Here is a 42,535-nt window from a genome sequence, read left to right on the forward strand (position 1 = left end):
CAGGAGATCCGCCGGATCCGGGATCAGTACCCGGAGACCAAGCGGCACAAGGCCACCGACGTCCCGGGCATCGCGTCCAACGACATCGGCATCATCAACAGCGCGCCGCCACCCAGCCGGACGGCCGTGGTCCTGCTCAAGCGGCTGCTCGACCAGACCAGGGGCCGGCACCGGTTCGGTCTGGGCGCCGTCCCGGCCGACGAGGCCCACTGGTGGCACGTCGCGCTGTTCTCGACCGTCGTCGTCACCGACGCCGGCCAGGAAGGCGTCCGCGTCCGCTCCTACGACCGGGCGAAGACGTTCGACCTGGCCAAACGCGGCGTCCGGGTGATCCAGCGGCTGCGCAGGGAAGGGGCGGCGGTGCAGGAGCAGTACCAGCGCGCCATGCCGGAGCTGACGTCCCGGGAGAACTGGACGCGCCTTTACGAGAGCTGACCCTCCGCTCATCCGAGCGATCAAGGAATTCGCCTGGACGCCAGACTGCGCCGGAGGCCGGGGAGGCCATAGGGTTCGGTCATGAAGGTCGGCCTGCTCACCCGGGAGTACCCGCCGGAGGTCTACGGCGGAGCCGGGGTTCACGTGGAGTTCCTCGCCCGGGAGTTGCGGTCGCTGGTCGACCTCGACGTGCACTGCTGGGGCCCGGACCGCCCGGACGCCACCGGGCACACCGACCCGCACGGCTACCGCCAGCCCGCGTTCACGACCATGGACATCGCCGTCTCGATGGCGAACGCCCTCGACGGCCATGATCTCGCGCACAGCCACACCTGGTACGCGAACCTGGCCGGGCACCTGGCGAAGATGACCTACGGCATCCCGCACGTCGTCACCGCCCACTCGCTGGAGCCGCTGCGGCCGTGGAAGGCCGAGCAGCTGGGCGGCGGCTACCGCGTGTCGTCGTGGATCGAGCGTGAGGCCTACGAGTCGGCCGACGCGATCGTGGCGGTCAGCGGCGGCATGCGCCAGGACGTGCTCACCGCGTACCCGGCCGTGCCGCCCGAGCGCGTCCACGTGATCCACAACGGCATCGACACCACGCTCTACCGGCCCGACCCGGGCACCGACGTCCTCGCGAAGCACGGCGTCGACCCGGACCGGCCGTACGTGCTGTTCGTCGGCCGGATCACCCGCCAGAAGGGCGTCCCGCACCTGGTCCGGGCCGCTGCCACGCTGGACCCCGGCACGCAGCTGGTGCTGTGCGCGGGCGGCGCGGACACCCCCGAGCTGGACGCCGAGTTCCGCGGCCTGGTCGCCGACCTGGAGAAGACCCGCACCGGCGTCCGCTGGATCCCCGAGATGCTGCCGCGCCCCGAGGTCGTCCAGCTGCTCACCCACGCCGCGGTGTTCGCCGGCCCGTCGGTCTACGAGCCGCTCGGCATCGTGAACCTGGAGGCCGCGGCGTGCGGCACGGCCGTGGTCGCCAGCGACGTCGGCGGGATCCCGGAGGTCGTCGACGACGGCCGGACCGGGCTGCTGGTGCACTACGACGAGGCGGACACCGCCGGGTACGAGGCGCGGCTGGGCGCGGCGCTCAACGAGCTGGTGGGCGACCCGGACCGGGCCGCCGCGATGGGTACCGCCGGCCGCGAGCGCGCGGTCGGCGAGTTCGGCTGGAAGGCGATCGCCGAGCAGACGGTCGCCCTCTACGAAGCGTGCGGGAGGTCCTCGTGAACAGTGGAGCCGACGTTCTGGGCATCGTGCTCGCGGGTGGCGAGGGCAAGCGCCTGATGCCGCTCACCGCCGACCGCGCCAAACCCGCCGTGCCCTTCGGGGGTGTGCACCGGCTGGTCGACTTCGTGCTGTCGAACCTGGTGCACGGCGGGATCCGGCGGCTGTGCGTGCTGACGCAGTACAAGTCGCACTCGCTCGACCGGCACATCTCGACGACGTGGCGGCTCTCGGCGCTCACCGGCGAGTACGTCACGCCGGTGCCGGCGCAGCAGCGGCTGGGCCCGCGCTGGTACCAGGGCAGCGCCGACGCGATCCACCAGAGCCTCAACCTGGTCTACGACGAGGACCCCGAGTACATCGCGGTGTTCGGCGCGGACAACATCTACCGGATGGACCCCCGGCAGATGCTGGAGACCCACATCTCCTCGGGCGCCGGCGTCACGGTCGCCGGGATCCGGGTGCCGCGCTCCGAGGCGAGCTCGTTCGGCGTCATCCGCACCACCGACGGCCTGATGATCGACGCGTTCCTGGAGAAGCCCGCCGACCCGCCGGGCCTGCCCGACTCCCCCGACGAGTCGTACGTGTCGATGGGCAACTACATCTTCACGACGAAGGTGATGCTCGAGGCGCTGCACGCCGACGCCGAGAACGCCGCGTCGCACCACGACATGGGCCGCGACATCATCCCGGCCCTGGTGAAGTCCGGCGAGGCGGCGGTCTACGACTTCAGCGGCAACGTCGTCCCGGGCGAGACCGAGCGCGACCACGGCTACTGGCGCGACGTCGGGACGATCGACAGCTACTACGACGCGCACACCGACCTGATCTCGACGCACCCGATCTTCAACCTCTACAACCGCAAGTGGCCGATCCTGGCCCACCCCGGCCAGCGGGCAGCGGCGAAGTTCGTCGAAGGCGGCTCGGCCAACCAGTCGATCATCAGCAACGGCTGCATCATCTCCGGCGCGCAGGTCGTCGACTCGGTGCTCTCCCCCGACGTCCTCGTCGAGCACGGCGCGGTGGTGCAGGGCTCGGTGCTGCTCGACGGCGCCCGGGTGGGCCGCGGCGCGGTGGTGCGGCGGGCGATCCTGGACAAGAACGTGGTGGTCCCGCCGGGTGCGCACATCGGGGTGGACCTGGCCCGCGACCGCGGGCACTACCACGTGAGCGAGGGCGGGATCGTCGTACTGGGCAAGGGGGAACGCGCCATCTGAGGCGCGCCCCGGCCGGTCAGGACCCGGCGGCCGCCGAGATCCGCTCGACGACCTGGCGCGGGTCGATGCCCCAGCGCTCGGCCAGCTCCGAGATCGAGGCTCCCGCCGCGTACTCCGCGGCGATCATGCTATTGACCACGCCTGCCAACGTCCCACCCCTCATCCGCAGATGCACGTGCAGCCAAGATGCTACATGTTCCGCGCGGACGTCGAACAATCTGCCTCAGATCCGGGCGTGCCGCCCTCGGGTCAGCGCCCGGCTTTGCCGTCGCCCGACGGTTTCCCGGGATTCGTGGTCTCCCCCGCCCCCTTGCGGGCCGCGCTCGCCACGGCGTCGAAGATGGGCGTCGGCTCACCATCGTCGGACTTCGACCGCTCTTCGCGCGATGTGCGCAATTCCTCTCCCACGCGCTCAGTTTCTGTGACCCCGGCCGATTTCGCTCGGGCAACACCGAAAATCGCCCGGCCGGGGGATCACCCGTACCGCGGTGCCTTTCCGGGGCATTTTCGGTCTGCGCGCATTCCCGCACGTCACGCAATTCCGGGCGGCCCGGGAATATCCCGGGGGTCCGGCGGGATTGCACCGGGCATGAAAGCTGTCGTCTACCGCCGTCACGGCGGGCCCGAGGAGCTGGCACTGTCCGAGCGGGACCTCGCGGAGCCGGGGCCCGGCGAGGTCCGCGTCCGGCTCGTGGTGTCCGCCGTCAACCCCACCGACTGGAAGGCGCGGCAGGGCCGCGGCGCCGAAGCCGGGACCGAAGTACCCGACACCGTCCCCAACCAGGACGGCGCCGGAATCGTCGACGCCGTCGGCCCGGACGTGACCGGCTTCGCCCCCGGCGATCGCGTCTGGACGCTCCTGGCGGGCACGTACGCGCCGGAGTCCGGCACCGCCCAGGAGTACACGGTGCTGCCCGCCGAAAAGCTCGCCGGGCTGCCCGGCGGGGTCGGCTTCGACGAAGGCGCCGGGTTCGGCGTTCCGGCGCTGACCGCCCACCGCGCGCTCACCGTCGCCGAGGACGGCCCGGCACGGCTGTCCCCCGGCGCCCTGGCCGGCAAGACGGTGCTGGTCAGCGGCGGCGCGGGCGCGGTCGGCAACGCCACGATCCAGCTCGGCCGCTGGGCCGGCGCGACGGTGATCGCCACGGTCAGCAGCGACGCGAAGGCCGCATTGGCCCGCGCGGCCGGCGCCCAGCACGTGCTGCGCTACCCCGACCCGGAACTCGCGGCCCGGGTCCGCGAGATCGCGCCCGACGGCGTCGACCTGGTGGTCGAGGTCGCCGCCGGCGTCAACGCCCCGCTGCACACGGCGGTGCTGCGCACCCGCGGCACGGTCGCGGCGTACGGCGACGACCGCGGGACGGGCACGCTCAGCCTGGAGTTCGGCGCGAACCTGTGGCTGAACACGCGCTACCAGTTCCTGGTGCTCTACACGGTCGGCGCGGACAAACTGCGGGCCGGCGCCGAGGACATCAACGCGGCCTTCGCGGACGGCGCCCTGCGGCTCGGCGACGACCACGGCGTGCCGGTGCACCGGTTCCCGCTGGCCGACACGGCCAAGGCGCACATCGCGTCCGAGGAGGGCGCGACCGGGAAGGTGCTGATCGACATCAGCCCGGCTCCGTGATTTTCGGGGTGACGGCCGGCGAGCAAATCGTCGGCCGTCACCCATGCATCGTCTCGGTGCTCGCGCCGGCGGCCGAGGGCGCCGATCGACATCAGCCCGGTTCGGTGACATCCGGGGTGACGGCCAGCGCGGCAAGCAGCACGCCAGCCGTCACCTCATCGCCGTCAGCCCGGCGCCACGAGCCTTTAGGTGACATCCGGGGTGACGGCCAGCGCGGCAAGCAGCACGCCAGCCGTCACCCCGTCGTCGTCCCGGTACTCGCGCCAGCGGCCGAACAGTTCCTGCGCGGCCGTGAGCAGCGCCGGGGACAGCCCGGCGTCCGTGCACGCGGCGGCGATCTCGGCCATCTCGCCCTCCCACCGCCATGCCCGCTGCGCCGCGGACTCGAGGGCGCCCGGCGCGCCGAGCGGGGTGTCCCGCCGGATCGCGCCGGCCAGGTCGCGGAACACGTCGTCAACGCCGTGGTGGGCCGCGAGGGCGTGGGCCTGCGCGGCGAGGGCGTAGGTCAGCTTGTTGTACGAAGCGAACGCGAGCTTGAGCGCCGACGCGCGCCCGACCGGGCCGCCGAGCACGATCGGCCGCAGGAACGTCCCCGCGAAAAGGCTTTCCACGCGCCCGGCGTCCGGTCCGGACAGGTAGAGCCGCGTGGAGCCGTCGTGGCGCGGCGGCGGCCCGACGATCCCGCCGTCCACGACCGACGCCTGACCGCGGAACAGGTCCTCGATCTCCTGCGCGTGCCCGGGGCTGATGGCGTTCGCGTCGAGGTAGAGACCCGTGAACCCGCTGCTCGCGACGTCCCGGGCGACGTCGACCGCGGACGCGGGCGGGCAGATGCCGAGCACGACGTCGCAGCCGGCCAGGTCGCCGGCCTCGGTGAAGCCGGCCTCCTCGGCGCGGCGGCGGGTGGCGGGCCCGCGCCCGGCGGACAGCCAGCGGACGGGCACGCCCCGGTCCACCAGCAGCGCGCCGACCGCCGCGCCCATCGCCCCCGGGTGCAGCACCCCGACGGACATCTTCACGTGTGGTCCTTTCGCGCCTTGACTTCGACCGTCCTCGAAGTTCGAGACTCCGGGTATGGAAACGATCACGGCCACCCGGTTCGGCGGCCCCGAAGTCCTGGAACCCGTCACGCTACCCACCCCCGACCCGGACGAAGGACAGCTGCGCGTCGACGTCGCGTTCGCCGGGGTGGGCTGGCTCGACACCCTCATCCGGCGGGGCGACGCCCCACCGGGGTTCGCGGTGACGCCGCCGTACGTGCCGGGCGGCGCCGTCGCGGGCACGGTGACCGCGCTCGGGCCGGGCGTGGCCGAAGACTGGCTGGGCGCTCGGGTCGTCACCCGCGCGTCCGGCGGCGGCTACGCGGACACGGCGATCGCCGACGCCGGGTTCACCTTCCGGGTGCCGGACGGGCTCGGGCTGCCGGAGGCCCTCGCCGTCCTGGACGACGGCAGCACGGCGGTGGCGCTGCTGGAGAGGACCCCGGTCGCGGCGGGCGACGACGTCCTGGTCCTGCCCGGTGTAGGCGGGCTCGGCAGCCTGCTGGTGCAGCTGGCCCGCGACGCCACCGTGATCGCGGCGGTCCGCGGGCCGGAGAAGGTGAAACTGGCGCAGCGCATGGGAGTCCAGGCGGTCGACTACGGCGAGCCGGACTGGGCCACCAGGGCGCCGGCGGTGGACGTCGTGTTCGACGGTGTCGGCGGCCCGCTGGGTGCGGAAGCCGCGTCCCTGCTGCGCGACGGCGGCCGGTATTCCGGCTACGGCATGAGCAGCGGCACGCCGACAACGCTGTCTTCGCGCGACCGTCGCAGGCTGACGTCGGTGGTGGACATGTCCCAGCTCCCGGAGTTCTGGCCGGAGACACCCCGCCGGGTGCGCTCGGCGCTTCGGCTGACGGCCGCGGGCCGGCTGGTCCCGCTGATCGGCCGGACGTATCCCCTGGCCGAAGCCGCCGCGGCACACACGGACTTCGAGGAACGCCGGGTGACCGGGAAGATCCTGCTCCGGCTCTGACCGGCCGCGCGGCGCCGGCCGCGAAACTGCCGAAATCTTGACCGTGGTAGCTTCGAAACAGGCGAAGTGAAGCGTCGGAACGCTTCGCCCGTTACGACCGTGACTCCCTTGGCGCGCCAGGTACCAGATGCCTGCCGCGCGAGGTGAGCCGTCGTTCTCCCCCTCCCGCGGCAGCCGAGCAGGAGGACCCTCATGACCACCTTGGTGATCGGCGCCCGCGGCAGTGTCGGGCGGCACGTCGTCGACCGGCTCCTCGCCGCCGGGGAACCGGTGCGCGCGTCGGTGCGCAACCCCGCGACCGCGGACCTGCCCGCCGGTGTTCCCGTCGCCGCGGCCGACCTGACCCGCCCGGAGACGCTGGCCCCGGCCCTGCGCGGCGTGCGGAAGGTCTTCGCCTACGCGCCGACGGAGGGCGCGGACGCTTTCGCCGCCGCCGCAAGCGAAGCCGGGGTCGAGCACGTCGTGCTGCTGTCGTCGGGCAGCGTGCTGCTCCCCTCGGCGAACGGCAACCCGATCGCCGAGGAACACCGCGCGGTCGAGGCGACGATGGCGGCTTCGGGCCTGCGCTGGACGCCGATCCGGCCGCTCGTGCTGGCGACGAACGCGCTGAACTGGGCCGGCGCCATCCGGGACGAGGGCGTGGTGCGGCTGGTGCACCCGGAGGCGAAGACCGCGCCGATCCACGAACGCGACGTCGCGGCGGTCGCCGTCGCGGCGTTGCTGGGCCAGGACGACGTGGACGGGATGCTCACCGGCCCGCGGCTGCTGTCCCAGCGGAAGCAGGTCGAGCTGATCGGGGCGGCCGCCGGCCGGCCGGTCCGGATCGAGGAGCTGGCGGAATCCGAGGCGCGCCGGCGGTTCGGGCGGTTCGAGAAGCCCGAGGTCGTCGACGCGATCCTGGCGTTCATCGCCGACGCGGCCCGCGGCGGCTCCCCGGCGACCGGCACCGTCGAGCGGGTGCTCGGCCGCCCGGGGATCGAGTTCGCGCACTGGGCCGACGAGCACTTCCGGCCCGGCACTGCCGAGGCCGGCCGCCAACAGCTTTGACGTGTCGGCTCCGCAATCACGCGAGTCGGCTGCTCGATCACGCGTGATCAGGGGGACGACACGCGCTTGCCCAGCGTCGCCTGGAGCCCGGCCGGCATGATGCCGAGGGCGTAGCGGAAGGCGTCCTCGACCGTCCGCTGCGCCCCGGCGGCGTCATCGCGTGGGCGGGTGAAGGCGCTCCGAAGGCCGCGCCGGACGCTGGGTTCCAGTGCGCCGCACCAGGTCCTCGGCGGCCGCGGCCCACTCCGGGAACGCGAACTCGAACCCCGCGTCCAGCAGCCGTCCGGGCACCACCCGGCGGCTCTTCAGGAGCAGCTCGGTGTCGCTGCGCAGGACGAACGCGCCGAGCCCGGCCATCCAGCGGGTGGCGGGCAGCCCGAACGGGACGCCCGCCGCCGCGCGCAGCGAACGCAGGAAGTCCTTGTACGGCAACGGTTCCGGGGCCGCGAGGTTGACCGGGCCGCTCAGGCCGAGGCGGGTCAGGCGCAGCAGCATCTCGAACGCGCCGCCGGGTGCCGGGCTCATCACCATCGACGTCCGAAGCGCGACCTTGCGGGTCCGCGACGTCTCCGCCCGCTCCTGCTCGCGTTCCCACGCCTTCGCGATGTCGACGCTGTAACCCCAATAAGCGGGCACGCCGGGCTCGGCGCCGCCGAGCACGCCGGTGGTTTCGTCGTTCGGCGCGTCGAAACGGTGCGCGTAGATCGTGGCCGTGCTCATCTGCAGCCAGACCCGCGGCGGCCGCCCGGCGCGGGCGATCGCCCCGCCGACGACGCGCGCGGAGTCGGTCCGCGACGTCATCATCTCCCGCAGGTTCGCCGCGGTGTAGCGGCAGTTCACCGACCGGCCGGCCGGGTTGACGACGACGTCGCTGCCGTCGATCTCGCCCACTGTGGCCGACCGTACCGGAAGAGTTGAACGCGTTCAAATAGTGTCGTGAGCAGCGACAAGGTCCAGGAGCGTGCGCAGGGCCCGGCTCGGCGGCTTCGCGTTCGCGGAGACGAGGTTGAGCGGCCAGTCCAGGCCCGCGCCCGCCAGCGGCAGCGTGACGACGTCCGGCTCGCCGGATTCGGGCACCTGCGGGATGACGGCGATCCCCAGCCCGGCCCGGACGTACCCGGGCACGGTCCGCAGGTCGGCGACCTCGACGGTGACGCGCCGGGGCGAGCCCAGCGTGTCGTAGGCGCGGTCCACGAGGACCCGGTTGCCGAAGCCGCGGGGCATGTCCACGAAGGACTCGCCGGCCAGGCTCTCGAGCCGGATCTCACGCTCGCGCGCCAGCGGATGCCCCAGGGGCAGCAGCGCGACGAACGGCCGGGTTTCGAGGCTCCGGACGTCCAGGCCGGGCAGGTCCGCACCGGGCAGACCGACGAGCGCGGCGTCGAGGCGGCCCTGGCGGACGTCCTCGGCCAGACCGGTCGAGCCGGTGATCGACACCGTGACCTGGATGTCCACCAGCGGGTAGCGACGGTGGAACGCGCCGAGCAACCCCGGCAGGTCGACGCCGCCGATCGAGGTCAGCGTGCCGATCCGGAGGCTGCCGCGCAGGCCCGCCGACGCCTCCTGGACCGTCGCGCGGGCCCGTTCGAGGGCCTCGATCGCGGCCTTCGCCTCGGGCAGGAAGGCGGTGCCGGCCGCCGACAGCGCGACCTTGCGGGTGGACCGGTCGAACAGCCGGGCGCCGAGCTCCGTCTCCAGGGCCCGGACCGCGGCCGACACGGTGGACTGCACCGCGTACAGCCGCTGGGCGGCCCGGGTGAAACTGAGCTCCTCGGCGACCGCGACGAAGTACTCCAGCTGGCGCGTCTCCATAACGCCAATTTATCGCTTGATCCGATAACTTGCACTACGACTCTTCGTTGGACTTGGTGAGTCAGCGGGTTCAGAGTGGAAGGCGGAAGATCCGTAGACCAGGAGGTCAGCATGTCCGCCACCGTCACCCCGGCCCGGCCCGCCGCGCGCCCGCGGGTGAGCCACGGCCTGGGGTTCCGCATCATCGCCGTCGCCTTCGCGACCGCGCTCGCGTTCTCGACCGTCCCGACCCCGCTGTACGCGCTTTACCAGCAGCGCGACGGCTTTCCCACCTTCGTCGTCACCGTCGTCTTCGCCGCCTACGCGGTCGGCGTGATGCTCAGCCTGTACCTGGCCGGGCACGTCAGCGACTGGCTGGGCCGCCGCCGGGTCATCGTCGCCGGGCTGCTGGCCGAGGCCGTCGCCGCGACCCTGTTCCTGGTCTGGCCGGACGTCCCTGGCCTGATCGTCGCCCGGCTGATCAGCGGCGCCGGGATCGGCGCGCTCACCGCGACCGCCACCGCGCACCTGTCCGAGCTGCGCGCGCAGGCGAACCCGGACGCCGACCCCGGCCGGTCCGGCCTGATCACGACCGTGGTCAACGCCGGCGGCCTCGCCCTCGGCCCGTTGGTCGGCGGCTTCTTCGCCCGGTTCGCCGACCAGCCGTTGCACACGCCGTTCACCGTCTTCCTGATCGTGCTGCTCGTCGAGGCGATCGCGGTGAGCCTGGTGCCGGAAACCGTGGAACGCCGGGAAGAACGTCCCGCCTACCGCCCGCAGCGGCTCTCGCTGCCACCGGCCGCCCGGTCGGAGTTCACCGGCGCCGCGATCGGCGTGTTCGGGGCGTTCGCGATCAGCGGCCTGTTCATGGCGCTCGCCCCCTCGCTGCTGGTGCAGGAGCTGCACCAGACTTCGCGGCTGCTGGCCGGCATCGCGCCGTTCGTGATGCTCGGCAGCGCCGCGGTCGTCCAGATCGTGTTCGCCCGCGCCGGCACGCGCCCGCAGCTCCAGGCCGGGTACGTGCTGATGGGCGTCGGCCTGGTGCTGCTGGCGGTGTCGGCGTTCGCTGCCTCCCTGCCGCTCTTCTTCGTCGCCGCGGTGCTCGGCGGCGCCGGGTTCGGCTTGGGCTTCCGCGCGGGTGTCGGCACCGTCGCCGCACTCGCCGACCCCCTTCGCCGCGGCGAAGTCCTGGCCGCGCTGTTCCTCGCCGCCTACGCGGGCCTGGTCCTGCCGGTGCTGACGACCGGCCTGGCGCTGCTCTGGCTGCCCGGCTCGGTGGTGCTCGCCGGGTTCGCGGTGCTGGAACTGGGGTTGATCGGCTGGTCCGCGCGGCGCACGCTCAGCTGACCGCGGGCTCGGGGCCGGCGGACGACCGCCGCGTCAGGAGCCGCCGATGTCCCCCACGCCGATCGTCACGGGAGCCGACGGCTCGGCGGAGTCGCTCGACGCCGTCCGGTGGGCGGCGCGGGCGGCCCGGCTGCACGGCCGGCCGCTGGAGATCCGGCACGCGCTCGACTTCCCGGCGCTGCTCGCGGGCGGCGAGGTCCCGCCACCCGAGGACATGCTGGACGCGTTGCGCGCCCGCGGCCGCCGGGCCCTGAGGACCGCGCAGGAGCTCGCGGCGGCGCAGGGTGTTTCGGACACGGTCACCCGGCTCGACCCGGATCGCGCCGCGCAGTCGCTGATCGAGGCGTCGAGGACCGCCGCGTTGCTGGTGGTCGGCGCGTCCGGGCGGGGCCGGTGCGCCGGGCCGCTCGCCGGCTCGGTCGCCGCGGCGATCGGCACCCACGGGCTCTGCGACACGGTCGTGGTCCGCGGCGACCACTGGGACGAGCCGGACACCGGCGGCCCGGTCGTCACGGGCATCGACGGCAGCGACACCGGGAACCGGGTGCTCGCGACGGCGCTGGCCGAGGCCCGGGCCCGCGAAGTGCCGCTGGTGGTGCTGCACGCGTGGGCCGACGAGCCGCCCGCGGAGCCGGACCGCCAGGCCGTCGCCGAAGCCGGCCGCCGTCTGCTGGACGCGCGGGTCCCGGACACCGGCGACGTCGAGGTGGCGCGGGTGGTCGTCCCGGCGCACCCGCGGCGTGAGCTGGTCGAGCGCAGCGCGGCGGCCCAGCTGATCGTGCTCGGCGACCGCGGCCGCGGCGGCTTCCCGGGGCTGCTGCTGGGCTCGACCGCCCGGGCGCTGCTGCACCACGCGGCCTGCCCGGTCCTGCTGGTCCGCACCCGCCACTCACCCGGCGCGACCGCCGGTCCGGCCGTAGCTTGGACCGGGTGATCACCGCTCTCGCCGACGCCGTCCTCGACCGGACGGCGGTCGGCTACACCCGCTTCGGTTATTTGCTGCGCCGGCCCCACTGGCGCCCCGGCGATCCCGAGCCCGGTTCCCTCAACGGAAAAGTGGCTCTGGTGACGGGCGCGGGTTCCGGGCTGGGCCAGGCGTGCGCGGCGGAGCTGGCCCGGCTGGGCGCGACGGTCGTCATGCTGGTCCGCGACCTCGGCCGCGGTGCGCCCGCCCGCGACGACGTCCTCACCCAGGTGCCCGGAGCCGACGTCCGGCTCGCGCACTGCGACCTGTCGAGCCTCGCTTCCGTGCGCGCGTGCGCCGCGGAGTTCGCCCGCGTGGACGTCCTGATCCACAACGCGGGCACGCTCCCGCGCGAGCGGTCGGAAACCGAGGACGGGCACGAAGTCACGTTCGCCACCCACGTGCTCGGTCCGTTGCTGCTGACCGAGCTCCTCCGTCCCGCCTTGGGTGACGGCCGGGTGATCTTCATGTCGTCGGGCGGGATGTACACCCAGGCGCTGGCCGCGGACGACCCCGAATACCGGTCGGGCACCTACCGCGGCGCGGTCGCGTACGCGCGCACGAAACGGATGCAGGTCGAGCTGACCCCGCTGCTGGCGCAGCGCTGGGGCCTGGCCGTGCACAGCTGTCACCCGGGCTGGGCCGACACCCCGGGCCTCTCCGGCTCGCTCCCGGCGTTCCGGCGGGTGACCCGGCCGTTCCTCCGCACGGCCGCCCAGGGCGCCGACACCGCCGTCTGGCTCGCCGCGACCGAACCGCCGCCCCCGGCGGGCCGGTTCTGGCACGACCGCCGCCCGCGTCCGGAGCACTTGCTCCCCCACACCCGCCCCACTGCGGCGCAGGTGCGGAAACTGCTGGCGTACTGCCTGGACGCCATCGGCCAACCCGCCTGAACGGCTCGTAGCACCGCCTGGGACGGCAGAAGCGGGGCGAGCGCTTGACCGGCGTTGCCCGCCGGCGGGCAACGCCCTTCCCACGGCCTCCCGGTACGACGTATCCCACGCGCCGCGTTCCGCTCCTGTAGACCGAAACGCGGACTCGTCCGCGGCGAAGGGGCGGGGATGAGCGGGAACACCGCACGGGGCGTGGATCTCGGGGTGCTGGGGCCGTTCGAGGTCGGGGTCGGCGGCGAGCCGGTGGACGTGGGTGGCCCGCGGCTGCGCACGCTGCTGGCCGTGCTGGCAGCCGAGGCCGGCCGGGTCGTCAGCGTCGGCGCGCTCGGGCGGGCGCTGTGGGGTGACCGGCCGCCCGACCAGGTCGACCGGACCGTGCGGACCTACCTTTCGCGGCTGCGCAAGCCTTTCGACCCGCCGCTGATCCTGACCCGGCCGCCGGGGTACGTGCTGCACGTGCCTCCGCAGGCCATCGACGCGGTCCGGTTCGAGCAGCTCGCCGGAGAGGGGCGGCGCGCGCTCGCCGCCGGTGACGCGAGCACCGCGCGCACCCACCTGGCCGCCGCGCTCGACCTGTGGCGCGGGACCGCCTACGGCGAGTTCGACGGGGTCGAAGTCCTGGCCGCGGAAGGGATGCGGCTGGAACGGGTGCGCCACAACACCGTGCAGGACCGGATCGACGCCGATCTCGCGGCGGGCGAGGACACCGGGCTGATCGCGGAGCTGGAGGTGCTGACCGCCGCGTTCCCCGGCCACGAACGGCTCTGGGCACAGCTGATGACCGCCCTCTACCGGGCCGGGCGCCAGGGCGACGCGCTCGAAGCGTTCCGCCGGGCCCGCCGCGGCCTGATCGGCACGTCCGGGATGGAGCCGTCACCGGTGCTCACCGAGGTGCACCGGCGCGTCCTCGCCCACGACCCCGGCCTGCTCGCCGAGCGCCCGCGGGAGGCCATCACGATCCCGGCCGTCGAGCCCCTGACCGCCGGCGAGCACGCGCTGCTCGAAGAGGGCGACCTCCGCACGAGCCGGACGCACTTCGAAGAGGCCTACCGCCGCGCCGAGCGCACCGGGGACGTCGAGACCCTCGCGCACGCCGTGCTCGGGCTGGGCGGGGTGTGGGTGCACGAGCACCGGACGTCGGCCGCGTCGACGGTGCTGCTGACCCGGCTGCGGCAGGTGCTGACCCGCGTCGATCCGGCGTCCACGCTCGGCCTCCGGCTCCGGACCCGGCTGACCGGCGAACTGGACTACCAGGCCGGTTCGTACGGCGGGATCCTCGCGCTCACCGCGGAAACCCGGGCGGCGGGCGATCCCGTCGCGCACGCCGAAGCCCTGAGCCTGGCCCACCACTGCGTGCTCGGCCCGGACCACGCCGCCCTGCGCCGCTCGCTGGCCACCGAGCTGATCGGGGTGAGCGCACGGCGGACCGACCTCGTCATGGGGGTCGTGTGGGACACCGTCGACCGGTTCCTGGCCGCCGACCCGCACGCCGAGCGGCGGCTCAGCGAGCTCAAGGACCTGCTGGCCGCGCGGAAGCACCTGGCGGCCGGGTTCGTGGCCGCGTCCCTCGAGGTGATGCTGGCGATCCGCGCGGGCCGGTTCGCCGAGGCCGAGGCCGGCGCGCAGGCGTGCGCCCTGCTCGGCGAGGTGGCGGGCGACCCCGACGCCCTCGGCTGGTACGGCGCGCAGCTGGTGGCCATCCGGTGGTTCCAGAACCGGCTCGGGGAGCTGGTGCCGGTGCTGGACCAGGTGATGCACTCCCCCACGCTCAGCACCATCGACAACTCCTACTACGCGGCGCTGGCCGCGGCCGCCGCGTCGGCGGGCGACCGCCGGACGGCCGTGGGCGCGCTGGCCCGCCTGTGCGGCGAGGACCTGGGAGCGCTGCCCCGCTCCAGCACCTGGCTGCTTTCCCTGTGCGGGGCGGCGGAAACGGCGTACCTGGTGGACGATCCCGAGACGGCCGCGCGGGTCTACGACCTGCTCAAGCCGTTCGGCCACCTGCCGGTGATGGCCAGCCTCGGCATCGCCTGCTTCGGCTCGGCCCACTACCCCTTGGGCACCGCGGCCCTAGCGGCCGGCGACGCCGACCGGGCCGTGACGCACCTGCGGGCCGCCGTCCAGCACAACCTCGCGCTCTCTCATTGGCCCGCGGTGGTGTTCTCGCGCCGAAGACACGCCGAGGCCCTGACCCGCCGAGGCCGCCCGGGCGACAACGCGGCCGCGGATCGCGAACTGGCCGCGGCGGACCAGGAAGCTCACGCTCTCGACTGTGAACTCACCTCGCCGTGCCGGTGACCAGCACCAGCGACGCCACGGCCAGCGCCAGGTACGCGGCCGGCGCGCCGATCGTGCCCACCGCCCGGTGCCCCATCGCGCACGAACCGGCCGCGGCGGAGCAGGAAGCCCGACTTCACCTCGCTGTGCCGATGACCGGCGATGCGAACGCCACGGCCAGGTACGCGGCTGGCGCGCCGATCGTGCCCACCGCCCGGTGTCCCATCGCGCACGAACCGGCCGCGGCGGACCAGGAAGCCCGACCTCACCTCGCCGTGCCGGTGACCAGCACCAGCGACGCCACGGCCAGCGCCAGGTACGCTACCGGCGCGCCGATCGTGCCCAGCGCCCGCGCCCGCAGGTGCGCTCCGACCGCGCCGACGAAGAACAGGACCAGGCCGATCGCCGCGGCCGTGCCCAGCGCCCCCCAGCCGGCCAGGCCCGCGGCGAGCCCGGCCGCACCTGCGAGCTTCAGCAGGCCCAGCCCCGGCACCCAGCCGGGCGGGACGTCGACGGCGGCGGAATTGGCCAGCACGAAACGGGCACGGGCGAGGTCCGCGACAGCGATCCCGGCGTTCGCGGCGACGGTCACGAGGGTGACGACGACGTAGGCGATGGTCATCGGCGAAGTCCTTGCGTCGGAAGCGTTACGCCTTCTCGACGGGCCGGACGCGCCGAAGGTGACCGGGGTCAGCGGGCCACTGAACGCCCGGCTTCCGCACCAGGACCCGCCCAAGGGCCGGCCAGCCGGAACAACGGGCTCAGCGCCGCGAGATCCAAGGCCCGCCGCACCACACTCGAGGGCCGGATCACCAGCTCGGTTCCCGCGTCGGCGCACCTCGACCGCAACCGGGTCAGGGCCGCCATCCCCGTCACCCCGCAGAAGCCGACCCCCGTCAGGTCGGCGATCAGCCGCTCCGGCGCGCCGGCGACGGCCCGGTCCAGTTCCGCCTCCAGCGCCGGGCACGTGGACATGTCCACTTCGCCGGTCACCGTGACGCGCCGGGTCCCCGGTTTGGGCTGGGCCGTCGACACGGTCAGCATCAGACCCGGCTGGTCCAGGGCGGGCGTCTCGGTCAAGGCAGGGCTCCCTTGCGGTGGCGGATGATCACCGCCTACCCGGTCCCCGGCGGCGCCAAACACCTCACCGAGGGCCCGCACCCGACGGCCGCGCGACGTATAGGGCATTATACACAGGTACTCGGCCCGGGCCCAACGCCGGTCTCGATACGCCACCACGGTGACCGGAGGGGCCGACGCGCGACGCTAGATCCCGGATTCGCCGAAGACGTGGCGACGGACGAACGGCGTGCGGAACGTGCCGCCCGGATCCAGGCTTCCCGCCAGGGCACGGAAATCGGCCAGTCGCGGGTACACCGCGTCCAGATCGCCGCCGTGGAAGAGCTTGCCCCAGTGCGGGCGCGCGCCGAACGGGGCCAGGCGCTCTTCGAGCAGGGGCAGCAGCGCCTCGACCTCGGGCTGGCGCGGCTGCCAGGTGAAGTGGAACGCGACGCGGTCGCCGCCCTGGGCGGGGCTCAGCCACAGCTCGTCCCCCGCGACCGCGCGGATCTCGGACACCAGCAGCACCGGCGCCAGCCGGTCGCCGATCCCGCGCACCGCCTCGATCGCGGCCGCCGCGTCCCGGTAGGGCACGAAGTACTCCGACTGCAGCTCGTCCCCGACGCTCGGGGTGAACTCCAGCGCGAAGTGCGGGAGCCGCTGGTGCCACGGTCCCGCCACGCCCTGCTGCGGCGTGACGTTGCCGGCCGGGACCCCGGCGGCGTGCGCCGGGTGGCGCGGGCCGTCGGCCGGGACGGCACCGAACAGCCCGTCCCGCCCGGCGAACGCGTCCACGCGGCTCTTGATCCAGACCTGGTCGACCACGTCGTGCACCCAGTTCGTGAACAGGCTGACGCTGTACCCGGCGTCTTCGATCTCGTCGAAGTGCCGGCCGGCGGCTTCCCAGGGCAGGCCGTCGAAGACGTCCTGCCGGACGTCGAACGCGGGCACCAGGTCCAGGGTCAGGCGGGTGACGACGCCGAGCGCGCCGAGGCTCACGACCAGCCCGGGGAAGACGTCCGGATCGGCGGCCCGCGAGAAGGTGCGGACCTCGCCGCCCGCGGTGACCAGCTCCAGCGCCGAGACGGCCGCGGCGAGCCCGGGCTGCCGCCGTCCGGACCCGTGGGTGCCGGTGGCGACGCTGCCGGCGACCGTGATGTGCGGCAGTGACGCGAGGTTGGCCAGCGCGAACCCGGCGGCGTGCACCTGACCCGCGAAGTCGCCGTAGCGCGCGGAGCCGCCGACGGTCACCGTCGCGGCGTCGGCGTCGATCTCCACCGGGCTCTCGAGCGCGCTCAGGTCGAGGAGCACGCCGCCGGGCGCGTCCGCGATGTCGTTGAAGCAGTGCCTGCTGCCCAGCGCCTTGACGCTCGTCGCGGCGGCGACGGCCTCGCGCACCTCGTCGTGCGTGCGCGGCGTCGCCACGGATTCGGCGGCGTATTCGTGGTTGCCGGCCCAGTTCGACTCGCCCATGCCGCCGACCCTACGCGGCCGCGTACTGCCAGAAGTCCCGCATCCACGCGGGCACGACCGGGCTGTCCGCCCCGACCTGGGTGAACAGCACGCTGACCGTGCCGGTGGCCGGGACGACGTGGGCGGAGGTGCCGGTGCCGCCGACCCAGCCGTACCGGCCCGGGACGTTCCACGGGTCGATCGCGGCGATGTCGACCGACCCGCCCATCCCCCAGCCCTGGCCTTCGAGGAACAGCGCGCCGATCTCCCGCTGCGCCGCGGTGGTGTGGTCGGTGGTCATCAGCCGGACCGACTCGGGGCTCAGGACGCGCTTGCCGTCGGCGGCGGCCCCCTCGGCGAGCAGCATCCGCCCGAACGCGACCCAGTCGCCCGCCGTCCCGGCCAGCCCGCCCGAGCCCAGCGGCATCGCCGGCATCGTGCTCCACTGCCCGTCCGGCGCGTCGGCGAGCTCCAGCCCGTCCGGGCCGGTCTTGTAGAAGCTGGTGAACCGGTCGCGCCGGTCGGCCCCGACCACGAACCCGGTGTCGGCCATGCCCAGCGGTGCGAGGATCCGCTCCTCGAGGAACTCGGGCAGCGACGATCCGGACACCCGGGCGGCGAGCACGCCCTGCACCGCCGAACACGTGTCGTAGAGCCAGGATTCGCCCGGCTGGTAGGCCAGCGGCACCTCGCCCAGGCGGGCGACCCAGACGTCGGTCTCGGGGAAGTGCTGCACCTCCCGGCCGTCGAGCTGGACCGGGAACAGCGCCTGCACCGCCGGGAGCGAGAAGTCGGACGCGAACCCCCAGCCGGCCTGGCTGGTGAGCAGGTCGGACACGGTGATCGGCCGCTTCGCCGGCACGAGGTCGTCGACCGGGCCCGCCGGGGTGCGCACGACCTTCGGGTCCGCCAGTTCCGGCAGCCACCGGCCGATCGGGTCGCCGAGGGCGAGCCGGCCGTCGTCCACCAGCGCCAGCACCGCGGCGGCGGTGATCGGCTTGGTGAGGGAGGCGATCCGGAACAGGGAGTCCTCGGTCATCGGCCGGCTGCCCTCGACGTCGGCCGAGCCGGCGGCCGCGACCTCCGTGCCCCCGGGCCCGGCCACGACGGCGACCGCGCCGGGCAGCGCACCGGCGTCGACGTGCTTCTGCAGGGTGGCACGCAGGCTCATGGTCACTCCCCAGGTCGGTTTCCGGCCGAGGTTAGCTCAGCGGGCCGGGATGATCGCCTGGTGCGCCCCCGCCAGGCCGTGCGGGCTGAGGAGACGGCCCATCCGCTTGGGCATCCGCAGGGTGATCGCGCGGTCGACGATCCGGGCGCCCGGCGCGGCGGCCGTCAGCCGGGCCTCGTACCCGGTGCAGTCGGCCGGGGTCCGCAGCCAGGCCGACACCACCAGGTTGCCCTCCCCCACCACCGCGGCCGAAAGCCGGGTTTCGGGCAGCTGCGCGACCGACGTGCCCGCCGTGTCCAGCCCGGCCGGGGTGACGTCGAGGCGGTAGCCCGCGATCACCGGCCAGCCCGCCGGCACGTGCGCGAGGTCGCAGCGGAAGTCCAGCTCGTGGTTGCGCAGCATCCGGGCCAGCGTGCGGCGTACGGCCGACTCGCTCATCCGGCAGTCGCGGGCCAGCTCGGCGTAGCTGCGCCGCCCGTCGACGCCGAGCGACTCGACCAGCGCGCGCAGGTCACGGTCGTTCCACAGCTGCGGGATGACGTCGCGGGCCTGCACCGCCGTCTCGTCCAGCACCGCCCGCTGTTCCGGCGCGAGGGCGTTCACCAGCCAGCCGCTGCCCTCCCGGAAGACGCGGGTGGCGACGGCGAAGCGGACCTCGCGCACGCCGGGCAGGTCACCGATCCGGCCGGTGACCAGGGCGTCCAGCGCGTCGAGGTCGCGGGCGGCGAGGCTGAGGAACAGCTGGTGCCTGCTGGTCGTGCGCTCGACGCTGAACACCGCGGGCCAGCCGCACAGCTCGCGGGTCAACGCGGTCAGGGAGCCGGGGCGGCAGACCAGGTCGACGTAGCCGACCGTCGTCGTCGGGGCCGTCGAGTAGGCGGTCAGCCAGGCGAGACCCGCGGCCTGCAGGCGGTCCCAGCGGCGGGCCGCGGTCGTCGCGTCGGTGCCGACGGCCGCGGCGATGCGCGTCCAGGGCGCCCGCGGGTCGCGTTGCAGCGCCTCCACCAGCGCGAGGTCCGACCCGGTCAGGCCCGGCTCGCGGCGCGCCGGGTCCGGCCGGTCGCCCGGGGATACGGCCATGGCGCATTCTGGCGTGATCATCATCGGGTGCCAAGGGGCTGCCGGGAAGGGGTGCCGGCAGCCCCTCGCCGTCCTACCGCCGGCCCAGCCGCGGCACCACGGCCGCGCCCGCCAGCAGCACCAGGACCCCGCCGGCGGCGAACGGCAGCACCGGCACCGTGTCCGGGGCGGTCGCCGGCACCGCGCGCTCCCGGCCGCCGTACCCGCCGCCCGCGCCGTCACGGTCGTAGGCCGAGCCCGGCAGCTTGTCGGCGTACCGCTGGTGCAGCGCGGCGCGGTAGTCCGCGAGCGCCAGCTTCGTGCCCGCCGCGACGCCGGTGACCGAGCCGTCCAGCACCGTCACGGCGTCGCCGCGCACCGCGTACCAGGCGTTGACCTGCGGCTCGTGCAGCAGGTAGCCCCCGGCCGCGGCGGCCGCGTACTTCTGCTCGTAGTCACCGGAAGCGACGTTCACGACGGTCCAGGCCGGGCCTTGGCGCTCGGCCCACACGGTGGCCGCGCTCCCGTCGCCGGTCCGCGCCGGGACCGCGACGTAGGCGAGCGCGGCCGGGACGTCCGAGGCCCCGGTGACGAACGCCGCCGTCGGCTCGTAGACCGCGACCTGGGTCTTCGGGTCCGCCGCCGCGGCCGCCGCGACGGCCGGGTGCGCGCCGGGGAACCTCGTCGAAGCGAGCCGGTCGAGCGTCGCCCGGCCACCGGTCAGCTGCCCGATCGCGGCGGTGTCGGCGGTGGTCGGCGTGCCCGCCGGGCCGGTGGCGGCGTCGGCGCCACCGGCCCCGAGCACCGTGAGCGCCAGGGCGCCGGCCAGCACGGCCGCGCGCAGGATGGTCCTCGGCATGCTCATCCCTCGATCCCGTACAGCGTGTGGGTCCACTGGAACTGGTTGTTCGAGCGGTAGGTGTCGTAGTTCATCGAGTTGTAGCGGCTGTTGTTCGGCCACGGGTCCCCGTATTCCACGCGGGTGGCACCGTTGGAGGTGTCGTAGCCGTAGAGGACGTGCATGTGGCCGCCGCCGGAGCGCCAGCCGATGCGGGTGCCGATCGGCTGTCCGGCGTCGATCTGGTTCTTGATGCCGGTGAACGAGAGCACCTGGCCGTTCGAGTTGTACGAGCCGACGTTCGTGAATCCCAGGTAGCGGAACACGCGCTGCTGATCGCTCAGGTAACCCTGGTCGTTCGCGCAGTCCGAGCCCGACTCGTTGTGCGCGATCTGGCAGAACCGGGTCTGGGTCAGGGAATCGCCCCAGTAGGCGGCGATGGTGTTGCCGCTGGCGTCCCAGCACCACTGGTCCTTCTGCTGGGCCTGCATGGTGATGCCGAGGTCCGACCGGGCCGCGGCCGCGGCGGCCGGCGCCTGCAACGCGACGAGCGCGGCCGTGGCGGCCACGGCCGCCGTGAGTCCACGTAGGACTCCAGAGGTGACTTTCACGCCGGTGTTCCTCCACTCGGTGAGGGGTTTCCGCGAACGGTTCGGTGGCAGGGAATACTCCGCGCCCCCGGCGTCGATCCGGTACCTACTAAGGGAGGAACCCGTTGGGAGGGAACGAATCCCGGCGGATCCCGGCATTTCCCGGGTGCCGGATTCCGGCATCGCGCGCGACCGCTGGACGGATTCCGGCGCACGTGCGCCGAGAGCGCCGGTGTAGTGGCCGTGTAGCGGCCGCGAGCAGGGTCGGTCCCGTTCACCACCACCTGAGGGAGACACCATGCGCACCAGGAACATCGGCCGGGTGGCCGCGCTCTCGGCCGCCCTGCTGTTCGGCCTCGCGACGGCCGCCACCGCCGCCACGGCCGCCACCGCCCCGTCCGAGGTCTACGCGGAGGTGACCGCCGCCGACATCGCCGACCCGGGCGCCGTCATCACGGACTCGCCGGCCGAACTGGCCGCCGCGCGGACCGCGAGCCAGGCCATCGCCTGGTACTCCAGCCGCACCGGCAGCACCGCCTACCAGGGTTACTGCGAGAAGGCCGCGCGCCTGTCGTGGGACCGCGTCACCCACCACGCCAGCGCGATCGAGCACTGGCAGTCCTCCGACGGCGCCCGCCACACCACCGGCACCCCGCCGAAGGGCGCGTTCGTGTTCTGGAACATCTCGGCCTACGGCCACGTCGGCATCGCGGACGGCAGCGGCGGCGTCTGGGCGACGAGCGTCGGCGGCGCGATCGGCCACGCGAAGCAGAGCTACTTCGGCAACTACCTGGGCTGGAAGCCGGGCAACAGCAACTGATCCGCGTCCCGGTCGTGGGCGGCGACCTAGCCGCTCACGACCGGGCTCCGGCGGCGCTGGGCCTGTTCCAGCAACGCCAGTCCCGTCGTCTCGCCCTGGCGGTTGCCCGTCTCGCGGAAGACGCGCAACGCCCGGTCGCACACCCCGCGCGCCGGCACCGGCTCGCCCGCGGCCAGGAGCGTCCGGCCGATGCCGAGCAACGCGTACGCGCTGCACCGTTCGTCGTCGAGGTCCTCGAGGATGCTCAGCGCGAGCCGCAGGCACGTCAGGGATTCCGGCAGCCGCCCGGTGTCGCGGTGCAGCGCGCCGAGTTCGGTCAGCACCTTCGCTTCCCGGTGCGGGTCGCCGATCTCGCGGGCCAGGTCGCGGGCGCGGCCCAGCCACTCCGCCGCGTCGGTGAACTCGGCCAGCAGCACGTGCGTCGAGCCGATCGAGTTGCGCATCTGGGCCACCCCGCTGCGGTCGCCCGCCCGCTCGAGCCCGTCGAGGGCCCGGCGGTAACAGTCCAGGGCCTCCCGCGGCCGGTCGCGGACGCGGGCCACCGTGCCGAGTCCCGCCACCGCCAGAGCCTCACCGCGGACGTCGCCGAGTTCGGCGAACAGGGCCGCCGAGCGTTCCATGTCCGCGACCGCGGCGGGGTATTCGTCGTGGTAGAGCCGGACCTGGCCGAGACCGCGGGCCAGCACCGCCTCGCCCACCCGGTTCCCGGCGGCCCGCACGGCGGCCAGCGCGGTGAGGTGGCTGCGCCGCCAGTCGTCGTAGGCGCCGCGCAGGTCGTAGAACGGGACGGCGGCCGCGGTCAGCTGCCAGGCCAGCTCGTCCAGGCCGGCGTCGGCGGCGAGCTGGACGGCGGCGGCGAGCAGCTTGCGTTCGGCGGTGAACCAGCCCAGCGGGTCGGCCACGAGCCGGGTCGTGCCCGGGAGCGGCTCGCCGACCGGCGGCCCGGTCATGGCCCCGAACGCGGGCGGCAGCCCCGCCGCCGCGGCTTTCGCCAGCGCCAGCAACCCGGAGAGCACCCGGGCCAGCGCCGCCTGCCGCTCGGCGACGGGGCCGGCGTCCAGGAGTTCCGCCGCGTAGCACCGCAGGAGGTCGTGCAGCCGGTAGCGCGGGTTCCCGCCCTCGTCGAGGCCCACCAGGGAGACGAGGTTCGCGTCGACGAGCACGTCGAGCACCTCGTGCGTGCCCGCGCGGTCCAGGAGCGCGTCGAAGACCCAGCTCGGGAAGTCCTGCGCGCCCAGCAGAGCCGAGCGGCAGAACGCCGTCCGCGCGGCGGGCGCCAGCTGCCGCAGGCTCAGCTCGAAACTGGACCGGACGCCCAGATCGCCGACGCGCAGCTCGCTCAGCCGGCCCGCCTCGTCGGCCAGCCGGTCGTGCAGCGTCCGCAGGCTCCACGCCTGCCGCCCGGCCAGCCGCGCGCCGGCGATCCGGATGGCCAGCGGCAGGTACCCGCAGCAGCGCACGATCGCCGCGGCCTCGGCCGGTTCGCCGTCGATCCGGTCCACCCCGGCGACCCCGGCCAGCAGCCGCTGCGCCTCGTGCTCGCCGAACACCGTCAGCTCGACGTGCTTGGCCCCGGCCAGTTCCGGCAGCCGTCCCCGGGTCGTGACGAGCACGGCGCACCCGGCGTCGGCGGGCAGCAGCGGGCGGACCTGGCCGGCCGTCGCGGTGTCGTCGAGCACGAGCAGCACGCGGCGCCCCGCCAGCCGGGAGCGGAACAACGCGGCCCGCTGGCCGAGCCCGGCGGGGACGGCGTTGCCGGTGACGCCGAGGGCGTGCAGGAAGTCGGCGAGCACCTCGGCCGGGTCGCGCGGCGCGCCGGTGCCGGCGAGGTCGACGTACAGCTGGCCGTCCGGGAAGCGGTCCGCCAGACGGTGGGCGACGTGCATGGCCAGCGCCGTCTTGCCGGTGCCCGGTGCGCCGGTCAGCACCACCGGCGCCGGACCCGCGCCGAGCGCCGCTTCCAGGTCCCGGACGTAGCCGTCGCGGCCGGTGAAGTCGGGCAGGTCCGCCGGGAGCTGCCGCAGCGGGACGGCGGGCGCGCTCACCGTCCCGCTCGCCGGTGACTCGCCGGCCAGGATCGCGGCCTGCAGGGCTCGCAGCTCCGGCCCCGGTTCGACGCCGAGTTCGGTGACCAGCCGCTCCCGCGCGGTCGTGTAGGCCTGCAGCGCCTCGGCGCGGCGGCCCGCGCCGGTCAGGGCGAGCAAGTACTGCTGCCACAGGCGTTCCCGGTACGGGTGCTCGGCCAGCAGCACGGTGAGCTCGGCGATCGCCGGGTCGTGGCGGCCGAGCAGCACCTGCAGCGAAAGGCGTTCCTCGACGGCGGCGAGGCGGTTCTCGGCGAGCCGGCCGAGTTCGGCGTCCCAGGCGGGCGCGGTCGGCAGGTCCTCCAGCGGATCGCCCCGCCACAGCGCGTCCGCCTCGGCGAGCAGCGCCAGCGCCGTCTCGAGAGCGCCGTCCTTGGCCGCGCGGGCGGCTTCGGCGACGAGCCGGGTGAAGTCGTGCGCGTCGACGTCACCGGGGCCGACGGTCAGGGAGTACCCCGGGCCGTGGGTGCGCAGGGCGTCCCCCGGCAGGAGCCGGCGCAGGGGCCACACGTAGGTCTGGAGGTTGGCGGTGGCCGACGTCGGCGGGTCGGCCGGCCAGATCGTGTCGATGAGCTGGCCGGGCGGCACGAGCCGGTTCGCGTTGAGCAGCAGGTGGGCCAGCAGCGCCCGCTGCTTCGCGCCGCCGAGCGGCAGCGCGTGGCCGCCGACCGTCACGGCAAGCGGCCCGAGCAGGTGGAACCGCACTTCAGCGCCCATGTCGCTCCCCATCACGACGACCGACCCCACGATGGCGGACTTTAACGAGACGGGACCGATCCGGTGGGCACATCGCCCACATTCGGGACGCCTGCCCCGTGAATGTCACTCGGTTGCCGATCTTGGGCTGCGCCGTCCGGCCCACGACGAAAGTCGCGTGTTTCGCTTACCGACCATCGTCGGGTTCCGAGATTAACTCACAACGGTGACGATAGGTGTGTCCTTGACCACTCGTCACTGCGCGGCCGCCGCCCGCGGATGGAGGTTGATCCCCCAGTGCGTAGCGCACGAACCGGCGTTCTCGTCTCCGGCGTCCTGCTGTCGGCTCTGGCGACCGCGGCGCCGTCCCTCGCCGCCCAGCCGGCCATCATCGACGGCGGCAACGCCGACTCGCTCCACGCCGCGGCCCGGATGTTCGCCGGTGGCCAGGAGATCTGCTCGGCGACGATCATCGCGCCGGACTGGATCCTGACCGCGCGCCACTGCACCCAGGGCGCGAACGGCCAGCAGATCAGCTTCCACGTCGGCGACCTGGACCAGACCAAGGGCACCACGGTCACCGCGACGTCGGTGCACGAAGCGCCGGACTCGGACATCGCGCTGGTGCAGCTCGACCAGCAGGTGCAGACCGACTACGCGCCGCTGGGCTCCGAAGGCGACGTCAACGTCGGCGACCAGGCCGAGGTCTACGGCTGGGGCGCGACCTGCACCGACAAGCCGGAGATCGAGTGCCAGTCGCAGCTGCTGAAGGTGGCCAAGGTCAGCGTCACCTCGATCGACTGCCCGGACGGCGCGGCCGGCGTCTCCGTCTGCGCGAACCGCGGCGACGGCATCACCGCGGGCGGCGACTCCGGCGGCCCGATGTACACGAACGGCAAGCAGGTCGGCGTCGCCTCCACGAGTGACCGCCAGTCCTACACCGCCTACATCAACATCACGAAGTACCGCGACTGGATCTCCGCCACCGCGGGCGTCTGAGCACACAAGCCGTTGGCGGCGCTTTCCCGGGAAAGTACCGCCAACGGCTTGTGTTACCGAGATGAGTGAGTGTACAGTCACTCACATGACGAAACGCGGTGCCACCCTCTCCACCTCGGACGCCCGGCGGGACGCCGTGGTCGACGCGGCCGTCGCCGAGTTCGCGCGGACCGGGTTCCACAGCACGCCGATCAGCGCGGTGGCGACCCGGGCGGCCATCTCCCCCGCCTACGTGTTCAAGTTGTTCCCCGGCAAGGTTTCCCTCTTCGTGGCCGCGCTCGACCGGTGTTACGAGCAGGTCGTGCACGCACTCTCCAACGGCGCCGCCCGCGCCGGGAACGCCGAGCCGGAGAAGATCCTCTACGAGATGGGCGGCGCCTACGCCGACCTGATCGCCGACCGGGACCTGCTCATGCTGCAGGTGCACGCCCAGTCGGCCGCCGACACCCCCGAGATCGCCGACGCCGTGCGGCGCGGGCTCCAGCGGGTGACCGAGTTCGCGCGCTCCCGCTCGGGCGCACCGGACGACCAGGTCCAGCGGTTCCTCGCCTACGGCCAGCTCTGCCACCTCATCACCACCCTCGACCTCGACACCCACCCCGGCGACTGGGCGGCCGTGCTGTCCGCCGGCATCCGCCACCCCGGCAAGAACTGAACCTCCCCGGAACACCGGGGCGCTTTTCACGGCCCAAGAGTGATTGACCAGTCACACACCTATCGAAGGAGCAGTCCGATGACCACCACCGCCACCGAAATCGTCCTCCCCGGCCTCGTCGAGCCGGACGGCCTCCAGGTCACCACCCGCGCACTGCCCGCCCCGGGCCCGGGCCAGGCGCTCCTGCGCGTCGAAGCCAGCGGGATCTCGTTCGCCGAGCAGCAGATGCGTCGCGGCAAGTACTACGACCAGCCGCCGTTCCCGTTCGTACCCGGCTACGACGTCGTCGGCACCGTGCTCGAAGCGGCCGACCCGGTCCTCGTCGGCCGCCGCGTGGCCGCGATGACCAAGATCGGCGGCTGGAGCAGCCACCTCGTCGTGGACGCCGCCGACCTCGTGCCGGTGCCGGACGGCCTGGACGCCGCCGACGCCGAGACGTTCGTGGTCAACGGGATCACGGCCTGGCAGATGCTGCACCGCAAGGCCCGGGTGCGCGCCGGCGGCACGATCCTGGTGCACGGCGCCAGCGGCGGCGTGGGCACGACGCTGGTGCAGCTGGCCCGCGCGGCCGGGATCCGGGTGCTCGGCACGGCGTCCGCGCGCAACGCCGACGTCGTCACCGCACTGGGCGCCACCGCGGTCGACTACCGCGGCGACGTTCCCGCCCAGGTCCGCGCGCTGGCCCCCGGTGGCGTGGACGCCGTGTTCGACCACGTCGGCGGGCCCGGCATCGTCGACTCGTTCCGGCTGCTGGCCCCGGGCGGCACGCTGGTCGCCTACGGCAGCGCGTCCACGAAGGACACCGGTGGCAACCCGCGCCCGGCGGTGCTGAAGCTGGTCGCCCGCCTGCTGTGGTGGCAGGCGCTGCCGAACGGCCGCCGCACGCACTTCTACAACGTCTGGGGCGGCAAGCGGAACCTCGCGAAGTTCCGCGCCCGCCTGGCGGAGGACCTCACGGCGGTGTTCGACCTGGCGGCGGCGGGCAAGCTGAAGGCTCAGGTCGCGGCCCGGTTCCCGCTGACGGACGTCGCGAAGGCGTTGACGCTGGCGGAGTCCGGGACGATCACCGGCAAGGTCGTTCTCGTGCCGTCGAGTGAGTGACCAGTCACGCATCCTGCGTGCCTGTGAGAAGAGACCCGACCGTGCGGCCGGGTCTCTTCTCTCGCGAGCAGGTCAGTCGGTGCCGGACTCCATCGCGGCCTGGTCGAGCAGCTCGTCGCCGCCCGAAGCCTTGCCGCGGGAGGCGATCACCTGGGCGCCACCCTCGGCCATCGCGCCGATCAGGCCGGTCGACGCCGCCTGGGCCGCGCCGATCAGCTTCGGGTGCGTGTGCGCGGTGCCGCCGACCATGCCGAGGCTGGCGTACTGCTCCAGCTTCGCGCGCGAGTCGGCGATGTCGAGGTTGCGCATGGTCAGCTGGCCGATGCGGTCCACCGGACCGAACGCCGAGTCCGTGGTGCGCTCCATCGACAGCTTGTCGGGGTGGTAGCTGAACGCCGGACCCGTCGTGTCGACGATCGAGTAGTCCTCACCGCGGCGCAGCCGCAGCGTCACCTCGCCGGTGATCGCGGTGCCGACCCAGCGCTGCAGCGACTCCCGCAGCATCATCGCCTGCGGGTCGAGCCAGCGGCCTTCGTACATCAGGCGACCGAGGCGGCGGCCCTCGTTGTGGTAGCTGGCGACGGTGTCCTCGTTGTGGACCGCGTTGACGAGCCGCTCGTAGGCCGCGTGCAGCAGCGCCATGCCCGGCGCCTCGTAGATGCCGCGGCTCTTGGCCTCGATGATCCGGTTCTCGATCTGGTCGGACATGCCCAGGCCGTGCCGGCCGCCGACGGCGTTGGCCTCCAGCACCAGGTCCACGGCCGTGGCGAACTCCTTGCCGTTGATCGACACCGGCCGGCCCTGCTCGAAGCCGATCGTGACGTCTTCGGCGACGATCTCGACCTCGGGGTCCCAGAACTTCACGCCCATGATGGGCTGGACGATCTCGAGGCCGGTGTCGAGGTGCTCCAGCGACTTCGCCTCGTGCGTGGCGCCCCAGATGTTGGCGTCGGTGGAGTACGCCTTTTCGGTGCTGTCGCGGTAGGGCAGGTCGTGGGCCAGCAGCCACTCCGACATCTCCTTGCGGCCACCGAGTTCGGTGACGAAGGCGGCGTCGAGCCACGGCTTGTAGATCCGCAGGGAGGGGTTGGCGAGCAGGCCGTAGCGGTAGAACCGCTCGATGTCGTTGCCCTTGAAGGTCGAGCCGTCGCCCCAGATCTGGACGTCGTCCTCGAGCATGGCCCGCACCAGCAGGGTGCCGGTGACGGCGCGCCCGAGCGGCGTGGTGTTGAAGTAGCTGCGGCCGCCGGAGCGGATGTGGAACGCACCGCACGTCAGCGCCGCGAGCCCCTCTTCGACGAGGGCTTCCCGGCAGTCGACCAGCCGCGCGACCTCCGCGCCGTAGGCGTGGGCGCGCCCGGGCACCGACGCGATGTCGGGCTCGTCGTACTGGCCGATGTCGGCGGTGTAGGTGCAGGGGACAGCGCCTTTGTCGCGCATCCAGGCGACGGCCACGGAAGTGTCGAGGCCACCGGAGAAGGCGATACCGACACGCTCGCCGACGGGCAGGGAAGTGAGCACCTTGGACATGCGAATGATTATGCACGTCGATGCATCATCGTGCAATTCGGGGTCGCGGAAATCCGTTGACCCCGGCCTGACCTGCTGATTCGGTAGCGGCATGCACAGTCCCGACCCCGCGCTCGTCCGGCGGCTGGTCCGCGCGCAGTTCCCGCGGTGGGCTTCGCTCCCGGTCACCCCGCTGGCTTCGGGCGGCACGGTCAACGCCGTGTTCCGCCTGGGTGACGAGTTCACCGTCCGCTTCCCCCTGACCGCGAGCGGCGCGGGCGACGTCGCGAAAGAAGCCCGGGTGCTGGCGTCGCTCGGCGAACTGCCGGTGGCGGTCCCGGTCGTCGCCGGGATCGGCGAACCCAGCGAGGGTTACCCGTGGCCGTGGTCCGTGCACGAGTGGCTGGACGGGGAGCCGGCGGTCGAAGGCCGATCCGAAGCGGAGGGCCTGGCGGAGTTCGTCAACGCGCTGCGGGTCTCCACAGTGGACGGTCACCCGGCCTACCGCGGCGGTCCCCTGACCGCCCTCGACCGCGCGACCCGCGACGCCGTCGAAGCCTTGCGCCGCACCGACGAGCCGTTCGACGCGCAGGCGGCCCTCGACGTCTGGACCGAGGCCCTGGACGCCCCCGCCGGCTCCGGCCGCTGGGTCCACGGGGACCTCATGCCGAGCAACGTCCTGGTCCACAATGGACGCTTGACCGCCGTGCTCGACTGGGCCACAGCGGGCATCGGCGACCCGGCCTGCGACCTGATCCCCGCGTGGAACCTGTTGACCGCGGCCACGCGCCCGGCCTTCCGCGACGCCGTCGGCGCCGACGACGCGGCCTGGGCGCGCGGCCGCGGCCGGGCGCTGTCGATGGCCGTGATCCAGCTGCCGTACTACCGCACGACCAACCCGGTCATCTCGGACAACGCCCGGTACGTCCTCACGGAGCTCGGCTGCCGGTCGGCTCGCCGAGCTTCCACAGGACCGCGTGGAAGTTCGAGCCGGGCACGTCGCACGACCCCGTGACCGCCCAGTCGGTCAGCCCCTCTGCGAAACAGATCGCGTTCTCGGCCAGCGGCGGCAGGACCGAGACCCGCCCGGCGGTGTCCCAGGTGAACGACGTCCCCGTGTCGGTCTGCCCGAGCGCGACGCCGGTTCGGCTGGCCCCGGTGAACCGGCTCGGCACGTCGCCCGGGGTCGGCAGCACGGTCACGATGCCCGTCCGGTCCCAGCGCGCCACCCGGGTCTGGTGGTCCTTGTCCGTCACCTCGCCGAAGATCGTCCCGTCGGCGGTGATCGCCATCGCGGTGCTGGACGCCCAGGTGGTGTCGAGCACCGTGAGGTGCCCGGCCGAGTCCCACTTCGCCGCGTGGCCGCCGCTCTCACCGACCACGGTCCCGGCGTCGTCGAGGTCGTACAGCGAGCCGCCCTCGGCCGGCTCGACGACGTGGCCCGCAGGGTCCCAGTACGTGTTCCGGCTGATCACCGCGCCCGCCTCGTTGATCGCCACGGCCCGGCCGAAGCCCAGCTCGGTGACCGTGCCCCGGCCGGTGTCCCACCGCACGACCGTGTCCGGCCCGGGAGCGCCGTAGACGAAGCCGGCGACCATGCCGTGCTCGTTGAGCGCGGTGGCCGCGGAGTAGGGGTGGTGCGGGAACTCGTCCGACAGCGGCAGGAGCACCGGCACCCCCGAGGCATCCCAAACGGTGGCCCGGCCGGTGAGCACGTGGTTCGTGGAGTTCCCCACGGCCACCCCGGCCTCGTTGAGCGCGGCGGCCTCCACCGCGGTGTAGCCGTCCGCCGGACGCAGGTCCGAGACCCGGCCCGCCGCGTCCCACCGCGCCCCGTGGACGTTGAACGCCGGGTCGTAGGCCGTGCCGAACACCGTCCCGTGGTAGTTCACCCGCAGGCCCTCGCTGGTACTCCCGCCGGGCAGCGTACCCAGGTCGACCGGCCTTGCGATGGCCGCGGCGCTCGCGGGGGTGGTGGCGGTGGCGAGCACCACCACCGCCCCCGCGAGCGCGCTCGCGATTCTCTTGAACATCCCTGCTCCCCCTTCGAAAAGGTGATGACAGGGAGTCCACGCGCGAAGGGCGTGACCGGTTGAGTCAGCCCGGCAACAACGCCGGCGCGGTGAGCCGGCTGGCGTTGGCCGCCTCGTCGTCCGGGGCTTCCTGCGCCGTGCGCTCCGCCTCGACCCGGGCGAGGTAGTTGGCCACCTCGCGCTCCTGCTTGGGCGCGTCCCAGCCCAGCAGCGGGGCCATCAGCTCCGCGACCCACGGCGCCGCCGTGACGCCGCGGTCGCGTTCCTCGATCGAGATGCGCGTCCGCCGGGTGAGGACGTCCTCCAGGTGCAGGGCGCCCTCGTGCGAGACCGCGTACACGACCTCCGCCTTCAGGTACTCCGCCGCGCCCGGCAGCGGCGCACCCAGCTCGGGGCGTTCCGCGACCGACGCCAGGACGTCCTCGATCGCCGAGCCGTAGCGGCCCAGCAGGTGCTCGATCCGGGCCACCGGCAGGCCGGCCCGCGACGCCAGCGCGAACCGGCCGTCCCACAGCTCGTGGTAGCCGGCCGCACCGACGATCGGCAGCCGGTCGGTCCACGACGGCGGGGTCGGGCGATCGATCTCCTCGACCGCGACGTCGACCGCGTCCGCGGCCATCACCCGGTACGTCGTGTACTTGCCGCCGGCCACGATGACCAGGCCCGGCACCGGGTGCGCCACCGCGTGCTCCCGCGACAGCTTCGTCGTCGCGGCCGCCTTCGCCGCCAGCAGCGGGCGAAGACCGGCGTAGACGCCTTCGATGTCGTCGTGAGTGACCGGCGTGCGCAGCACCGCGTTGAGGTGCTCCAGCACGTAGTCGACGTCCGCGCGGCTCGCCGCCGGGTGCTCGCGGTCGAGGTCCCACTCGGTGTCGGTGGTGCCGACCAGCCAGTGCTTGCCCCACGGGATGACGAACAGCACGCTCTTTTCGGTGCGCAGGATCAGCCCGGTGTCGAGGTCGATCTTCTCCCGCGGCACCACGAGGTGGATGCCCTTCGACGCGCGCACGGTGAACGGCGCGGGGATCCCGGCCGCCTCGGACATGTCGTCGCTCCACACGCCGGTCGCCGCGATCACCGTGCGAGCCCGGACCTCGAACTCGACGCCGCTCTCGCGGTCCACGACCTTCGCGCCGATCACGCGCTCGCCGTCCCGGAGCAACGACGTCACGCGGGCCCGCGTCAGCACCGAAGCACCCTGCTCGGCCGCCGTCCGCGCGATGGTCATCGTGTGGCGGGCGTCGTCGACCTGGGCGTCGTAGTACTGGATCGCGCCGACCAGCGCGTCGTCGGCCAGGGCCGGCGCCACCTTGAACGCGCCGCGCTTGGACAGGTGCCGGTGCCGCGGCAGGGCGCGGGCCCCGCCGAGCGTGTCGTAGAGCGTGACGCCGGCGCCGATGTACCCGCGCTCCCACACCCGGTGCGTCAGCGGCACCAGGAACTTCACCGGCTGCACCAGGTGCGGGGCGAGGGTCTGCAGCAGCAGGCCGCGTTCCTTGAGGGCCTCACGCACCAGCTTGAAGTCCAGCTGCTCCAGGTAGCGCAGGCCGCCGTGGATCAGCTTGGACGACCGGCTGGACGTCCCGGCGGCGAAGTCCCGCGCCTCGACGAGCGCCACGGACAGCCCGCGCGACGCCGCGTCGAGCGCGGCACCCGCGCCGGTCACTCCCCCGCCGACCACCAGCACGTCGACCTCTTCGCGGGCCAGCTTGCGCAGCGTTTCCGCGCGGTACACCGGCGAAAGCGGTGTCACGGTGTTCCTCTTCATCAGATCCTCATTCCACGTCGACCCAGTCGAGCGTCCGGCCGACGGCCTTCTGCCAGCCCGCGTAGCCCTCCGCGCGCTGTTCTTCCGTCCACGACGGCTCCCAGCGCTTGTCCTCGTTCCAGTTCTGTTCCAGCTCGTCGGCCGACCGCCAGAAGCCGACGGCCAGCCCGGCCGCGTAGGCGGCGCCGAGCGCGGTGGTCTCGGCGACGACCGGCTTCGACACCGGCACGCCGAGGATGTCCGCCTGCAGCTGCATGCACAGCTCGTTCGCGGTCACCCCGCCGTCGACCCGCAGCACGTCGAGGGTGACGCCGGAATCGTTCTGCATCGCCTCGACGACGTCGCGGGTCTGGTAGCAGATCGCTTCCAGGGTGGCCCGCGCCAGATGGGCGTTGGTCGTGGCGCGGGTGAGCCCGACGATCGCGCCCCGCGCGTCCGAACGCCAGTACGGCGCGAACAGGCCGGAGAACGCAGGGACGAAGTAGACCCCGCCGTTGTCCTCGACCTGGCGGGCCAGGCTCTCGCTCTGCGACGCGCCGCTGATGATGCCGAGCTGGTCGCGCAGCCACTGCACGGCCGAGCCGGTGACGGCGATCGAGCCTTCCAGCGCGTACACCGGCTTCTCGTCGCCGAACTGGTAGCACAGCGTCGTGAGCAGGCCGTGCTTCGAGCGGACCAGCTCGTGGCCGGTGTTGAGCAGCAGGAAGTTGCCGGTGCCGTAGGTGTTCTTGGCCTCGCCGGGCCGGAAGCAGACCTGCCCGACGGTGGCCGCCTGCTGGTCGCCGAGGACCCCGGCGATCGGGACCTCGCCGCCGAGCGGGCCGTCCGCGCGGGTGGTGCCGAAGAAGCCCGGGTTCGACGACGGCCGGATCTTCGGCAGCATCTGGCGCGGGACGTCGAAGAACGACAGCAGCTCGTCGTCCCAGTCGAGGGTTTCGAGGTCCATCAGCATGGTGCGCGACGCGTTGGTCGGGTCGGTCACGTGGACGCCGCCGTCGGGGCCGCCGGTGAGGTTCCAGATCAGCCACGAGTCGGTGGTGCCGAACAGGGCGTCACCTTTTTCGGCGTCTTCGCGGACGCCGTCGACGTTCTCGAGGATCCACTGCAGCTTGCCGCCGGAGAAGTACGTCGCGGGCGGCAGGCCGGCCTTGCGGCGGATGACTTCGCCCTTTCCGGAGCGCTCCAGCGCCGAGGCGATCCGGTCGGTGCGGGTGTCCTGCCAGACGATCGCGTGGCCGTATGGGCGGCCGGTGCGGCGGTTCCACACGACGGTGGTCTCGCGCTGGTTGGTGATGCCGAGGGAGGCCAGATCGCTCGCCGTCAGGTTGGCCTTGTTGAGCGCGGTGGCGATGACCGAGCGGGTGCGTTCCCAGATCTCGGTGGCGTCGTGCTCGACCCAGCCGGGCTTCGGCAGGATCTGCTCGTGCTCCAGCTGGTGGCGGGCGATCTCGTTGCCGCCGTGGTCGAAGATCATGAAGCGGGTGCTGGTGGTGCCCTGGTCGACGGCGCCGATGTAGTCAGGCATGGTGTTCTCCCCTTCTCAGGCGGCGGTCTCGAAGTCCTTGGCGGGCATGGCGTCCAGCGGGTCCCCGGCGGGCAGGTGCCGCTCGATGAGGAACTTGTAGATCCCGCCGCCGATCACCGCGCCGAGGACGGGCGCCACGATCGGGATCCACCAGTAGGGGAAGCCGTACTGGTCGGACCACGCCGTGTCGTAGCCGGTCAGCCAGGACGCCAGGCGCGGGCCGAAATCGCGGGCGGGGTTGATCGCGTAGCCGGCGTTCGTGCCCCAGGCCATGCCGATCGCGACGACGAGGAAGCCGACGACCACCGGGGCCAGGTTTGCGCCCGGCGAGGTGTTGCGGAGGTCGGTGATGGCGAAGATCACCAGGACGAGGATCGCGGTGCCGATGATCTGGTCGCGGAAGGCGCCCCAGTCACCCACCGGAAGTGTGCCGTTACCCGGGAGGGTGGAGAACACACCCTGGGTCTTGATCGTGAGCCCGGGGTCCTTGGCGTTGAGCACCTCGGTGTAGTTCCAGCGCACGAGCAGCGCGGCGAGGAACGCGCCGGCGGTCTGGGCCAGGGCGTAGGGGGCGACCTTGCGCCATTCGAAGCCCTTGAAGACCGCGAGGGCGACGGTCACGGCCGGGTTCAGGTGCGCGCCGCTGATCCGCGAAGCGACGTAGACACCGAGCGTGACACCGAGGCCCCAGGCCCAGGCGATGCTGTCGTGGTCCCCGATGCCCGCGGCGGCGACCTGCGCCACCACCCCGCACCCGAACAGGATGAGGATCATCGTCCCCACGAACTCCGCGGCCATTTCGCCGGCGAGTCCGTGGGCCTTGAGGTTTCGCACCATTGCTTCCTCCACAAAGGACCGTCCATTCCCCCTGGTGAGTGAAAGTTAAGTTCGCGAAAACACCCGGTCAACGCGACCGGGTCGGCATTGTCGAACGCGGGAAGACGATGTTCGACATTGTCGAATCACGGCCGGTCGGGCTAGGGTCGGCGGCGTGCCGGGTCCGATCCAGTCCATCGAGCGCGCCGCCGCGATCCTGCGGTTGCTGGCGCGGGGCTCGGGCCGGCTGGGCGTCGGCGAGATCGCCGAGTCGCTGGAGCTGGCGAAGGGCACGGCGCACGGGATCCTGCGGACGCTGCAGGGCGTCGGGTTCGTCGAGCAGGACCGCGACACGGGCAAGTACCAGCTCGGGGCCACGCTGCTGCACCTGGGCACGAGCTACCTGGACGTCAACGAGCTGCGATCGCGCGCGATCAACTGGGCCGACGCGCTGGCGTCCCGCAGCGGCGAGGCCGTCCGGATCGGCGCGCCCCTGGAGGGCCGGGTGCTGGTCGTGCACCACGTGTTCCGCCCGGACGACAGCCTGCAGACCCTCGACGTCGGCACGCTGCTGCCGCTGCACGCGACGTCGCTCGGCAAGGTGCTGCTGGCCTACGACACGACGTTGAAGGCCACCACGGAGGCGTACACCCGCCGCACGCTGGTCACCCAGACGGCGATCAAGCGCGAGTGTGCGAGGGTACGCGAAGCGGGCTGGGCGGCGGAGAACGGCGAGATGATCTCGGACGAGGCGGGCATCGCCGCCCCGATCCGCGGCCACGGCGGCATCGTGGTGGGCGCGATCGGCGTGTCGGGAGCGGTGGAGCGCATCTGCGAGCACGACGGCAGTCCCAACCCGCGCTTGCTGGGCCACGTCCGCGACGCGGCGCGCGCGGTGTCCCGCGACCTGGGCGCGTCCCGATGGTGACCCGGCCACCGCGCCGCGGCGGGGCCCGAGACCATGCCCGCAACGGCCAACACGGCGCCGGGCGTGGCCAACACGGCGCAAGCCTCGGCGCGTTGGCCGCTCCGGGTAGTGTGATGGCCACTCCAGCCAGAGTGTGGGCCACTCCGGGCAGCGTGTTGGCCCTTCCGGGCAGCGTGTTCGCCGCTCCGAGCAGCGTGTTGGCCGTTGCGGCCAGTGTGTTGACCGCTCCGGGCAGTGCGTTGGCCGTTCTGGGCAAAGTGTTGGCCACTGTGGCCAGCGTGTTGGCCACTCCGGCCAGTGCGTTGACCACTGTGGCGAGCGCGTTGACCGCTCCGGCCAGTGCGTTGACCGCTCCGGGCAGCGTGTTGGCCCTTCCGGGCAGCGTGTTGGCCCTTCCGGGGCGCGTGTACGCCGCTCCGGGCGGTGTGCTCGCCGCTGCGGGCGGTGTGTTGGCCGCTCCGGGGCGCCGCAGGCGCCGGGTTCGAGACCCTGGGGCCGATCCCTTGAGCGCGAGCAGCGCCCGGCCCCGGCGCCCGGCCGCAGCGGCGAGCCGGCGCGGCCGCTCGAGCGTGAAGGAGGTGCGTCCGTGGTCCAGCGGTACGTGATGTCCATCGACCAGGGCACCACCTCCACCCGGTGCATCCTGTTCGACGCCCGCGGGCGGCTCGTGTCCGTCGTGCAGCGGGAGCACCAGCAGCACTTCCCGCGGCCCGGCTGGGTCGAGCACGACGCCACCGAGATCTGGCGCAACCTCTCCCGGATCGTCCCGCAGGCCCTCGCCGACGCCTCCGCCACCGCGGACCAGGTCGTCGGCCTCGGGATCGCCAACCAGCGGGAGACGACCGTCCTGTGGGACCGGCACACCGGCAACCCGGTCGGGCGGGCGATCGTCTGGCAGGACACCCGCACCGACGCCATGCTCGAACAGCTCGCCCGCGAACCCGGCGCGGACCGCGTCCGGCAGCTGTGCGGTCTCCCCCTGGCCACCTACTTCTCGGCGCCGCGCATCCGCTGGATGCTCGACCGCACCCCCGGCCTGCGTGAACGCGCCGAGCGCGGCGACGTCCTCTTCGGCACCATCGAGAGCTGGCTGATCTGGAACCTCACCGGCGGCGCCGAGGGCGGGGTGCACGTCACCGACGTCACCAACGCCTCGCGCACCATGCTGATGAACCTGCGCACCCTGAACTGGGACAACGAGCTCCTCGACTTCTTCGACGTCCCGCGCGCGATGCTGCCGGAGATCCGCTCGTCGACCGAGGTGTACGGCACCACCAGCCGCGTCGTGCCCGGCATCCGGATCGCCGCCGCGCTCGGCGACCAGCAGGCCGCGCTGTTCGGCCAGACCTGCTTCGCGCCCGGCGAGGCGAAGTGCACCTACGGCACCGGCAGCTTCCTGCTGCTCAACACCGGCCCGACGCCGGTCCTGTCCACCCACGGCATGCTCACCACCGTCGGCTTCAAGATCGGCGACGAGCCCGCGGTGTACGCCCTGGAAGGCTCGATCGCCGTCACGGGGTCGCTGGTGCAGTGGTTCCGCGACGGCCTCGAGCTGATCGGCAGCGCGCCGGAGATCGAGACCCTGGCCAGGACGGTCGACGACAACGGCGGCTGCTACATCGTCCCGGCGTTCTCCGGGCTGTTCGCGCCACACTGGCACAGCGAGGCACGCGGCGTGATCGCCGGGCTGACGTCGTACATCACCAAGGGCCACCTGGCGCGGGCGGTGCTGGAGGCGACCGGCTGGCAGACCCGCGAGGTCGTCGACGCGATGAACGCCGACTCGGGCCTGGCCCTCAAGACGCTCAAGGTCGACGGCGGGATGACCGCGGACAACCTGCTCATGCAGTTCGTCGCCGACGTCCTCGACGTGCCGGTCGTCCGGCCGATGGTGGCCGAGACGGTGTCGCTCGGCGCGGCGTACGCGGCCGGGCTGTCCGTCGGGTACTGGCCGGACCTGGAGGGCCTGCGGCGCAACTGGCACCGCGCCGGGCAGTGGCTGCCGGCGATGGACCCGGGCCGCCGCACCACGGAGTACGGGCACTGGCGCCAGGCCGTGGAGCTGACGTTCGGCTGGATGCGCCCCGGCCCAGCCGCCGTCGCGCCGGGCTCGGACCTGGTCGAGGTGCTGCTGGCCGACCACCGGCGGTTCGAGCAGCTGTTCCGCGACCTGCGCAACACCGAGGCCGACCGCCCGGCCCTGGTCGCCGAGCTGGCGGCCCACCTGGTCGCGCACGCGACGGCGACCGAGCGCATCGTCCGCCCGGAAACGCCGGGAGAGCTCTTCGCGGACGATCTCCTGGCCGCCCTCGACCCCGACGACTTCGAGAAGGCGTTGCAGCGCCTGGAGAACCTCGTCGACACGCACGTCCGAGGCGAGGAACGCGGGCTGCTCAACGACCTCCGCGCCACGATGTCCACATCGGACCGTACGGCGCTGGGCCGGGCGTTCGCGGCGGAGCGCCGCCGCCAGCTGGACCTCGGCAGCGGCGACCCCGCGTACATCCGCGACCTCGGCGACCGCCTGCGCCTCTAGACCGCCTCGAGGACGAAGAACAGGAAGCTCGGGAAGGTGTCCAGGATCGGGAAGTCGTCCGGGTACACCTCCCGCGCCTCCGGCACCGGGTGCGGCTCGTGGATGACTGCGATCCGGAAACCGGCCTCGGTGAAGGCGTCGGTCATCGCGTGCAGCGGCTTGTTCCAGAACGTCATGCTGCAGCTCTGCCCCTGCAGCACGAACTCGTCCGTCCAGGTGTAGCGCTCGAAGTAGTCGGGCCGGGGACCTTCCGCGCGGTGCGTGAGGTTGACCATCATCGGGTGGTTGACCGAGGCGATGAGCCGGCCACCGGTCCTCAGCACGCGCCGCAGCTCGGCCAGGGTCGGCTTCCAATCCTCCAGGTAATGCAGCACCAAGGACGCCATGACGTCGTCGAACGCGTCGTCGGGGAACGGCAGCGGATCGGCCAGGTCGGCGACCCGCAGGTCCGCGTCGGCGCCGAGCCGCTTCCGCGCCTGGTCCACCATCCCGGCGCTCTGGTCGAAGCCGGTCACCAGGGCGCCACGCTCGCGCAGCGCCGCGAACAGCGGGCCCGAGCCGCAGCCGGCGTCGAGGACCCGCCGTCCGGCCACGTCGCCGGCGAGCGCCAGGGCCGCGGGCCGTTCGTAGTAGGCGTTCATGAGGCTGGTCTCGTTCTCGACCGCGTAAGTCTCGGCGAAACCGTCGTATCCACTCGTCTCCTGAACCATATGGCCCATCCTGGCACGAATCGTTCAGAGGTAGCCGGGGAACGGATCGGCGCCGAAGAACACCGCGCCCGCGCCTTCGTACAAGCCTTCGGTGAGGAACGCGTGCTGCGGCACGACAGCGGCGTCGCGCAGGTACCGCTGCAGCGGGTGGTCGGCGTCGATCGCGGCGATTCCGCCGAGGGTGAATGCGGCTTGCACGACGCCGAACCCGACCCGCGCCGCGTGCGCCGCCGCCAGCCGCAGCAGGCTCACCTGCTCCGGCCCCGGCGTACCCGACAATGCCGTCTCGTAGACCTCTTCGGTGGCTTCGTAGAAGAACGCGCGCACCGAACGCAGTTCCGCCTCGGCCTTCGCCAGGGCGATCCGCGCGTAGGCCCGGTCAGCCGGCTTCGGGGCGCCGGTGAGCCCGGCGCGGCCCGCCCCGAAGCCGGTCACGTGGTTCAGCGCGGCGCGGGCGATGCCGAGGTTCACCACGGCGAGCACCTGCGCGGCGTAAGCGAGGGCCGGGTAGCGGTAGAGCGGCTCGTCGATGGTCGCGCCGCCTCCGTGGACGAACGTCCATTCGGCCGGGACGTCGACGCCGTCCACCCGCAGGTCGTGGCTGCCGGTGCCGCGCAGCCCGACGGCGTCCCAGGTGTCGACGACCTCGACCTGCGACGCGGGCAGGACGGCGGTGCGCGGCCGTCCCGACGCACCGGCCCCGATCCCGACGCCGACGTAGTCGGCCGCGAGGCTGCCGCCGGCCAGGCGCCACTGCCCGCGGACCCGGAACCCGCCCGGGACCTCCGCGGCGGGCTGCACCGGGAAGAGCGCGCCGGCGAAGACCAGGTCCGGGCCGTCGGCGTAGAGAAGCGTCTGGGTCTCCGGCGGCAACGCGGCCAGGTAGACGCCCGACGCGCCGAAACCGGCGACCCAGCCGGCCGAGCCGTCCACTTCGGACATCCGCTCGACCGAGCGGAGGAACTCCGCGGGCGGCCGGGCGTCCCCGCCGAACCGCCGCGGCGTGGTCGCCCGGTAGAACCCGGCGAGAATGAACTTCTCGACGACGTCACGCGGGATGTGCCGCAGCCGCGTGAACTCCCCGGCGCGCCGGGCCACCTCGGTCAACGCCGCCTCGTAGGCGGGCGTGCTCCACAGGTCCGGCCCCATCAGGCCGGGATTCCCACCGGCACCGAGCCACCGAGGCGCGCCCGCACGCGGGACGCGAAGAGGTCGTAGCGCGTGGCCATGCGGGCGCCGGGGCGGCGGATCGGCTCGTGCGCGGTCACCGGGCCGAGCTGCTCGCCGTCGCGGAACTGGTCCCGGGTGAGGTCGAGCTCCAGGCCGCTGGGCAGCCGGTTCCAGTAGTGCAGCCCGGCGCGCTCACCGTCGGGCCGGAACACCTCCGAGCAGAGCAGGAGCCCGCCGAGGAGCTCCGCCACGGCCATCGCGGTGACACTGCAGTGCCCGGCGGCGGGATTGCCGGCCTCCCAGGTGTCGGACGGATCGCAGGTCCGCTCGTCCCAGCACGCCCGCAACACGGCTTCCAGCTCCGTCAACGACCACACCACGGTCATCCCCCTCCGGATCACGTCACCGGAACACTAGCCCCGAACCGAAGGTAACGAACTGATAACGGCCGAATCGCGGTTTGAACCACCCCTGACTTCTGGCCGTTTCAGCCAATGCCGGAACCAGTGACACCGGGCGCGGTCCCCGACAGCCGCGTGCGATGACACTCCCCCGGGTTCCGCGCGTTCTCCCAGCCGGGCACGCAGCCGTCATCGTCGTGCCCGGAAAACCTAACGAGGTGAACAACTCCATGTCCCGATCCCCCGCCACGGGCCGGCACCGCATTTCCCGCAGAACGAAGATCGCGACCGGCGGCCTCGCCCTCGCGATCGCCGTCGGCGGCATCGTCGTCGCGACCACCGCCGGCAAGACCGGTGAAGCCAGCGCCGACCCCGCCGACCCGTCGTTCTTCCTGGACATCGCGAAGGTCCCCGCCGGCAACAACGTGAACAAGGCGCTGCAGCAGAAAGGCGCGCGCGGCACGTTCACGGTGAACTGCGGCCGCAACGAAAACGGCCACTTCAACCCCGACAACTTCATCGCGCAGCCGGGTATCCGCAACGGCGCCCAGCACCTGCACGACTACGTCGGCAACCTCTCGACGAACGCCGACTCGAACAACAAGAGCCTGTCGAAGGCCGGCACCACCTGCCGCAACGGCGACAAGTCCGCCTACTTCTGGCCGGTCGTCCGCATCGACACCGGTGACGAGGAGAAGGCGGCCGCGGCGAACCCGCCCGCCAGTGTCCCGGCGGCCGACCGTGCGGGCGCGGCCAAGGACAACGCGTCCACGCAGGTCGACTGCCCGGACGTCGCGAGCCAGCTGCCCGAGGACGTCCCCGACCAGGCGATGGACGAGGTGAACCGCAACCTCACGCTGATCGACCAGCAGATCGACGAGGCGAACAAGCGGATCGCCAACGGCGACCTCAAGACGCCCCAGGACGTCCAGAACGCCGTCGTGGGCCCGCTGAAGGACAAGCGGACCGCGGTGCTCGACCGGATCGCCACGGCGATCGGGCGCAACGCGGCCAAGCCGACCAACCTCGGGGGGCTCGCCGCGTGCAAGCTCAAGCAGGGCGGCCAGGGCGGTCTCGACAACGGCGGCCAGAACAGCGACGGCGACAAGAACGCCTCCGCCGGAAAGAAGCAGCAGAAGCAGGCCGACGGCGCGGCCGCGGAACTGCCCGGCGTGAACGACAAGAACGAGGTCGCCGGCAACGACGGCGAGATCCAGCGCGTCCAGTCCGCGACCATCTCGTTCACCAGCGGCGGCGCCCGGAAGGTCGTCGCGATGCCGCAGTTCCTGCGCATCCTCTACGGCGACGCCAAGCAGAGCACCAACGGCCCGGCCAACGCCCGGCCGAGCTGGACGTGCACCGGCTTCGAAGACCGGCTGACCGACCACTACCCGATCTGCCCGGGCAACAGCAAGGTCGAGCGGATCCACGCCTTCCCGAACTGCTGGGACGGCAAGAACATCGACAGCACGAACCACCGCACGCACATCGTGTTCGCCGACCAGCAGGGCAAGTGCCCGCAGGGCTTCAAGAACGTGCCGCAGCTGGTGATCAAGCTGGTTTACAACATCCCGCACGACATCCAGGTCAAGGGCCAGTACAAAGTGGACGCTTTCCCGCAGGAGAGCCACAACCCACGCTCGGACCACGACGACTTCGCCAACGTCATGGGCCAGTGCCTGATGAACCAGGTCGTCAAGTGCATCAACAGCGGCCGCCGCTGCTCGCAGTAGCTCTTCGTCCGTGAAGGCCACCTTGAGGGACTCTGAGT

The 42,535-nt window shown here is 73.0% G+C and carries 38 protein-coding genes and 1 pseudogene; 18 read left to right on the plus strand and 21 right to left on the minus strand.

Annotation, left to right across the window (positions count from 1 at the left end; all coding sequences use genetic code 11):
* From ACGFMK_RS39680 to glgC, 3 genes and pseudogenes are all read left to right on the plus strand, one after another.
* Window positions 1-435, plus strand: a pseudogene (locus tag ACGFMK_RS39680) (glycosyltransferase family 2 protein); the annotation flags it as partial.
* Between the two features lie 81 nt (window positions 436-516).
* Window positions 517-1,671, plus strand: coding sequence for a glycogen synthase (glgA, locus tag ACGFMK_RS39685; RefSeq protein ID WP_392774429.1), 1,155 nt, complete (start codon window positions 517-519; stop codon window positions 1,669-1,671).
* On the plus strand, window positions 1,668-2,885 hold the full coding sequence (gene glgC / locus ACGFMK_RS39690) for a glucose-1-phosphate adenylyltransferase (RefSeq protein ID WP_392774431.1): 1,218 nt from the start codon (window positions 1,668-1,670) through the stop codon (window positions 2,883-2,885). Before glgA ends, glgC begins: the two co-directional genes overlap by 4 nt.
* 16 nt (window positions 2,886-2,901) lie before the next feature.
* On the opposite strand, the gene ACGFMK_RS39695 is transcribed toward glgC, so the two are convergent.
* Together ACGFMK_RS39695 and ACGFMK_RS39700 are read right to left on the minus strand one after the other, a co-directional pair.
* Window positions 2,902-3,024, minus strand: coding sequence for a hypothetical protein (locus tag ACGFMK_RS39695; RefSeq protein ID WP_392774433.1), 123 nt, complete (start codon window positions 3,022-3,024; stop codon window positions 2,902-2,904).
* Between the two features lie 110 nt (window positions 3,025-3,134).
* Complete coding sequence (locus ACGFMK_RS39700; protein WP_392774435.1) at window positions 3,135-3,281, minus strand: hypothetical protein; 147 nt, start codon at window positions 3,279-3,281, stop codon at window positions 3,135-3,137.
* Between the two features lie 193 nt (window positions 3,282-3,474).
* Between ACGFMK_RS39700 and ACGFMK_RS39705 the strand changes: the two genes are divergently transcribed.
* Window positions 3,475-4,512 carry an NADPH:quinone reductase gene (locus tag ACGFMK_RS39705; RefSeq protein ID WP_392774437.1) on the plus strand — a complete coding sequence of 346 codons (1,038 nt, stop codon included), beginning with the start codon at window positions 3,475-3,477 and terminating at the stop codon, window positions 4,510-4,512.
* 185 nt (window positions 4,513-4,697) lie between these two features.
* Here the strand turns inward: ACGFMK_RS39705 and ACGFMK_RS39710 are convergent, their stop codons facing one another.
* Window positions 4,698-5,525, minus strand: coding sequence for a DUF1932 domain-containing protein (locus tag ACGFMK_RS39710; protein ID WP_392774498.1), 828 nt, complete (start codon window positions 5,523-5,525; stop codon window positions 4,698-4,700).
* A gap of 61 nt (window positions 5,526-5,586) precedes the next feature.
* Between ACGFMK_RS39710 and ACGFMK_RS39715 the strand changes: the two genes are divergently transcribed.
* Together ACGFMK_RS39715 and ACGFMK_RS39720 are read left to right on the plus strand one after the other, a co-directional pair.
* The gene (locus ACGFMK_RS39715) at window positions 5,587-6,525 is read left to right on the plus strand and encodes a zinc-binding dehydrogenase (RefSeq protein ID WP_392774439.1); all 939 of its coding nucleotides are present in this window, start codon (window positions 5,587-5,589) and stop codon (window positions 6,523-6,525) included.
* A gap of 192 nt (window positions 6,526-6,717) precedes the next feature.
* Window positions 6,718-7,572 (plus strand): NAD(P)H-binding protein, encoded by an 855-nt coding sequence (locus ACGFMK_RS39720; RefSeq protein WP_392774441.1) that lies wholly within the window; start codon window positions 6,718-6,720, stop codon window positions 7,570-7,572.
* A 153-nt stretch (window positions 7,573-7,725) separates the two neighbouring features.
* Here ACGFMK_RS39720 and ACGFMK_RS39725 read toward each other — a convergent pair whose 3' ends face one another.
* Together ACGFMK_RS39725 and ACGFMK_RS39730 are read right to left on the minus strand one after the other, a co-directional pair.
* On the minus strand, window positions 7,726-8,463 hold the full coding sequence (locus ACGFMK_RS39725) for a DUF1731 domain-containing protein (protein WP_392774443.1): 738 nt from the start codon (window positions 8,461-8,463) through the stop codon (window positions 7,726-7,728).
* Between the two features lie 33 nt (window positions 8,464-8,496).
* Window positions 8,497-9,384 (minus strand): LysR family transcriptional regulator, encoded by an 888-nt coding sequence (locus ACGFMK_RS39730; protein ID WP_392774445.1) that lies wholly within the window; start codon window positions 9,382-9,384, stop codon window positions 8,497-8,499.
* A 111-nt stretch (window positions 9,385-9,495) separates the two neighbouring features.
* Here ACGFMK_RS39730 and ACGFMK_RS39735 point away from each other — a divergent pair, with 111 nt between their 5' ends.
* The 4 genes from ACGFMK_RS39735 to ACGFMK_RS39750 all read left to right on the plus strand — a co-directional run bounded on the left by ACGFMK_RS39735 (window position 9,496) and on the right by ACGFMK_RS39750 (window position 14,865).
* Window positions 9,496-10,710, plus strand: coding sequence for an MFS transporter (locus ACGFMK_RS39735; RefSeq protein ID WP_392774447.1), 1,215 nt, complete (start codon window positions 9,496-9,498; stop codon window positions 10,708-10,710).
* A gap of 46 nt (window positions 10,711-10,756) precedes the next feature.
* Window positions 10,757-11,644 carry a universal stress protein gene (locus ACGFMK_RS39740; RefSeq protein ID WP_392774449.1) on the plus strand — a complete coding sequence of 296 codons (888 nt, stop codon included), beginning with the start codon at window positions 10,757-10,759 and terminating at the stop codon, window positions 11,642-11,644.
* Complete coding sequence (locus tag ACGFMK_RS39745) at window positions 11,641-12,567, plus strand: SDR family NAD(P)-dependent oxidoreductase (protein WP_392774451.1); 927 nt, start codon at window positions 11,641-11,643, stop codon at window positions 12,565-12,567. Before ACGFMK_RS39740 ends, ACGFMK_RS39745 begins: the two co-directional genes overlap by 4 nt.
* Window positions 12,568-12,735: 168 nt before the next feature.
* On the plus strand, window positions 12,736-14,865 hold the full coding sequence (locus ACGFMK_RS39750) for a BTAD domain-containing putative transcriptional regulator (protein ID WP_392774452.1): 2,130 nt from the start codon (window positions 12,736-12,738) through the stop codon (window positions 14,863-14,865).
* A gap of 244 nt (window positions 14,866-15,109) precedes the next feature.
* On the opposite strand, the gene ACGFMK_RS39755 is transcribed toward ACGFMK_RS39750, so the two are convergent.
* The 7 genes from ACGFMK_RS39755 to ACGFMK_RS39785 form a co-directional block, all read right to left on the minus strand.
* Entirely contained in the window at window positions 15,110-15,466 is a 357-nt protein-coding gene (locus tag ACGFMK_RS39755; protein ID WP_392774454.1) for a DoxX family protein, read from the minus strand.
* A gap of 68 nt (window positions 15,467-15,534) precedes the next feature.
* On the minus strand, window positions 15,535-15,924 hold the full coding sequence (locus ACGFMK_RS39760) for an STAS domain-containing protein (RefSeq protein WP_392774456.1): 390 nt from the start codon (window positions 15,922-15,924) through the stop codon (window positions 15,535-15,537).
* 186 nt (window positions 15,925-16,110) lie between these two features.
* Complete coding sequence (locus tag ACGFMK_RS39765; RefSeq protein WP_392774458.1) at window positions 16,111-17,376, minus strand: FAD-binding protein; 1,266 nt, start codon at window positions 17,374-17,376, stop codon at window positions 16,111-16,113.
* A 10-nt stretch (window positions 17,377-17,386) separates the two neighbouring features.
* Window positions 17,387-18,526 carry a serine hydrolase domain-containing protein gene (locus tag ACGFMK_RS39770; protein ID WP_392774460.1) on the minus strand — a complete coding sequence of 380 codons (1,140 nt, stop codon included), beginning with the start codon at window positions 18,524-18,526 and terminating at the stop codon, window positions 17,387-17,389.
* Window positions 18,527-18,562: 36 nt separating this feature from the next.
* The gene (locus ACGFMK_RS39775) at window positions 18,563-19,606 is read right to left on the minus strand and encodes an Lrp/AsnC family transcriptional regulator (RefSeq protein ID WP_392774462.1); all 1,044 of its coding nucleotides are present in this window, start codon (window positions 19,604-19,606) and stop codon (window positions 18,563-18,565) included.
* A gap of 73 nt (window positions 19,607-19,679) precedes the next feature.
* Complete coding sequence (locus tag ACGFMK_RS39780) at window positions 19,680-20,444, minus strand: hypothetical protein (protein ID WP_392774464.1); 765 nt, start codon at window positions 20,442-20,444, stop codon at window positions 19,680-19,682.
* A gap of 2 nt (window positions 20,445-20,446) precedes the next feature.
* On the minus strand, window positions 20,447-21,034 hold the full coding sequence (locus ACGFMK_RS39785; protein ID WP_392774465.1) for a papain-like cysteine protease family protein: 588 nt from the start codon (window positions 21,032-21,034) through the stop codon (window positions 20,447-20,449).
* 277 nt (window positions 21,035-21,311) lie between these two features.
* Between ACGFMK_RS39785 and ACGFMK_RS39790 the strand changes: the two genes are divergently transcribed.
* On the plus strand, window positions 21,312-21,833 hold the full coding sequence (locus ACGFMK_RS39790; protein WP_392774467.1) for a hypothetical protein: 522 nt from the start codon (window positions 21,312-21,314) through the stop codon (window positions 21,831-21,833).
* A 26-nt stretch (window positions 21,834-21,859) separates the two neighbouring features.
* On the opposite strand, the gene ACGFMK_RS39795 is transcribed toward ACGFMK_RS39790, so the two are convergent.
* The gene (locus tag ACGFMK_RS39795; RefSeq protein WP_392774469.1) at window positions 21,860-24,634 is read right to left on the minus strand and encodes a BTAD domain-containing putative transcriptional regulator; all 2,775 of its coding nucleotides are present in this window, start codon (window positions 24,632-24,634) and stop codon (window positions 21,860-21,862) included.
* 276 nt (window positions 24,635-24,910) lie between these two features.
* Between ACGFMK_RS39795 and ACGFMK_RS39800 the strand changes: the two genes are divergently transcribed.
* The 3 genes from ACGFMK_RS39800 (at window position 24,911) to ACGFMK_RS39810 (ending at window position 27,368) form a co-directional block, all read left to right on the plus strand.
* On the plus strand, window positions 24,911-25,612 hold the full coding sequence (locus ACGFMK_RS39800; protein WP_392774470.1) for a S1 family peptidase: 702 nt from the start codon (window positions 24,911-24,913) through the stop codon (window positions 25,610-25,612).
* Between the two features lie 85 nt (window positions 25,613-25,697).
* Entirely contained in the window at window positions 25,698-26,267 is a 570-nt protein-coding gene (locus ACGFMK_RS39805) for a TetR/AcrR family transcriptional regulator (RefSeq protein ID WP_392774472.1), read from the plus strand.
* Between the two features lie 78 nt (window positions 26,268-26,345).
* Window positions 26,346-27,368, plus strand: coding sequence for a medium chain dehydrogenase/reductase family protein (locus ACGFMK_RS39810; protein WP_392774474.1), 1,023 nt, complete (start codon window positions 26,346-26,348; stop codon window positions 27,366-27,368).
* A gap of 72 nt (window positions 27,369-27,440) precedes the next feature.
* Here ACGFMK_RS39810 and argG read toward each other — a convergent pair whose 3' ends face one another.
* Window positions 27,441-28,898: an argininosuccinate synthase gene (gene argG, locus ACGFMK_RS39815; protein WP_392774476.1), complete on the minus strand. Its 1,458-nt coding sequence runs from the start codon at window positions 28,896-28,898 to the stop codon at window positions 27,441-27,443.
* Window positions 28,899-28,989: 91 nt separating this feature from the next.
* On the opposite strand from argG, the gene ACGFMK_RS39820 reads away from it, so the two are divergent.
* On the plus strand, window positions 28,990-29,892 hold the full coding sequence (locus ACGFMK_RS39820) for an aminoglycoside phosphotransferase family protein (protein ID WP_392774478.1): 903 nt from the start codon (window positions 28,990-28,992) through the stop codon (window positions 29,890-29,892).
* On the opposite strand, the gene ACGFMK_RS39825 is transcribed toward ACGFMK_RS39820, so the two are convergent.
* From ACGFMK_RS39825 to ACGFMK_RS39840, 4 genes are all read right to left on the minus strand, one after another.
* Window positions 29,807-30,910 carry a hypothetical protein gene (locus ACGFMK_RS39825; RefSeq protein WP_392774480.1) on the minus strand — a complete coding sequence of 368 codons (1,104 nt, stop codon included), beginning with the start codon at window positions 30,908-30,910 and terminating at the stop codon, window positions 29,807-29,809. The genes ACGFMK_RS39820 and ACGFMK_RS39825 overlap by 86 nt on opposite strands.
* 64 nt (window positions 30,911-30,974) lie before the next feature.
* Window positions 30,975-32,678 carry a glycerol-3-phosphate dehydrogenase gene (glpD, locus tag ACGFMK_RS39830; RefSeq protein ID WP_392774482.1) on the minus strand — a complete coding sequence of 568 codons (1,704 nt, stop codon included), beginning with the start codon at window positions 32,676-32,678 and terminating at the stop codon, window positions 30,975-30,977.
* Window positions 32,679-32,685: 7 nt separating this feature from the next.
* A complete protein-coding gene (gene glpK, locus ACGFMK_RS39835) occupies window positions 32,686-34,203 on the minus strand; it encodes a glycerol kinase GlpK (RefSeq protein ID WP_392774484.1) in 1,518 nt (505 codons plus the stop codon).
* Between the two features lie 15 nt (window positions 34,204-34,218).
* A complete protein-coding gene (locus tag ACGFMK_RS39840; RefSeq protein WP_392774486.1) occupies window positions 34,219-35,040 on the minus strand; it encodes an MIP/aquaporin family protein in 822 nt (273 codons plus the stop codon).
* A 154-nt stretch (window positions 35,041-35,194) separates the two neighbouring features.
* Here ACGFMK_RS39840 and ACGFMK_RS39845 point away from each other — a divergent pair, with 154 nt between their 5' ends.
* Window positions 35,195-35,947: an IclR family transcriptional regulator gene (locus ACGFMK_RS39845; RefSeq protein WP_392774487.1), complete on the plus strand. Its 753-nt coding sequence runs from the start codon at window positions 35,195-35,197 to the stop codon at window positions 35,945-35,947.
* 586 nt (window positions 35,948-36,533) lie between these two features.
* Window positions 36,534-38,483, plus strand: a complete 1,950-nt coding sequence (gene glpK / locus ACGFMK_RS39850; RefSeq protein ID WP_392774489.1) for a glycerol kinase GlpK — start codon at window positions 36,534-36,536, stop codon at window positions 38,481-38,483.
* Here the strand turns inward: glpK (ACGFMK_RS39850) and ACGFMK_RS39855 are convergent.
* From ACGFMK_RS39855 to ACGFMK_RS39865, 3 genes are read right to left on the minus strand one after another with little or no spacing between them, the layout of a single operon-like run.
* Window positions 38,480-39,193, minus strand: a complete 714-nt coding sequence (locus tag ACGFMK_RS39855; RefSeq protein WP_392774491.1) for a class I SAM-dependent methyltransferase — start codon at window positions 39,191-39,193, stop codon at window positions 38,480-38,482. The two genes, glpK (ACGFMK_RS39850) and ACGFMK_RS39855, sit on opposite strands and share 4 nt — an antisense overlap.
* A 24-nt stretch (window positions 39,194-39,217) precedes the next feature.
* Complete coding sequence (locus ACGFMK_RS39860; RefSeq protein WP_392774493.1) at window positions 39,218-40,342, minus strand: acyl-CoA dehydrogenase family protein; 1,125 nt, start codon at window positions 40,340-40,342, stop codon at window positions 39,218-39,220.
* Entirely contained in the window at window positions 40,342-40,749 is a 408-nt protein-coding gene (locus ACGFMK_RS39865) for a hypothetical protein (protein ID WP_392774495.1), read from the minus strand. The genes ACGFMK_RS39860 and ACGFMK_RS39865 overlap by 1 nt, the downstream gene beginning before the upstream one ends.
* A 245-nt stretch (window positions 40,750-40,994) precedes the next feature.
* On the opposite strand from ACGFMK_RS39865, the gene ACGFMK_RS39870 reads away from it, so the two are divergent.
* The gene (locus ACGFMK_RS39870) at window positions 40,995-42,497 is read left to right on the plus strand and encodes a DUF1996 domain-containing protein (protein ID WP_392774496.1); all 1,503 of its coding nucleotides are present in this window, start codon (window positions 40,995-40,997) and stop codon (window positions 42,495-42,497) included.
* The last annotated feature ends 38 nt before the right edge of the window (window positions 42,498-42,535 follow it).

The organism is Amycolatopsis sp. NPDC049252, from assembly GCF_043197175.1.
GTDB lineage: Bacteria > Actinomycetota > Actinomycetes > Mycobacteriales > Pseudonocardiaceae > Amycolatopsis.

Coding starts and splice junctions, on each gene's coding strand:
- glgA (WP_392774429.1), top strand. CDS start 517: ATGAAGGTCGGCCTGCTCACCCGGGAGTACCCGCCGGAGGTCTACGGC.
- ACGFMK_RS39705 (WP_392774437.1), top strand. CDS start 3,475: ATGAAAGCTGTCGTCTACCGCCGTCACGGCGGGCCCGAGGAGCTGGCA.
- ACGFMK_RS39710 (WP_392774498.1), bottom strand. CDS start 5,525: ATGTCCGTCGGGGTGCTGCACCCGGGGGCGATGGGCGCGGCGGTCGGC.
- ACGFMK_RS39715 (WP_392774439.1), top strand. CDS start 5,587: ATGGAAACGATCACGGCCACCCGGTTCGGCGGCCCCGAAGTCCTGGAA.
- ACGFMK_RS39720 (WP_392774441.1), top strand. CDS start 6,718: ATGACCACCTTGGTGATCGGCGCCCGCGGCAGTGTCGGGCGGCACGTC.
- ACGFMK_RS39730 (WP_392774445.1), bottom strand. CDS start 9,384: ATGGAGACGCGCCAGCTGGAGTACTTCGTCGCGGTCGCCGAGGAGCTC.
- ACGFMK_RS39735 (WP_392774447.1), top strand. CDS start 9,496: ATGTCCGCCACCGTCACCCCGGCCCGGCCCGCCGCGCGCCCGCGGGTG.
- ACGFMK_RS39740 (WP_392774449.1), top strand. CDS start 10,757: ATGTCCCCCACGCCGATCGTCACGGGAGCCGACGGCTCGGCGGAGTCG.
- ACGFMK_RS39750 (WP_392774452.1), top strand. CDS start 12,736: ATGAGCGGGAACACCGCACGGGGCGTGGATCTCGGGGTGCTGGGGCCG.
- ACGFMK_RS39755 (WP_392774454.1), bottom strand. CDS start 15,466: ATGACCATCGCCTACGTCGTCGTCACCCTCGTGACCGTCGCCGCGAAC.
- ACGFMK_RS39765 (WP_392774458.1), bottom strand. CDS start 17,376: ATGGGCGAGTCGAACTGGGCCGGCAACCACGAATACGCCGCCGAATCC.
- ACGFMK_RS39770 (WP_392774460.1), bottom strand. CDS start 18,526: ATGAGCCTGCGTGCCACCCTGCAGAAGCACGTCGACGCCGGTGCGCTG.
- ACGFMK_RS39775 (WP_392774462.1), bottom strand. CDS start 19,606: ATGGCCGTATCCCCGGGCGACCGGCCGGACCCGGCGCGCCGCGAGCCG.
- ACGFMK_RS39780 (WP_392774464.1), bottom strand. CDS start 20,444: ATGCCGAGGACCATCCTGCGCGCGGCCGTGCTGGCCGGCGCCCTGGCG.
- ACGFMK_RS39790 (WP_392774467.1), top strand. CDS start 21,312: ATGCGCACCAGGAACATCGGCCGGGTGGCCGCGCTCTCGGCCGCCCTG.
- ACGFMK_RS39795 (WP_392774469.1), bottom strand. CDS start 24,634: ATGGGCGCTGAAGTGCGGTTCCACCTGCTCGGGCCGCTTGCCGTGACG.
- ACGFMK_RS39805 (WP_392774472.1), top strand. CDS start 25,698: ATGACGAAACGCGGTGCCACCCTCTCCACCTCGGACGCCCGGCGGGAC.
- ACGFMK_RS39810 (WP_392774474.1), top strand. CDS start 26,346: ATGACCACCACCGCCACCGAAATCGTCCTCCCCGGCCTCGTCGAGCCG.
- argG (WP_392774476.1), bottom strand. CDS start 28,898: ATGTCCAAGGTGCTCACTTCCCTGCCCGTCGGCGAGCGTGTCGGTATC.
- ACGFMK_RS39820 (WP_392774478.1), top strand. CDS start 28,990: ATGCACAGTCCCGACCCCGCGCTCGTCCGGCGGCTGGTCCGCGCGCAG.
- ACGFMK_RS39825 (WP_392774480.1), bottom strand. CDS start 30,910: ATGTTCAAGAGAATCGCGAGCGCGCTCGCGGGGGCGGTGGTGGTGCTC.
- glpD (WP_392774482.1), bottom strand. CDS start 32,678: ATGAAGAGGAACACCGTGACACCGCTTTCGCCGGTGTACCGCGCGGAA.
- glpK (WP_392774484.1), bottom strand. CDS start 34,203: ATGCCTGACTACATCGGCGCCGTCGACCAGGGCACCACCAGCACCCGC.
- ACGFMK_RS39840 (WP_392774486.1), bottom strand. CDS start 35,040: ATGGTGCGAAACCTCAAGGCCCACGGACTCGCCGGCGAAATGGCCGCG.
- ACGFMK_RS39855 (WP_392774491.1), bottom strand. CDS start 39,193: ATGGTTCAGGAGACGAGTGGATACGACGGTTTCGCCGAGACTTACGCG.
- ACGFMK_RS39860 (WP_392774493.1), bottom strand. CDS start 40,342: ATGGGGCCGGACCTGTGGAGCACGCCCGCCTACGAGGCGGCGTTGACC.
- ACGFMK_RS39865 (WP_392774495.1), bottom strand. CDS start 40,749: ATGACCGTGGTGTGGTCGTTGACGGAGCTGGAAGCCGTGTTGCGGGCG.
- ACGFMK_RS39870 (WP_392774496.1), top strand. CDS start 40,995: ATGTCCCGATCCCCCGCCACGGGCCGGCACCGCATTTCCCGCAGAACG.